This window comes from Amycolatopsis sp. NPDC043887 (assembly GCF_056435665.1).
In genome coordinates this window covers 111,967-167,145 of sequence record NZ_JBWKEB010000013.1, presented here as the reverse complement: position 1 = coordinate 167,145, position 55,179 = coordinate 111,967, and the positions used below count along the sequence as shown (strand labels likewise).

60 protein-coding genes and 1 pseudogene (2 of these 61 cut by a window edge) are annotated in these 55,179 nt (G+C 69.6%); 35 read left to right on the top strand and 26 right to left on the bottom strand.

The genetic code is table 11. From position 1 onward, the window contains the following. Positions 1 to 360, top strand: partial view of a type VII secretion integral membrane protein EccD gene (gene eccD, locus AC069H_RS31025; RefSeq protein ID WP_478234681.1) — the end only. Its footprint begins 1,017 nt before the window's first position; 360 of the gene's 1,377 nt are visible here — the last part of the coding sequence; its start codon lies beyond the left edge, outside the window; its stop codon occupies positions 358 to 360. Positions 361 to 502: 142 nt separating this feature from the next. Here the strand turns inward: eccD and AC069H_RS31020 are convergent, their stop codons facing one another. Next, positions 503 to 1,576, bottom strand: coding sequence for a type VII secretion protein EccE (locus tag AC069H_RS31020; protein ID WP_478227216.1), 1,074 nt, complete (start codon positions 1,574 to 1,576; stop codon positions 503 to 505). Between the two features lie 147 nt (positions 1,577 to 1,723). Here AC069H_RS31020 and eccB point away from each other — a divergent pair, with 147 nt between their 5' ends. From eccB to AC069H_RS31005, 3 genes are read left to right on the top strand one after another with little or no spacing between them, the layout of a single operon-like run. Then, on the top strand, positions 1,724 to 3,151 hold the full coding sequence (gene eccB / locus AC069H_RS31015) for a type VII secretion protein EccB (protein ID WP_478234680.1): 1,428 nt from the start codon (positions 1,724 to 1,726) through the stop codon (positions 3,149 to 3,151). Continuing rightward, on the top strand, positions 3,148 to 3,888 hold the full coding sequence (locus AC069H_RS31010; RefSeq protein ID WP_478234679.1) for a response regulator transcription factor: 741 nt from the start codon (positions 3,148 to 3,150) through the stop codon (positions 3,886 to 3,888). The genes eccB and AC069H_RS31010 overlap by 4 nt, the downstream gene beginning before the upstream one ends. Further along, entirely contained in the window at positions 3,885 to 4,541 is a 657-nt protein-coding gene (locus tag AC069H_RS31005; RefSeq protein ID WP_034319368.1) for a response regulator, read from the top strand. The genes AC069H_RS31010 and AC069H_RS31005 overlap by 4 nt, the downstream gene beginning before the upstream one ends. Before the next feature lie 61 nt (positions 4,542 to 4,602). On the opposite strand, the gene AC069H_RS31000 is transcribed toward AC069H_RS31005, so the two are convergent. Continuing rightward, positions 4,603 to 5,499, bottom strand: a complete 897-nt coding sequence (locus AC069H_RS31000; protein ID WP_478234678.1) for an SMP-30/gluconolactonase/LRE family protein — start codon at positions 5,497 to 5,499, stop codon at positions 4,603 to 4,605. 68 nt (positions 5,500 to 5,567) lie between these two features. Between AC069H_RS31000 and AC069H_RS30995 the strand changes: the two genes are divergently transcribed. Continuing rightward, complete coding sequence (locus AC069H_RS30995) at positions 5,568 to 6,056, top strand: Lrp/AsnC family transcriptional regulator (protein WP_478234677.1); 489 nt, start codon at positions 5,568 to 5,570, stop codon at positions 6,054 to 6,056. On the opposite strand, the gene AC069H_RS30990 is transcribed toward AC069H_RS30995, so the two are convergent. Then, positions 6,004 to 6,798, bottom strand: a complete 795-nt coding sequence (locus AC069H_RS30990) for a carbon-nitrogen hydrolase family protein (RefSeq protein ID WP_478234676.1) — start codon at positions 6,796 to 6,798, stop codon at positions 6,004 to 6,006. The genes AC069H_RS30995 and AC069H_RS30990 overlap by 53 nt on opposite strands. Positions 6,799 to 6,882: 84 nt before the next feature. Between AC069H_RS30990 and hisD the strand changes: the two genes are divergently transcribed. Genes hisD through hisB form a run of 3 tightly spaced genes read left to right on the top strand, consistent with a single transcriptional unit; the run spans position 6,883 to position 9,901 of the window. After that, entirely contained in the window at positions 6,883 to 8,208 is a 1,326-nt protein-coding gene (hisD, locus tag AC069H_RS30985; RefSeq protein ID WP_478227210.1) for a histidinol dehydrogenase, read from the top strand. Then, a complete protein-coding gene (locus tag AC069H_RS30980) occupies positions 8,205 to 9,305 on the top strand; it encodes a histidinol-phosphate transaminase (RefSeq protein WP_478234675.1) in 1,101 nt (366 codons plus the stop codon). Before hisD ends, AC069H_RS30980 begins: the two co-directional genes overlap by 4 nt. Then, on the top strand, positions 9,302 to 9,901 hold the full coding sequence (hisB, locus tag AC069H_RS30975; RefSeq protein WP_007029930.1) for an imidazoleglycerol-phosphate dehydratase HisB: 600 nt from the start codon (positions 9,302 to 9,304) through the stop codon (positions 9,899 to 9,901). Before AC069H_RS30980 ends, hisB begins: the two co-directional genes overlap by 4 nt. A 58-nt stretch (positions 9,902 to 9,959) precedes the next feature. Here the strand turns inward: hisB and AC069H_RS30970 are convergent, their stop codons facing one another. The 3 genes from AC069H_RS30970 to AC069H_RS30960 are packed head-to-tail and all read right to left on the bottom strand — an operon-like array spanning position 9,960 to position 11,343. Continuing rightward, a complete protein-coding gene (locus AC069H_RS30970) occupies positions 9,960 to 10,532 on the bottom strand; it encodes a dihydrofolate reductase family protein (RefSeq protein WP_478234674.1) in 573 nt (190 codons plus the stop codon). Beyond that, a complete protein-coding gene (locus AC069H_RS30965) occupies positions 10,529 to 11,002 on the bottom strand; it encodes an SRPBCC family protein (RefSeq protein ID WP_478234673.1) in 474 nt (157 codons plus the stop codon). The genes AC069H_RS30970 and AC069H_RS30965 overlap by 4 nt, the downstream gene beginning before the upstream one ends. A 2-nt stretch (positions 11,003 to 11,004) precedes the next feature. Continuing rightward, positions 11,005 to 11,343 (bottom strand): ArsR/SmtB family transcription factor, encoded by a 339-nt coding sequence (locus tag AC069H_RS30960; protein WP_478227206.1) that lies wholly within the window; start codon positions 11,341 to 11,343, stop codon positions 11,005 to 11,007. A gap of 87 nt (positions 11,344 to 11,430) precedes the next feature. Between AC069H_RS30960 and AC069H_RS30955 the strand changes: the two genes are divergently transcribed. Then, entirely contained in the window at positions 11,431 to 11,586 is a 156-nt protein-coding gene (locus tag AC069H_RS30955; RefSeq protein WP_016335988.1) for a hypothetical protein, read from the top strand. Between the two features lie 647 nt (positions 11,587 to 12,233). Here AC069H_RS30955 and AC069H_RS30950 read toward each other — a convergent pair. After that, positions 12,234 to 14,414 carry an MMPL family transporter gene (locus tag AC069H_RS30950; protein ID WP_478234672.1) on the bottom strand — a complete coding sequence of 727 codons (2,181 nt, stop codon included), beginning with the start codon at positions 14,412 to 14,414 and terminating at the stop codon, positions 12,234 to 12,236. Positions 14,415 to 14,574: 160 nt separating this feature from the next. On the opposite strand from AC069H_RS30950, the gene AC069H_RS30945 reads away from it, so the two are divergent. Beyond that, positions 14,575 to 15,144: a TetR/AcrR family transcriptional regulator gene (locus AC069H_RS30945; RefSeq protein ID WP_478227204.1), complete on the top strand. Its 570-nt coding sequence runs from the start codon at positions 14,575 to 14,577 to the stop codon at positions 15,142 to 15,144. Positions 15,145 to 15,190: 46 nt separating this feature from the next. Continuing rightward, entirely contained in the window at positions 15,191 to 16,063 is an 873-nt protein-coding gene (locus AC069H_RS30940) for a hypothetical protein (RefSeq protein ID WP_478234671.1), read from the top strand. Here the strand turns inward: AC069H_RS30940 and AC069H_RS30935 are convergent. Then, positions 16,060 to 16,608 carry an RNA 2'-phosphotransferase gene (locus AC069H_RS30935; RefSeq protein ID WP_478227202.1) on the bottom strand — a complete coding sequence of 183 codons (549 nt, stop codon included), beginning with the start codon at positions 16,606 to 16,608 and terminating at the stop codon, positions 16,060 to 16,062. The genes AC069H_RS30940 and AC069H_RS30935 overlap by 4 nt on opposite strands. A 46-nt stretch (positions 16,609 to 16,654) precedes the next feature. Beyond that, positions 16,655 to 17,116: a redox-sensitive transcriptional activator SoxR gene (gene soxR / locus AC069H_RS30930; RefSeq protein WP_016335982.1), complete on the bottom strand. Its 462-nt coding sequence runs from the start codon at positions 17,114 to 17,116 to the stop codon at positions 16,655 to 16,657. Positions 17,117 to 17,168: 52 nt separating this feature from the next. Between soxR and AC069H_RS30925 the strand changes: the two genes are divergently transcribed. From AC069H_RS30925 to AC069H_RS30915, 3 genes are read left to right on the top strand one after another with little or no spacing between them, the layout of a single operon-like run. Then, positions 17,169 to 17,861, top strand: a complete 693-nt coding sequence (locus tag AC069H_RS30925; protein WP_478234670.1) for a transketolase — start codon at positions 17,169 to 17,171, stop codon at positions 17,859 to 17,861. 4 nt (positions 17,862 to 17,865) lie between these two features. Then, on the top strand, positions 17,866 to 18,756 hold the full coding sequence (locus tag AC069H_RS30920) for a transketolase family protein (RefSeq protein WP_478234669.1): 891 nt from the start codon (positions 17,866 to 17,868) through the stop codon (positions 18,754 to 18,756). 10 nt (positions 18,757 to 18,766) lie between these two features. Beyond that, positions 18,767 to 19,195, top strand: coding sequence for an NUDIX hydrolase (locus AC069H_RS30915; protein WP_478227199.1), 429 nt, complete (start codon positions 18,767 to 18,769; stop codon positions 19,193 to 19,195). Here AC069H_RS30915 and AC069H_RS30910 read toward each other — a convergent pair. The 3 genes from AC069H_RS30910 to AC069H_RS30900 all read right to left on the bottom strand — a co-directional run bounded on the left by AC069H_RS30910 (position 19,181) and on the right by AC069H_RS30900 (position 21,314). Continuing rightward, a complete protein-coding gene (locus tag AC069H_RS30910; protein WP_478234668.1) occupies positions 19,181 to 19,849 on the bottom strand; it encodes an NIPSNAP family protein in 669 nt (222 codons plus the stop codon). The two genes, AC069H_RS30915 and AC069H_RS30910, sit on opposite strands and share 15 nt — an antisense overlap. 40 nt (positions 19,850 to 19,889) lie before the next feature. Beyond that, a complete protein-coding gene (locus AC069H_RS30905; protein WP_478234667.1) occupies positions 19,890 to 21,062 on the bottom strand; it encodes an acyl-CoA dehydrogenase family protein in 1,173 nt (390 codons plus the stop codon). 72 nt (positions 21,063 to 21,134) lie between these two features. Further along, positions 21,135 to 21,314: a hypothetical protein gene (locus tag AC069H_RS30900; RefSeq protein ID WP_038510342.1), complete on the bottom strand. Its 180-nt coding sequence runs from the start codon at positions 21,312 to 21,314 to the stop codon at positions 21,135 to 21,137. A gap of 136 nt (positions 21,315 to 21,450) precedes the next feature. On the opposite strand from AC069H_RS30900, the gene hisH reads away from it, so the two are divergent. From hisH to AC069H_RS30885, 3 genes are all read left to right on the top strand, one after another. After that, entirely contained in the window at positions 21,451 to 22,074 is a 624-nt protein-coding gene (hisH, locus tag AC069H_RS30895; RefSeq protein ID WP_478234736.1) for an imidazole glycerol phosphate synthase subunit HisH, read from the top strand. 9 nt (positions 22,075 to 22,083) lie between these two features. Beyond that, entirely contained in the window at positions 22,084 to 22,821 is a 738-nt protein-coding gene (gene priA, locus AC069H_RS30890) for a bifunctional 1-(5-phosphoribosyl)-5-((5-phosphoribosylamino)methylideneamino)imidazole-4-carboxamide isomerase/phosphoribosylanthranilate isomerase PriA (RefSeq protein WP_007029948.1), read from the top strand. Positions 22,822 to 22,901: 80 nt separating this feature from the next. Then, entirely contained in the window at positions 22,902 to 23,249 is a 348-nt protein-coding gene (locus AC069H_RS30885; RefSeq protein ID WP_478234666.1) for a DUF1330 domain-containing protein, read from the top strand. A 47-nt stretch (positions 23,250 to 23,296) separates the two neighbouring features. Here the strand turns inward: AC069H_RS30885 and AC069H_RS30880 are convergent, their stop codons facing one another. From AC069H_RS30880 to AC069H_RS30845, 8 genes are read right to left on the bottom strand one after another with little or no spacing between them, the layout of a single operon-like run. After that, positions 23,297 to 23,683 carry a PPOX class F420-dependent oxidoreductase gene (locus AC069H_RS30880; protein WP_340687671.1) on the bottom strand — a complete coding sequence of 129 codons (387 nt, stop codon included), beginning with the start codon at positions 23,681 to 23,683 and terminating at the stop codon, positions 23,297 to 23,299. Between the two features lie 9 nt (positions 23,684 to 23,692). Then, positions 23,693 to 24,427 carry an ABC transporter permease gene (locus tag AC069H_RS30875; protein ID WP_478227195.1) on the bottom strand — a complete coding sequence of 245 codons (735 nt, stop codon included), beginning with the start codon at positions 24,425 to 24,427 and terminating at the stop codon, positions 23,693 to 23,695. After that, on the bottom strand, positions 24,424 to 25,146 hold the full coding sequence (locus AC069H_RS30870; RefSeq protein ID WP_478234665.1) for an ABC transporter ATP-binding protein: 723 nt from the start codon (positions 25,144 to 25,146) through the stop codon (positions 24,424 to 24,426). Before AC069H_RS30870 ends, AC069H_RS30875 begins: the two co-directional genes overlap by 4 nt. 49 nt (positions 25,147 to 25,195) lie before the next feature. Further along, on the bottom strand, positions 25,196 to 25,756 hold the full coding sequence (locus tag AC069H_RS30865) for a putative glycolipid-binding domain-containing protein (protein WP_478234664.1): 561 nt from the start codon (positions 25,754 to 25,756) through the stop codon (positions 25,196 to 25,198). Then, positions 25,753 to 26,676, bottom strand: a complete 924-nt coding sequence (locus AC069H_RS30860; protein ID WP_478234663.1) for an NADP-dependent oxidoreductase — start codon at positions 26,674 to 26,676, stop codon at positions 25,753 to 25,755. The genes AC069H_RS30865 and AC069H_RS30860 overlap by 4 nt, the downstream gene beginning before the upstream one ends. Positions 26,677 to 26,704: 28 nt before the next feature. Then, positions 26,705 to 27,703, bottom strand: a complete 999-nt coding sequence (locus AC069H_RS30855; protein WP_478234662.1) for a hypothetical protein — start codon at positions 27,701 to 27,703, stop codon at positions 26,705 to 26,707. Then, positions 27,700 to 28,209, bottom strand: a complete 510-nt coding sequence (locus tag AC069H_RS30850; protein ID WP_478234661.1) for an RNA polymerase sigma factor — start codon at positions 28,207 to 28,209, stop codon at positions 27,700 to 27,702. Before AC069H_RS30850 ends, AC069H_RS30855 begins: the two co-directional genes overlap by 4 nt. Positions 28,210 to 28,237: 28 nt before the next feature. Then, positions 28,238 to 28,864: a TetR/AcrR family transcriptional regulator gene (locus AC069H_RS30845; protein WP_478234660.1), complete on the bottom strand. Its 627-nt coding sequence runs from the start codon at positions 28,862 to 28,864 to the stop codon at positions 28,238 to 28,240. A 39-nt stretch (positions 28,865 to 28,903) separates the two neighbouring features. Between AC069H_RS30845 and hisF the strand changes: the two genes are divergently transcribed. The 5 genes from hisF (at position 28,904) to AC069H_RS30820 (ending at position 31,383) form a co-directional block, all read left to right on the top strand. Then, on the top strand, positions 28,904 to 29,677 hold the full coding sequence (hisF, locus tag AC069H_RS30840) for an imidazole glycerol phosphate synthase subunit HisF (protein ID WP_340687679.1): 774 nt from the start codon (positions 28,904 to 28,906) through the stop codon (positions 29,675 to 29,677). Next, the gene (locus AC069H_RS30835) at positions 29,674 to 30,063 is read left to right on the top strand and encodes a hypothetical protein (RefSeq protein ID WP_478227189.1); all 390 of its coding nucleotides are present in this window, start codon (positions 29,674 to 29,676) and stop codon (positions 30,061 to 30,063) included. The genes hisF and AC069H_RS30835 overlap by 4 nt, the downstream gene beginning before the upstream one ends. Next, positions 30,053 to 30,415 carry a phosphoribosyl-AMP cyclohydrolase gene (gene hisI / locus AC069H_RS30830; protein WP_340687681.1) on the top strand — a complete coding sequence of 121 codons (363 nt, stop codon included), beginning with the start codon at positions 30,053 to 30,055 and terminating at the stop codon, positions 30,413 to 30,415. Before AC069H_RS30835 ends, hisI begins: the two co-directional genes overlap by 11 nt. Beyond that, positions 30,412 to 30,774 (top strand): DUF1304 domain-containing protein, encoded by a 363-nt coding sequence (locus AC069H_RS30825; protein ID WP_478227188.1) that lies wholly within the window; start codon positions 30,412 to 30,414, stop codon positions 30,772 to 30,774. The genes hisI and AC069H_RS30825 overlap by 4 nt, the downstream gene beginning before the upstream one ends. A gap of 132 nt (positions 30,775 to 30,906) precedes the next feature. Further along, positions 30,907 to 31,383, top strand: coding sequence for a hypothetical protein (locus tag AC069H_RS30820; RefSeq protein ID WP_478234659.1), 477 nt, complete (start codon positions 30,907 to 30,909; stop codon positions 31,381 to 31,383). Between the two features lie 202 nt (positions 31,384 to 31,585). On the opposite strand, the gene AC069H_RS30815 is transcribed toward AC069H_RS30820, so the two are convergent. Further along, on the bottom strand, positions 31,586 to 32,191 hold the full coding sequence (locus AC069H_RS30815) for a TetR/AcrR family transcriptional regulator (RefSeq protein WP_478234658.1): 606 nt from the start codon (positions 32,189 to 32,191) through the stop codon (positions 31,586 to 31,588). Between the two features lie 95 nt (positions 32,192 to 32,286). Here AC069H_RS30815 and AC069H_RS30810 point away from each other — a divergent pair, with 95 nt between their 5' ends. The 5 genes from AC069H_RS30810 to trpA all read left to right on the top strand — a co-directional run bounded on the left by AC069H_RS30810 (position 32,287) and on the right by trpA (position 37,415). Next, entirely contained in the window at positions 32,287 to 33,849 is a 1,563-nt protein-coding gene (locus AC069H_RS30810) for an anthranilate synthase component I (RefSeq protein WP_478234657.1), read from the top strand. Beyond that, positions 33,842 to 34,399 (top strand): Trp biosynthesis-associated membrane protein, encoded by a 558-nt coding sequence (locus tag AC069H_RS30805; protein WP_478234656.1) that lies wholly within the window; start codon positions 33,842 to 33,844, stop codon positions 34,397 to 34,399. Before AC069H_RS30810 ends, AC069H_RS30805 begins: the two co-directional genes overlap by 8 nt. A gap of 192 nt (positions 34,400 to 34,591) precedes the next feature. Beyond that, the gene (gene trpC / locus AC069H_RS30800; protein WP_340687687.1) at positions 34,592 to 35,401 is read left to right on the top strand and encodes an indole-3-glycerol phosphate synthase TrpC; all 810 of its coding nucleotides are present in this window, start codon (positions 34,592 to 34,594) and stop codon (positions 35,399 to 35,401) included. Then, entirely contained in the window at positions 35,380 to 36,627 is a 1,248-nt protein-coding gene (gene trpB, locus AC069H_RS30795; RefSeq protein WP_478234735.1) for a tryptophan synthase subunit beta, read from the top strand. The genes trpC and trpB overlap by 22 nt, the downstream gene beginning before the upstream one ends. Beyond that, the gene (gene trpA, locus AC069H_RS30790; protein WP_478234655.1) at positions 36,624 to 37,415 is read left to right on the top strand and encodes a tryptophan synthase subunit alpha; all 792 of its coding nucleotides are present in this window, start codon (positions 36,624 to 36,626) and stop codon (positions 37,413 to 37,415) included. Before trpB ends, trpA begins: the two co-directional genes overlap by 4 nt. 73 nt (positions 37,416 to 37,488) lie before the next feature. Here trpA and AC069H_RS30785 read toward each other — a convergent pair whose 3' ends face one another. Further along, positions 37,489 to 38,862: a type I glutamate--ammonia ligase gene (locus AC069H_RS30785; RefSeq protein WP_478227182.1), complete on the bottom strand. Its 1,374-nt coding sequence runs from the start codon at positions 38,860 to 38,862 to the stop codon at positions 37,489 to 37,491. Positions 38,863 to 38,958: 96 nt separating this feature from the next. On the opposite strand from AC069H_RS30785, the gene AC069H_RS30780 reads away from it, so the two are divergent. Genes AC069H_RS30780 through lgt form a run of 3 tightly spaced genes read left to right on the top strand, consistent with a single transcriptional unit; the run spans position 38,959 to position 42,337 of the window. Continuing rightward, entirely contained in the window at positions 38,959 to 40,101 is a 1,143-nt protein-coding gene (locus AC069H_RS30780) for an amidohydrolase family protein (protein WP_478234654.1), read from the top strand. Beyond that, positions 40,098 to 41,267 carry a M20 metallopeptidase family protein gene (locus tag AC069H_RS30775; protein WP_478234653.1) on the top strand — a complete coding sequence of 390 codons (1,170 nt, stop codon included), beginning with the start codon at positions 40,098 to 40,100 and terminating at the stop codon, positions 41,265 to 41,267. Before AC069H_RS30780 ends, AC069H_RS30775 begins: the two co-directional genes overlap by 4 nt. Before the next feature lie 29 nt (positions 41,268 to 41,296). Then, a complete protein-coding gene (gene lgt / locus AC069H_RS30770) occupies positions 41,297 to 42,337 on the top strand; it encodes a prolipoprotein diacylglyceryl transferase (protein WP_478234652.1) in 1,041 nt (346 codons plus the stop codon). Between the two features lie 72 nt (positions 42,338 to 42,409). On the opposite strand, the gene AC069H_RS30765 is transcribed toward lgt, so the two are convergent. The 3 genes from AC069H_RS30765 to AC069H_RS30755 form a co-directional block, all read right to left on the bottom strand. Next, complete coding sequence (locus AC069H_RS30765; RefSeq protein ID WP_478234651.1) at positions 42,410 to 43,474, bottom strand: NAD(P)H-dependent amine dehydrogenase family protein; 1,065 nt, start codon at positions 43,472 to 43,474, stop codon at positions 42,410 to 42,412. Positions 43,475 to 43,663: 189 nt separating this feature from the next. Further along, positions 43,664 to 44,449, bottom strand: a complete 786-nt coding sequence (locus tag AC069H_RS30760; RefSeq protein ID WP_478227177.1) for an SDR family oxidoreductase — start codon at positions 44,447 to 44,449, stop codon at positions 43,664 to 43,666. A 65-nt stretch (positions 44,450 to 44,514) separates the two neighbouring features. Next, on the bottom strand, positions 44,515 to 46,266 hold the full coding sequence (locus AC069H_RS30755; protein ID WP_478234650.1) for a hypothetical protein: 1,752 nt from the start codon (positions 46,264 to 46,266) through the stop codon (positions 44,515 to 44,517). Positions 46,267 to 46,657: 391 nt separating this feature from the next. On the opposite strand from AC069H_RS30755, the gene gltB reads away from it, so the two are divergent. From gltB to AC069H_RS30740, 3 genes and pseudogenes are all read left to right on the top strand, one after another. Further along, a complete protein-coding gene (gene gltB, locus AC069H_RS30750) occupies positions 46,658 to 51,226 on the top strand; it encodes a glutamate synthase large subunit (RefSeq protein WP_478234649.1) in 4,569 nt (1,522 codons plus the stop codon). Continuing rightward, on the top strand, positions 51,219 to 52,727 hold the full coding sequence (locus tag AC069H_RS30745; protein WP_478227174.1) for a glutamate synthase subunit beta: 1,509 nt from the start codon (positions 51,219 to 51,221) through the stop codon (positions 52,725 to 52,727). Before gltB ends, AC069H_RS30745 begins: the two co-directional genes overlap by 8 nt. Before the next feature lie 73 nt (positions 52,728 to 52,800). Then, positions 52,801 to 53,394 (top strand): annotated as a pseudogene (locus tag AC069H_RS30740) (alpha/beta hydrolase); the annotation flags it as partial. Here the strand turns inward: AC069H_RS30740 and AC069H_RS30735 are convergent. Further along, positions 53,395 to 53,799, bottom strand: coding sequence for a hypothetical protein (locus AC069H_RS30735; protein WP_478234648.1), 405 nt, complete (start codon positions 53,797 to 53,799; stop codon positions 53,395 to 53,397). It lies immediately after the preceding pseudogene. 176 nt (positions 53,800 to 53,975) lie between these two features. Here AC069H_RS30735 and AC069H_RS30730 point away from each other — a divergent pair, with 176 nt between their 5' ends. Beyond that, on the top strand, positions 53,976 to 54,908 hold the full coding sequence (locus AC069H_RS30730) for a trypsin-like serine peptidase (RefSeq protein ID WP_478227171.1): 933 nt from the start codon (positions 53,976 to 53,978) through the stop codon (positions 54,906 to 54,908). 78 nt (positions 54,909 to 54,986) lie between these two features. Next, on the top strand, positions 54,987 to 55,179 hold the 5' portion of the coding sequence (locus AC069H_RS30725; RefSeq protein WP_478234647.1) for a class II 3-deoxy-7-phosphoheptulonate synthase. The gene runs 1,199 nt beyond the window's last position; 193 of the gene's 1,392 nt are visible here — the first part of the coding sequence; its start codon is at positions 54,987 to 54,989; its stop codon lies off the right edge, out of view.

Here is a 55,179-nt window from a genome sequence, read left to right as displayed (position 1 = left end):
TCCTCCGGCGGGGCTTGGGAAGCGGGCTTGTGCGCGCTGCTGGGGCTGGCGCTGATGCTGCGCTCGCGCGCCTTCGCAGGCCGCTCGCAGCGGGTCGTGCTCATCGGTTTCGGCGCGGCGGCCCTGGCGGCGGCCGGATTCTGGCTCGCCGCGAGCGGTCCGCGTTCGTTCGTCTTCGCCGCGGGCTGCGCCGTCGTCGTCGCGGCGGGCGTCTGTCTCACCTACGCGACGCGTGTCGCGAAGGGACGTCGTTCTCCTTATTGGGCAAGGACTCTCGATATCGTCGAGTTCCTGGTGCTGCTCTCGCTGATCCCGTTCGTCGGCATGATCGCCGGGGTCTACGAGGCCGTGCGGGGCTGATCCCTCTCTTCACGCATTCAGTCCTCTGAATGCGGTACTTGCGTCACGCAACTACCGCATTCAGAGGACTAAATGCGTCACGTCCGTGAAGGACTCCTTCCCTACCCTCAGAGAAGAAAGGAGTCCTTCACGGACCGTCCCCTCAGTTCTCCAGCGCCAGCGGCAGGGTCCGCCGGACCGCCGCCGCGTGCCGTCCGTGCAGCGGGGTCACCGCGATCCCGCTCGGCCGCACCGGTTCCGCTCCCGGTCGTCCGCCGACCCGGATGGCCACCTCGGACTTCTCGCGTCCGCCGGGCGAGCGGTACAGCGTGTACGAAGTCGCGGTGAACGCCGAGCCAGGGACGTGAAGATCCAGTGTCCGCGCGAGATCCCGCTCCGACCGGGGCCGGTAGCAGACCTGCGACGCCCCGCCCCAGTCCCAGGAACGCCAGCCGTCCACCGGCGCGTCCTGGCCGCTGCCGAGCGCGACGCGCAGGTTTTCCGTCACCTCACCGGCTTCGAGCACGGTGCTCTCGAACCCGGCTTCGGCGAGCGCGCCCATCAGGGAGAGCGCCGCGCAGGCGGTGCTACGCAGCGCGCCGAGTTCTCCGCCGCCTCTGGCGAGCGCGGCGATCGGCGCGTCCTCGGGACGGTACCGGACGGTGAGCCAGCGGACGCGCAGCAAGGACTGTCCATTGGGGACGGTCCAGGTCAGCAGTTGCGCGCTGGACAAAGGGATCCCGGTGCTCGTGTACGCCTCGCGCAGGATGCCGACGAGCGTGTCCGGCGCGGGTGCCACGGCGCCGGGGGTGAGCCGGACGATGGCGCTCCACCCGTCGCTGACCTCGGCGACCCCGAAGCGGTTGCCCGCGCGGTCGACGTGCTGGCGCACCCGGACAGGACCGGCGAGCCGGTGCAGCGGATCGGGGACTTCGTGTTTGTCGCGGCCCCTCAGTCGATACGCGGCCCAGGTGAGCGCCCAGCCGGCGGCGTGGTGTCCGGCGAAGCGGACCGAAGTCGTCAGCACGAGGACGCCGGCGACGGCGACGATGCTGATCCACGCGGCCTGCGGGATCCCGTCGACGGTGAGGGCCAGCAGGATCGCGATCCCGGCGATCTCCCAGAGCGCCGCCTGCAGCGGACGGATCGGCAGCAGCCAGGGCAGCGGCGCCGCGCCCGCGATCCCGCGCGCGGGCGCCTGTTCCGGGACCGGGCGGGCCGGGGCTTCAACCGACAAGGAATTCCCCTCCTCCGTGCACGCGCACGACGGTAGCCCCGCCCCGCGCGGGGGAGGGGCGTAAAAAATACCCTCACCGCGAACCTGGCCGGAACCTAACGTGAGCACCCTCGAAACGGGTGGGCTCGAACGGCGGGGGACGGGAGCGTGTGGACGCAGCGGGACCAGATCCAGGCCTACCAATTCCTCCGCAGGAGACTGGTTTCGGCACTGGTCTCGGCTGACGCCAACCATCCGGTCGCCCCGAGCCGCAGGCTCGTCATCGGGACTCTGTGCGGGCTCGGCGTGGCGCTGCTGGTCACCGCGGTCTTCGGCGTGATCGGCCTGCTGAACCCCTCCGGCGGCAAGGACTGGCTGGCGGGCGGCAAGGTGATCGTCGAAGAGGGCACGGGCGCGCGCTACATCCTCGGCCAGGACGGCGCGCTGCACCCCGTGCTCAACTACGCCTCCGCACGGCTGATGGCGGGCGGCAACGGTGAGGCCACCGTCACCGTCCCGTCGGACAAGCTCGCAAAGGCGCCGCGGGGTTCCCAGATCGGCATTCCCGGCGCCCCCGATTCGCTGCCCGCGGCGGCCGCGCTGGTGAACACGCCGTGGACGAGCTGCTCGCGGACGACCCAGGACGCGCCCGCGTCGGCCGAACCGGAGACGACGGTGCTCCTCGGCGCGCCCGCCGCCGGGGTCGACCTGCCGAGGGACCAGGCCGTCGTGGTCCGTGTCCCCGACGGCGAGCGCTACCTCGTCACGGCGGGACGCCGCTACAAGCTCACCCCGGAGGCCGCCACGGCGCTGCAGTTCGACACCTACCCGGTGATCGCGGTGTCCTCCCGGTGGATCGGTACCGTCGCCGCCGGACGCGATCTGGCCTACCGCGCGGTCGAAGACGCCGGGCGGCCCGGCCCGAAGGTCGGCGGCGCCGCGACGAAGGTCGGTTCGGTGCTCGGCGTCATCGACGCGATGGCGTCGCCCAGCGACGCGACGTCCTACTACCTCGTCCGTGCCGAAGGGCTCGAACCGATCGGCCAGACCGAGGCGAGCCTGCTGATCAACACGCCGGAGAACGCGGACGCCTACACCGGCGTCCCGGCGCCCGTCGCGGTGCGCGCGGCCGACGTGGCCGCGGTGCCGAAGGTCGCCAAGGCGAGGACGGGCGGGGCCGATCCCGCGGAGTATCCGGACCGAATCCCGCGAAAAGCGCCCGTTACCGGACAGTCCGTGACGTTATGCGCACAGGGTTCTCGAATCGTTATCTCCGCACAGGTCCCGTTGCCGCAAGGTGCGAAGGCGATCCCGGTGACGGCGCGCACGGACGCGCTGGTCGCCGACGCCGTCTTCGTGCCTCCGTCGGGAGGCGCGGTGGTGGCGGAATCCGGTTCCGGCACGGTCTACGTCGTCACCGACACGGGCCTGAAGTACCCGGTGGCGAGCACTGAGGCACTCGCTTCCCTCGGGTACGGCCAGGCCGAACGGCAACCGGTTCCGAATGGATTGCTGGCGCTGGTGCCGCGCGGGCCCGCGCTGGATCCGGCGCAGGCAGGCCGTGCGGTGTCCGCGGCGGTGGGTGGGACGGGGTGATCGGGAACGTGCAGAGGACCGAAGACAGGCCGGAGACCGACCGGATCGACGTCGCGGTGATCGAGGACCATCCGCTGTACCGGCACGCCGTGGTCCGGGTCCTCACCGAGGCCGAAGGGATCGAGCTGGGCGCCGTGGTCGATTCGGTCGCCCGGTTCCACGTCCATCCGCAGCCGCCCGGCAGCGTGGTGCTGCTCGACCTCGGCCTGCCGGGGATCGCCGGGGCGGCCGCCGTGCTGCAGGTGGCCGAACTGGGACATCACGTGCTCGTGGTGTCCGCGCAGGCCGAGCCCGAGCAGGTGCTCGGCGCGATCGCCGCCGGCGCCAAGGGTTTCCTGTCCAAGGACGTCGACGTCGACGAGCTGCTGACCGCGATCAGGACGGTCGCGCGGGGCAGGGCCTACGTTTCCGCGGTGGTGGCCGGGATGATCATCAAGGACAACGCCGACCGTCCCGCGCCCGCTCCGGACGTCGCGCTCTCCGCGCGGGAGAAACAGGTCCTGCGGCTCGTCGCGGCGGGCGAACGCGACGTCGACATCGCCCGCATCCTGGGCATCGGAGTTCGGACGGTCCGCGGTTATCTGGACCGGATCCGTGACAAACTCGGAGAGAGAAGGCGGGCCGGTCTGGTCCGCAAGGCCATCCAGTTCGGGCTCGCGTCTCCGCCGGAGGTGCCCGGCCCGTCTCGGCCGGTCGCGCCCCGCGCCGACGCGGGCGGATTCGAAGGACGCCGGTGAACGCAGACGAGCAGCAGCCGAAACGCACCACGCCGATCAACGTCGGGGTGATCGAAGATCATCCGCTGTACCGGGACGCCGTCGCGCGTGTCCTCACCGAAGCGCCCGACATCGCGCTGGGCGCCGTCGCCGACTCCGTCGCGCGGTTCGCCGTCCAGGAGCAGCCGCCCGGCAGCGTCGTCGTCCTCGACCTCAAGCTGCGCGGCGTCCAGGACGCCGCCGCCGTGCTCGAAGTGGGGCAGATGGGGCACAAGGTGCTCGTGGTGTCCGCGCACGCCGAGCAGCCCGAGGTACTGGGCGCCATGCAGGCCGGGGCGAAGGGCTTCCTGTCCAAGGACGTCGACGGGGACGAACTCCTGCGCGCCATCCGCACCATCGCCGAGGACAACGCGTACGTGTCGCCGACGCTGGCCGGGATGATCATCCAGGACAGCGAAGACCGCCACGCCGGGCCCAAGATCGTCCTGTCCGAGCGGGAGAAGCAGGTCCTGCGGCTGGTCGCGGCGGGCGAACGGGACGTCGACGTGGCGGAGATCCTGAACATCAGCGTGCGGACCGTGCGGTCCTATCTCGACCGGATCCGGGACAAGACCGGGGAACGGCGGCGGGCCGGATTCGTGCGCGTCGCGATCCGGGAAGGCCTGCTGCGCTAGACCCCCGCATTTCGTCCTCTGAATGCGGTACTTGCCAAGCGCAAAGACCGCATTCAGAGGACTAAACGCGGGGGGCCGAGAAGTTCACCCGCAGCGTGTAGACCGAACTGCTCGCCGTGATGAACAGATCGTTCCGCCGCGGCCCGCCGAAGGTCAGGTTGGAACAGACCTCCGGCACCCGCAGCTTCCCGATCCGCGTGCCGTCGGGCGCGAAGCAGTGCAGGCCGTCGTGTGCGGCGGCCCAGACCCGGCCCGCGGCGTCCACGCGCACGCCGTCGAAACCGCCGGCGTCGCAGGTGGCGAAGATTCCGCCGCCGGAAAGCCGCCCGTTGCCCACCGAGAAAACCCTGATGTGGCTGGGTTTCTGCCGCGTGTCCGCGATGTAGAGCAGCGATTCGTCCACCGAGAACGCGAGCCCGTTCGGGCGCGAGAAATCGTCCGCGACGATCCGCACCGCACCGTCCACCGGATCGACCCGGTAGACGTGGCAGGCGCCGATCTCGCTTTCCGCCTGATGACCTTCGTAGTCGCTGTCGATGCCGTAACTCGGGTCGGTGAACCAGATCGCGCCGTCCGAGGACTCGACGACGTCGTTGGGGCTGTTGAACCTCTTGTCCTGATAGGTGTCCGCGAGGACGGTGGTCGTGCCGTCGTGTTCGGTGCGCGTCACCCGGCGGCCGCCCTGCTCGCAGCTGACGAGCCTGCCCTGACGGTCGACGGTGTGCCCGTTGTGGAATCCGGCGGGCTCGCGGAACACGCCGACCGCGCCGGTGGTCTCGTCCCAGCGCAGCACCCGGTCGTTCGGGATGTCGCTGAACACCAGGTACCGGCCTGCCGGGAAGTAGGCGGGCCCCTCGGTCCACCGGCAGCCGGTGTGCAGGCGCTGCATCCACTCGTCCCCGTTGACGCGGGCGAACCGCTCGTCGAGCATCTCGAAATGGGCCTTGACCATGTCCATGAGAACCCCAGTGTTCCGAATGAAATATTGCGATCATCATGAAACGCCGAACTTGATATGGTCAACCCATGGATGACGTGGATCGCATGTTGCTCACCGCGTTGCAGCAGGACGCGACCCAGGCGTACGCCGCGCTCGGCAAGGCGGTCGGCCTGTCCGCGGGCGCCGCGCACGAACGGGTCCGCAAACTACGCGAACAGGGCGTCATCCGGCGCACGACCGTCGACGTCGACCCGGCGGCGGTCGGCCGGGGAGTGATGGCGTTCGTGCTGGTCGAGGCGGGCTCGTGGATGGGCGACGCGCCGACCAAGGCCGCGCTGGAGGCGCTGCCGGAGGTCGTCGAGGCGCATATCATCGCGGGCCCGGCCTCGCTGCTGGTGAAGCTGCGCACGCCGACCACCGAGGAACTGCAGGCGTCACTGCGCAGGCTGTACGCGATCGAGGGCGTCACCGGGACGCAGACGATCGTGGTGCTCGAATCCTTCTTCGAGCGATCCGTGGACGCTACAGCCGGCGGTTCGCCAGAACGCCTGTCGCCGCCCGCGCCTTCCCGCTGACCGCGGGGTCCACGTCGACGACCACCAGCTCCGGCCCGGCGCCCAGCTGGGTGTGGACGCGGCCGAAACCGTCGGACACCGTGGAGTAGCCGATCCCGGTGGGCGCCTTCGGGTTCACCGGGGTCGAGGTCGTGGCCGGATCGGCCTGCCCGCAGCCGAGGACCCAGCAGCCGGAGTCGAGCGCGCGGGCACGCACCAGTACCTCCCACTGCTCGCGTTTACCCTCGCCCGCACCCCAGGACGTCGGCACGAGGACGATGTCGGCGCCGTCGTCGGCCAGCTTCCGGAACAGTTCGGGGAAGCGGATGTCGTAGCAGGTCGCGACGCCGAACGTGATCCCGTCGACCTCGAAGGTGGCAGGCGCGGTACCGGGCGCGACCGTGTCGGACTCCGCGAACCCGAACGCGTCGTACAGATGGATCTTGTCGTAGCCGAAGTGATGCCCCGCGCCGGTGACGAGCAGGGTGTTGCTCACCCGCCCGTCGGGTGACGGCGTGAACATGCCCGCGACGACCACGACGCCGTGTTCCTCGGCGAGCGCGGCCACAGTGGACGCCCACGGCCCGTCCAAAGGTTGCGCGACGGGCCCGAGCGGGATGCCGAAGCGCGCCATCGCCGCCTCCGGGAACACGACGACCCGGGCGCCTTCGCCCGCCGCGGCCGTCACGCCCTCGCGAATCAGCTTCAGGTTCGTCTCGGGATCCTCGGCGGCCGTGAGCTGGCACAACCCGATTCGCGGCACGGAGGCCTCCCTTATCGTGGGATCGCTGGTCACCACCCCAGTGTGCCTGCTCGGGGCGATCCGGCCACCTCGTACCCTTGACCCATGCTGAACCGTACCGACCTGCGTGGACAGGTCCCGTCCGTTGCCGAGCTCAGGCGCACGCTCCCGCGTGCCGAGTACGACGTGGACGCGGCGCTGCATCACGTTCGGCCGGTGGTCGAGGCGGTCCGCGATCGCGGCGTCGAGGCGGTTCTCGAGTTCACCGAGAAGTTCGACAAGGTCCGTCCCGGCGGCGTCCGTGTGGCCGCCGCGGAGCTCACCAACGCGCTCGAGAACCTGGATCCGGCCGTCCGCGAGGCGCTGGAGGAGTCCATCGTCCGCGCCCGGAAGGTCCACGGCGACCAGCGCCGTCAGGACGTCACGACCGAGGTCGTCGACGGCGGCACCGTCACCGAGCGCTGGATCCCGGTGGACCGTGTCGGGCTGTACGCGCCGGGCGGGCTCGCGGTGTACCCCTCGACCGTGGTGATGAACGTCGTCCCGGCGCAGATCGCCGGCGTCGGCACGCTCGTGCTGTGCTCGCCGCCGCAGGCCACGTTCGGCGGGCTCCCGCACCCGACGATCCTGGCCGCCGCCGAACTGCTCGGCGTCGACGAGGTCTGGGCCGTCGGCGGGGCGCAGGCCGTCGCGCTGCTCGCGTACGGTGGCACCGACACCGACGGCACGACGCTGGAGCCGGTCGACGTCGTCACCGGTCCCGGCAATATCTATCTCACCGCGGCCAAGCGGCTGCTGCGCGGGATCATCGGCATCGACTCCGAGGCGGGCCCGACCGAGATCGCCATCCTCGCCGACGAGACCGCCGACCCGGTGCACGTCGCCGCCGACCTGATCAGCCAGGCCGAGCACGACCCGCTCGCCGCGAGCGTCCTGGTCACCACGTCCGAGGAGCTCGCGGACGCCGTCGACAAGGAGCTGACCGGCCGGGTCGCCGCGACCAAGCACTCCGAGCGAGTGACGGAGGCCTTGGGCGGCAAGCAGTCCGGCATCATCCTGGTATCCACTGTGGACGACGGGATCCGTGTCGTGGACGCGTACGCCGCGGAACACCTGGAGATCCAGACCGCGGACGCGCCGACGGTGGCGGCCCGCGTGCGCAACGCCGGCGCGATCTTCGTCGGGGCGTACGCGCCGGTCTCGCTCGGCGACTACTGCGCCGGGTCGAACCATGTCCTGCCCACCGGCGGATTCGCGCGGCACTCGTCCGGGCTTTCGGTGCAGAGCTTCCTCAAGGGCGTGCACGTCGTCGACTACAGCCAGGACGCGCTGCGCGAGATCGCCGGCCGCGTCGTCGCGCTGGCGAACGCCGAAGACCTGCCCGCCCACGGCGAGGCCATCACGGCGCGGTTCGAGGGGGAGCGGGCATGAGCATCGGCGAGGAGGTCACGCTCGGCTCGCTCCCGCTGCGGGACGACCTGCGGGGCAAGACCCCGTACGGCGCACCGCAGCTCGACGTGCCGATCCGGCTCAACACCAACGAAAACCCGTACCCGCCGCCGGACGCGCTGGTGGCCGACGTCGCCGAGGCCGTCCGCGCCGAGGCCGCTTCGCTGCACCGCTACCCGGATCGCGACGCCGTCGCGCTGCGCCAGGACCTCGCGGACTACCTCGCGGTATCCACCGGCGTACTCGTGTCGGAGTCGAACGTGTGGGCCGCCAACGGGTCCAACGAGATCCTGCAGCAGATTTTGCAGGCCTTCGGCGGCCCCGGCCGCTCGGCGCTGGGCTTCGAGCCGTCGTACTCGATGCACCCGATCATCTCGGCGGGCACCCGCACCGACTGGCTGCCGGTGCCGCGCCGCGACGATTTCACGCTCGACACCGAGAAGGCGGCCGCGCTGGTGCGCGAACGCCGTCCGGACATCGTGTTCGTGACCAGCCCGAACAACCCGACCGGCGGGTCGATCCCGTTCGACGAGCTGCGCGGGCTGCTCGAAGCGGCGCCGGGCATCGTGGTGGTCGACGAGGCGTACGCGGAGTTCTCGTCGCAGCCGAGTGCCGTCGAGCTTCTCGAGGAGTACCCGGCGAAGCTGATCGTGTCGCGCACGATGAGCAAGGCGTTCGCCTTCGCGGGCGGGCGGCTCGGGTATCTCGCGGCCGCGCCGGCGATCGTCGACGCGCTGCAGCTGGTGCGGCTGCCGTATCACCTCTCGAAGCTCACGCAGGCCGCCGCGCGCGCCGCGCTACGGCACGCGGACGCCACCCTCGCCTCGGTCGCCAAACTCGCGGCCGAACGCGACCGCGTGGTGGAAGCGTTGCTGGGCTTGGGATTCACGCCGGTCCCGAGCGACGCGAACTTCGTCCTCTTCGGACGGTTCGCGGACGCGCCCGCGACCTGGCAGTCCTATTTGGACAACGGCGTGCTGATCAGGGACGTCGGCATCGAGGGGCACCTGCGGGTGACCATCGGGACGCCGGAAGAGAACGACGCCTTTCTCGAGGCCGGCAAGGAGGTGCCGCGATGAGTCGCGTCGGCAAGGTGGATCGCACCACCAAGGAATCGTCCATTTCGGTCCAGCTCGACCTGGACGGCACGGGACAGGTGGAGATCGACACCGGTGTCCCGTTCTACGACCACATGCTCACCGCGTTCGGCGTGCACGGCTCGCTCGACCTCAAGGTGCAGGCGACCGGTGACGTGCACATCGACGCGCACCACACCGTCGAGGACACCGCGATCGTGCTCGGCCAGGCGCTGCGGCAGGCACTCGGCGACAAGAGCGGTATCCGCCGCTTCGGCGACGCGTGGATCCCGATGGACGAAACCCTCGCGCACGCCGCGATCGACGTCTCCGGGCGCCCGTACTGCGTGCACCTGGGCGAGCCGGAGCAGTTCAACAGCTTCACCATCGGCGGGAACTACCCGTTCGTGCTGACGCGGCACGTGTTCGACTCGCTGTCGTTCCACGCGCAGATCGCGCTGCACGTGCGGGTGCTGCACGGCCGCGACCCGCACCACATCGCGGAGGCCGAGTACAAGGCCGTCGCGCGGGCGCTGCGCGCCGCCACCGAGCCGGACCCGCGGGCGGGCGGCATCCCGTCGACGAAGGGCGTCCTCTAACCCCGCATTTAGTCCTCTGGATGCGTTCCTTGCGCGTGCAACTACCGCATCCAGAGGACTAAATGCGTCCGGTGGGCTTGTAGGTGGTGAGGAGCACGCCGGACGGGGTCGTCGTGGAGCCGACGAAGTCCAGGGTCTGGGCAGGTGTTCCTTCGGCGAAGAAACGCTTGCCTGTACCCAAAAGGAGCGGGTAGACGGCCAGCAGAACCTCGTCCGCGAGCCCGTTTTCGAGCAGCGCCGAGGTCAGCGTGGAGCTGCCCGAGAGGATGAGGTCCGGGCCGTCCTGCGCCTTGATGTGGCGGACGCCTTCGACGAGGTCCGGGCCGGCACCTTCGAACGGGCCCCATTTCAGGCTTTCCGGCCGATGGGTGACGACGTATTTCGTCGCCGCCTTGAGCCGGTCCGCGAACGGGTCGCTTGGCGCGTCCGGCCAGTATTCCGACCAGAGGTCGTAGGTGCGACGGCCGAGCAGCAGGTCGAACCTTTCGGGGTGCGCGGCCATGATGGCCTCCCGGCCGGCGGGGGTCCGGTACGGCATGTTCCAGCCGCTGTACGGGAAGCCGTTCTCGTCCTCGGAGTGCTGGATCACGCCGTCGAGCGAGATGTGCTCGATGATCTTGAGCTTCCTCATCGCGTCTCCAGCAACGCGTCGAGTTGGGGCATCGCGGCGCGGAAGCCCTCTTCCATCCCCGGGATCGTCTTCTCCATGGCTTCGATACTGGAAAACCGGGTCACGTGGATCAGGCGTGATCCCGTCGGCGTCGACTCGAAGGTGAATGTCATCGAGGACGGCATGTTCTCGTCGTCGGCGTTGTCCTCGCCGTCGTGCATCTCGAACGAGTCGATGGGGTTCACCGCGGTGAACTTCCAGGAGTCGGCCCACTTTTCGCCGTTCGGCCCGGACAGGTAGTACTCGGCGCGGCCGCTGGTCCGGAGATCGTGATGGGTGAACGTGGCGGGTGCGAAGGGCGGCCCCCAGAAGCGTTCGAGTTGTCGTGGATCGGCCCAGGCGTCCCAAAGGCGTTTCCGCGGAACGGGAAAGTCCGCCACGACGGTGATGCTGAGCTCTTCGGGCTTCTTGGTGACGGAGGTGGTCGGCATCGTCATTCCCCTTCTCGCAGGACATCGTCGAGCTGCGCCACACGTTGGCGCCAAAGGGCTTCGTAGGAGTCGAGAAGCTCGCTGGCGCGCTGGAGCCGCTCGCGGTCGGTCGAGACCAGTTGTTCGCGTCCGCTGGCACGTTTCCGGATCAGGCCCGCGCGCTGGAGCACGGCGACGTGTTTCTGCACGGCGGCGAAGCTCATCTCGTAGCGCGCGGCGAGTTCGGACACCGACGGTGCTTCCGCGATCGCCCGCGCCAGGATGTCGCGGCGGGTGCCGTCGGCCAAGGCGCGGAAGAGCTGGTTGAGCGACTCCTCGCCCTCCCCCCGAAGTACAACCATGTGGTTGTACGTTAGCCATGCCCGGTCGCGCGGGCAAGGCCCGGGCCCGGCGCGGTCGTGATGGGGACGTGTGGCAGGGTGGCGGTCGTGAGTAACACGACCATCGCTGTGCTGCTGTTCGCGCTCGGCGGCTTCCTGATCGGCGGCGTCTACGCGACCTGGAAGAGCGTCAAGTTCATGGCCGTCGTGCTGGGGATCGGCGCGCTGCTGGCCATCGGCGGCGCCATCGCCTGGCTGGCCTGAGCGCCGTCCGGTAAATCGGCTGCGCGCCGGGAGCGCGTCAAGTTCCTCTTCTTCTGAAATCGGCCTGACGGCGCGATCGGGCCGGAGTGCTTCAGTCAGCGGTGGCCCGCCCGGTTCACCACCGGGGCGAAACTTCCCGACGGCCGAGCGCTCCATGATGTGGCGGAAAGCGGTCCTGTGCGACGACGCCGGGGCGCGCCATCCGCGCGAGGCCAAACCGCTGCGCGTGAAGGCCCCCTTCGCCGCGCTAGACGTAGTGAAGGGGGCCTTCATTTACTTCGGGGCCGGCAGGGCACCGGTACCGAGTGGGTCACCGAGGTCGTGAGTGGCGATTCGGGTCAGGGCCGAGAGCGTCTTGGGTGCCTGCTGGATTTGGCTGGGGCTGATCATGTGTCCGTGAAGGCCTCCTTGCCTACCCTGAAGGTAGTGAAGGAGGCCTTCACGGACCTTCAGGCGGGCACGGGCACGGGCGCCGGTGCCGAGTGGGTCACCGGGGTCGTGAGTGGCGATTCGGGTTCTAACCCGAATCGCCACTCACGACCAACCCGCACCAAACGACCTGCACGGGGCCTTCGCGTACCTATCGAGGAGTAAGCGAAGCGGGCGTGTCGCACCGGGCCCGGGCCGAAGAAACCCGCGACCAGTACCTACTTCGAGGCGTCGACCAGCTCCCGCTCGTCAGGAGCGTCCAGCTGCTTCGCGAGCTTCTCGCCTTCGACGTCCACATCGGGCAGCACGCGATCAAGCCACTTCGGCAGCCACCAGGCACCGCGGCCGAGTAGCGACATCAGCGCCGGCACGATGGTCATCCGGATCACGAACGCGTCCACCAGCACCCCGAAGGCCAGCGCGAACCCGATCGACTGGATCAGCGACGACTCCGCGAGGACGAATCCGGCGAACACGCTGATCATGATCAGCGCGGCGGCGACCACGACGCGGGAGCCGTGCCGGAAACCGGTCACCATCGCCTGCTGCGGGTCGGCGCCGTGGACGTATTCCTCCCGCATCCGGGTCACCAGGAACACCTGGTAGTCCATCGCGAGCCCGAACAGCACACCGATCAGCAGGATCGGCAGCATGCTCATGATCGGTCCGGTCGTCTTCACCCCGAGCAGGTCGGTGAGCCAGCCCCACTGGAACACCGCCACCACGGCGCCGAACGTCGCGACCACGGAGCCGAGGAAGCCCAGCGTCGCCTTCAGCGGGACCACGATCGAGCGGAACACCAGCATCAGCAGCAGGAACGCGAGCCCGACGATCAGCGCGAGATAGGGCAGCATCGCGTCGGCGAGTTTCTCCGAGACGTCGATGTTGGCCGCGGTCTGGCCGGTCACCGCCAGCGACGCGCCGGTGGCCGTGCCCAGCCCCGCGTTCAGGCCGCGGATGTCGCTGACCAGGTCTTCGGTCGCGGTGCTGCTGGGGCCGCTCTTCGGGATGACGGTCAGCAGCGCCAGGTCACCGTCCCGGTTGGTCTTCGGCGGCGTGACGATCGGGCGTTCGGGGAGCCCGCCGATCCCCGCGGCCGCCTGCTGGAGCGCGGCCTGCCGGTCGGTGCTGGCGCTCAGGTCGACGACGATCACCAGCGGCCCGTTGGCGCCCTCGCCGAAGCTGCGGGCGACGGTGTCGTAGGCCTTGCGCTGGGTGGTGTCCGGCGCGGCGGTGCTGTCGTTCGGCAGGCCGAGCTGCATGCTCGCGGCCGGGATGGCGACGATCGCGAGGCCGGCGATCGCGGCGACCAGCACCGGGATCCGGCGGCGGGCCACGAAACGTGCCCAGCGCTCGCCGTGTGTCGTCGCGTTTTCCTTGCGGCGCAAGCGGATCTTGCCGCCCGCCAGTTTGCCGCCCGCGAACCCGAGGACGGCGGGCAGCAGGGTGAGCGCGATGACGACCGCGATGGCGACGGTGATCGCCGCGGCGATCCCCATCTCGCCGAGGAACGGGATGCCGACGACGGTCAGGCCGGCCAGCGCGATGATGACGGTCAGCCCGGCGAACACCACGGCTGAGCCCGCGGTGCCGGTGGCCCGTCCGGCGGCTTCCTCCGGATCGCGGCCGATCGTGAGTTCGTGCCGATAGCGGGAAACAATGAAGAGCGCGTAGTCGATGCCGACGGCGAGGCCGATCATCAGCGCGAGCACCGGCGTGTTCGTGTTCAGTTCGAGGAAACCGGACGCCGTCGTGATCCCCGCCATGCCGATGCCGACGCCGATGAGCGCGGTCAGCAGCGGGATCCCGGCGGCGAGCAGCGAGCCGAAGGTGATGATCAGGACGACGGCGGCGACCGCGACACCGAGGCCTTCGGTGGCGTTCGTGGCGGGCATCGCCTGGACGGCGTCACCGCCGAATTCCACGGTGTACCCGGCGGCCTTGGCGGAATCCGCGGCGGCCATCAGGCCGTCGCGGTCGGCGTCGGTGAGCTCGAAGCCCGGGACGCGGTAGCTGACCTGCGCCAACGCGACGTGCTTGTCGGGCGAAATCGCCTGCGCCTGCAGCGGGTCGACCACGCCGGCGACCTTCGGCGCGTCCTTGAGCCCGGTGACGAGACGGGCGATCGCCGCCTGCCCACCGGCGTCGGTGATGTCACCGGGCGTCGAGATGACGACGCGCGCCGTCGCGCCACCGGCGGCGGCTTCCGGGAACCGGTCGGCGAGCTGGTCGATCGCCTTCTGCGACTCGGTGCCGGGGATGGTCACCGAGTTCGAAAGCTGGCCGGACAGGGTCAGCGCGCCCGCGCCGAGGGCCACCAGGACGGCGGCCCACACCGCCGTCACCAGTGCCCGGCGCCGGAACGAGAACCGGCCCAGGCGGTACAGGAAGCTGGCCACGAAAGTCTCCCGTTCACTCGTTCAGGTTCATTTCAAGCTAGCCGATCGGCTAGGGCGCTACAAGCCGATCGGCAAGTGTGTGACTAGCCGCACGGCTAGTACTCGTTTGGCCAGGCGGCCACGCTTGACGTAATCTCCGACGGCTGAACGAGGAGGGAACATGGACGTCGTCCACGCGGAGGACACCCGCACGCGACTACTGGGCACGGCGTTGCGGCTGTTCACCGAACACGGCGTGGAAGGCACCTCGCTGCAGATGATCGCGGACGCCCTCGGCGTCACCAAGGCCGCCGTCTACTACCACTTCAAGACGAAGGCGGAGATCACCGAATCCGTCGCCGAACCCGTGCTGCGAGAGCTCGAAGGCATCGTCGACGACGCCCGCGCCCAGCGCACCCGGGGCGCGCAGATCGACCACCTGCTCGACGGTTTCGTCGATCTCGTGGTGCGGCACCGCGCGCTGGTCGCCCTGTTCTCCAGCGACCCCGGCATCGCCCGCGCGATCGAGAAGTCCGTGCACAGCTCGGACAGCTTCAAGAACCGGCTGCTGGAGATCCTCGTCGGCCCCGATCCGGATCTCACCGCGATCGTGACCGCGCAGGTGCTCCTGGCGGGGATCGCCATCGCCGGCGGTTCGCCCGAGGTCGCGTCGCTCGACGACGAGACGCTGCGCGAAACGCTCCTCAGCGTCGGTCGCAAGCTTTACAACCGCCCGCGCCGCCGTTCGTGACCGATGTGTTCAAGACAGGCGCCGCGATCCGCGCGACCCTGTCGGCATGAACATCGATCTGAAGGCGGCGGCCACGTTCATGGCCACCCAGGCCCGGCTGCTCGACAGGCGGCGCTTCGAAGTCCTCTTCCGCTCCGGTGACCCGGCCGCGGCGCTCGCCGCGCTCGAGGCGTACCGCAATCCCGACGGCGGCTACGGCCACGGACTCGAACCGGACTGCCGCTCGGTGACCAGTCAGCCCGCCGGTGCGCTGCACGCTTTCGAGGTCTTCGCCGACGTCGGCAAGTCGACAAGTCCGCGCGCGGCCGAACTCTGTGACTGGCTCGCCTCGATCTCCTTGCCCGACGGCGGGATCCCGTTCGCGCTGCCGATGCCGGATCCGGAGGGCGGCGCGCCGTTCTGGACGAGCGCGGATCCGGCGGTCTCCTCACTGCAGATCACCGCGATCGTCGCGGTGACCGCGCATCGCGTCGCGGCACACGATCCGGCGGTCGCCGCGCATCCCTGGCTCGCGAAGGCAACGCGCTACTGCCTAGATGAGATCGAGAAGCTCGACGAGGCGCCGCACGCGCTCGTGCTCGCTTTCGCGATGAAGCTGGTGGACGCGCTCGGCGACACGCGCCTGGTCGAGAAGCTCGGCCGGTTCGTCCCGGACGACGGTGTGGTCGCCGTCGGCGGCGGGATCGAGGGCGAGGCCATGCGCCCGCTCGACTTCGCGCCGGAACCCGGTGGCCCGGCACGGAAGCTCTTCCGGCCGGAGATCGTCGAAGCGGATCTGCGGCGGGTGGCGGGCGAGCAGCACGACGACGGCGGCTGGCGGGTCGACTACACGAGCTATTCGCCGGCCGCCGCGCTGGAGTGGAACGGGATGTTCACCGTGAACACGTTGTCGCTCCTGCGGAACAACGGCTTGGTCTAAGGAAGTCTGCGGAGGAACTCCGGCGGGACGGCGGCGGTGAGCCAGACGCCGTTCGCGCTCACCTGGAATTCGTGACCGGCGGCGGACATCTCCCGGGCGTCCACGGCGAGCAGCACCGGGACGCCGCGCCGCGCCCCGACGGCCCGCGCGGTGTCCACGGTCGCCGAGAGATGCACGGCATGCCGCTTCATCGGCCGGAGTCCCTCGTGCAGGATCGCGTCGAGGAACCGGGAGACCGTGCCGTGGTAGAGCACCTCCGGCGGGATCGCGGCGGGCAGTGCGAGGTCGACGTCGACACTGTGGCCCTGGCTGGCACGGATCCGCAGCCCGGCCTCGTCGAAGGCGAAGCGCCGTTTGTCGTTGCCCTCGACCACTTCGTCGAGTTGGGTGCGGGTGAGCGGCAAACCGTTGCGCCGCAAGGCCGCCAAGAGCGTGTCGACGTCGACCCAGCCGTCAGGGGTGAGGGTGATCCCGATGTCGCCGGGTGCGTGCCGCAGGTGCCGGGAGAGCCGTTTCGAGACTCGGATGAGGTTCTTCTTGTCCATTTCGAGTCACAGTGACGCACATCCGGCCCCCACGTGGCAACGGAATTCAGATGCCGCCCTCGGAAGCCGGGCGCAGTTTCCCCGCGCCGGGGCCGAAGCGGGACATCTGGTCGTCGGCGTTGTAGAGCCCGCAGCTGCGCAGGGAGAGGCAACCGCAGCCGACGCATCCGGTCAGCCTGTCGCGCAGGCGCTGCAACGCGTCGATCCGCGCGTCGAGCTCGTCCTGCCAGCCCCGCGAAAGGCGGGCCCAGTCGGCCTTGGTGGGCGCGTGGTCCTTGGGTAGGGTCTCCAGTGCCGAGCTGATGTCGTCCAGGCTGAGCCCGACCCGCTGCGCGGCGCGGATGAAGGCGATCCGGCGCAGCACCGAGCGCGAGTACCGGCGCTGGTTGCCCGCCGAGCGCTCGGAGCTGATCAGTCCCTTGTCCTCGTAGAAACGCAAAGCCGTATGGGGCACGCCGCTGCGGTCGGCGACCTGCCCGATGCTCAGGTGTTCAGCCAGTCTCGTCACGTCGCCAGATTAGCCTTGACTTCGACCTAAGTCGAGGTTGCAACCTCGGTTCATGACCACCGACACCAAGACCGGCTACGAGGATCTGCCGAGGCTGATCTCGTTGATGACCGGGGACGAGAAACACCAGGCGGCCGCGGAGTCCACTGTGGACGTCCTGTGGGTGCTCTACGACCGTGTGCTCGACATCACCCCGGAGAACGTCCGCGATCCGGGCCGCGACCGTTTCCTGCTGTCGAAGGGGCACGGTCCGATGGCCTACTACGCGGTGCTGGCGAAGAAGGGCTTCCTCCACGAGGAAGAACTCGCCGACTGGACTTCGGCCGAGTCCCGCCTCGGTCACCATCCCGACCGGGCGAGGCTTCCCGGGGCCGAGATCTCCAGCGGTTCGCTCGGGCACGGGCTCCCGCTGGCCATCGGTACCGTGTTCGGCCTGCGCGCCAAGGGATTCCGCGACGCCAAGGTCGTCACCCTCATCGGTGACGCGGAGCTCGACGAGGGCTCCAACCAAGAGGCCATCGCGGTCGCGGGCCGGATCGGCATGCCGCAGCTGACCGCCGTCGTCATCGACAACTCCTCGGCCACACACGGCTGGCCCGGCGGGATCGCGCGCCGGTTCGAGGTCGAAGGCTGGACGACCAGCACCGTCGACGGCCGCGATCACGACGCGCTCCACGAAGCCTTCACCACACCTCATCCGGACCGGCCGCTCGCCGTGGTCGCGACCGTCGAGCGAAAGGCCTGAGCCCGTGAACATGCGTGAAACGTTCCTCGAAGCCGCCGCCGAAGCGCTCGACGCCGACCCGAACGTCGCCGTCGTGCTCGCCGACATCTCCGCGGCACAACTCGCCTTCGCCGCGCGGAAACATCCCGACCGGGTGCTCAACGTCGGCATCCGCGAACAGCTGATGATGAGCACCGCGGGCGGACTCGCGCTGGCCGGCATGCGGCCGATCGTCCACACCTTCTCGTCGTTCCTCGTGGAGCGGGCGTTCGAGCAGGTCAAACTCGACCTCGGGCACCAGGACGTCGGGGCCGTGCTGGTGTCCTCGGGCGCGTCCTACGACATGCCGACCGCCGGGCGGACCCACCAGGCGCCCGGAGACGTCGCCCTCATCGACACGCTGCCGGGCTGGACCGTGCACGTGCCGGGGCATCCCGAAGAGGCACGACGGCTGCTGCTCGAGTCCATCCCTGGCGACGGGCGCGTCTATCTCCGGCTTTCCGCGCAGGAGAACGCGAAAGCCCATCTGGGGGCGGGTCTGCAAACGCTGCGCCAAGGCAGGCGAAGTGTGGTGGTGGCCGTCGGGCCGATGCTCGACCGGACGCTGGAGGCGACCGCCGATCTCGACGTGACCGTGCTCTACACCTCGACCATCCGGCCGTTCGACGCCGCCGGGCTGCGCGCGGCCGTCGACGCCACCGGGGCCACCGACGTCGTGCTGATCGAGCCGTACCTCGCGGGGACGTCGGCGCACGTGGTGACGGACGCTTTGTCCGAAATGCCGCACCGGCTGCTCTCCCTCGGCGTCCGGCGTGACGCGGAAGTGCGGATCTACGGCGAAATGGCCGATCACGACCTCGCGCACGGCCTCGACGCCGGTTCGATCACCTTGTCCGTCAAGGAATTCCTCCGCTAGCGTCACCAGGATGACGAAGATCCGCCCGCTCTCGCTCGGGGTCATCCGCCGCGGTGAAGACCTTCTCGTGTTCGAGGGCCGCGACCACACCAAGGGCGTGACCTACCATCGCCCGCTCGGCGGCGGGATCGAGTTCGGGGAGACCGCCGCCGAGGCGCTGCACCGCGAATTCCAGGAGGAACTCGCGGCGGAGCTGACCTCGGTCGAGCAGATCGCCGTACTGGAGAACGTGTACACCTACGAAGGCAGGCCGGGGCACGAGATCGTGTTCCTGTTCACCGCGGACCTGACGGACAAGGCGTTCTACGAGCGCGACGAGGTCGGCGTGGTGCTCGACGACGGCGCGCGCGTGCACTGGCTGCCGATGGCCGACGTGTCGAGCGGCAAGGCGATCCTGTACCCGGACGGACTCGCGGACCTCCTTTCAGCGCAGGACTGACCGCGCGGTCGGCGCCAGTTCCCGTTGTTGCCAAGGGCGTTCGAGTTTGCCCGCGAGTTCGGTGCCTGTCCGGTCCAGGAGTTCGCGGTGTTCTTCCGTGAACTTGGAGAACCAGACGAACACCGTCTCGTTCTCCCGCACGGGAAGACGGGGAAAGGTGTTCTCCGCGGGCTCTGTTTCGAAGTGGCCGAACGTGTCCACGCCTGATTCCCGCAAGGCGGGCGCCACGTTGTCCGCGAAGTACTCGGAGAACTCCTTGACCGGGACGGCAGGATGGCACACCGTCACCAGAATCCGGGAATCCCCAGCGCCGCCCGGAGCGGGGAACCCCGGCCCGGACGGGCGCAGCAACAGGACGTCCGATGCGTCGATCATCGTCTCGTTCGCCGCCGGGCCGTGCTCTCGCCACACGGGCCCGTGGTAGAACGATTCGAGCGCAGCACGCCTGGTCTCCATGTCCCGGAAACCGCGCAGCCACACGAACTTGTCCGGCTCCGCAGGCTCGTGGAAGAGGCCGAACAGGCGCATGCCGCAGGCTTCCTGGCTCTCCACGAACTCGCGCTCGAAGAGCTCGATCAGCCCGTCCCGGCGGCCGGGGTGCAGCGTGTACCGGCGCAGTTCGACGACGGACTGGAACTCGGGGGAAACGGTCATACGCGGACCATAGAGGTCCGCACCGACAGTTTCCGGCGGCTCAGCGGAAGGCGGCCAGACCGGTGACCGACTGGCCGAGCGAGAGCGCGTGCATCTCTTCGGTGCCTTCGTAGGTCAGCACGGTTTCCAGGTTCGACATATGCCGCATCACGGGGTATTCCAGCGAAATCCCGTTGGCGCCGAGCATGGCGCGCGCGGTCCTGGCGACCTCCAGCGCGGAGCGGACGTTGGCGAGCTTGCCGAAGCTGACGTGGTTGTGGTGCAGCGTCCCGGCGTCCTTGAGCCGCCCGATTCGCAGCGCGACCAGACCGGCGCGATTGACCTCGACGACGAGATCGGCGAGCTTGCGCTGGGTGAGCTGGAACCCGGCCAGCGGTTTGCCGAACTGTTCCCGGCTCAGCGTGTACTCCAGCGCGGATTCGTAGCAGGAGCGAGCGGCGCCGACGACGCCGAACAGGATCCCGTAGCGCGCTTCGTTCAGGCAGGACAGCGGCCCGCGCAGACCCCTGACCTCGGGGAACGCGGCGGAATCCGGCAGGCGGACGCCGTCGAGCACGAGTTCCGCGGTCAGCGAGGCGCGCAGTGACAGCTTGTGCTTGACCTCGTTCGCGGTGAAGCCCGGCGTGTTCGTGGGGACGACGAAACCGCGCACACCTTCGTCGGTCCGCGCCCAGACGACCGCGACGTCGGCCACGGTTCCGTTGGTGATCCACATCTTCGTGCCGCTCAGCACCCAGTCCGAGCCGTCGCGCACCGCGCGGGTCCGCATGCTGCCGGGGTCGCTGCCGGCGTCCGGTTCGGTCAGGCCGAAACAGCCGAGCGCCTCACCGGCGGCCATCCGGGGCAGCCACTCCTGTTTCTGCTCCTCGGTGCCCCATTTGTGGATCGCGTACATCGCCAGCGAGCCCTGCACCGAGACGAAGCTGCGCAACCCGGAGTCGACGGCCTCCAGCTCGCGGCAGGCGATGCCGTAGGCGACGGCGCTGGTCCCGGCGCAGCCGTAACCCTCCAGGTGCATGCCGAGCAGTCCGAGCTGCCCGAACCCCTTGGCGAGCTCGGCGGCGGGCAGAGCGCCCGACTCGTACCACTCGGCGACGTTCGGCAGGAGCTGGTCCTGGGCGTAGGAGCGCACTGCGTCACGCATGGCCCGGTCCTCGGCGGTGAGCTCGGCGTCGAGATCGAGGAAGTCGCGCGGATCCGGACTGCTGCTCATGCGGTCACTCCTGGTCGGCTCGGTGGGGCGTCTTCCTATGAAGAAAACCACACACGCGACCGGAGTCGAGTGTCAGCGATCCCGCCATCCGGTGGTCTTCGTCACCTGAACCGATGCCGTGGCCGTCCGAGCCGGGGCGGAGCGCCGCTTCTGCGCCGGGATCAGCAGCTCCGCGAAGGTAGGGAAAGGCACGCTGTCGATGTCTTCGCGCCAGGCGCTGAGCAGGCGGGTCAGGTCGTCGGCGTCCTGCATCGTTCCTCCAAAAGTGCAGGGCGGTCCTGCGCCGGCCTTTCACTTGGAGGCGTTATTACCCAGAAGAGTGAACGTCGAAACAGGAAATCCGGAGAAAATCCGGTCCGCTAACCTGGGACGCGTGGCTACTCCTCGCGTGGTGATCCTGGACTACGGGTCCGGCAACCTCCGGTCCGCCGAACGCGCTTTTCAGCGCGCCGGCGCCGACGTCGAGGTCACCGCCGACCCGCATGCCGCCCTCGAGGCCGACGGCCTGGTCGTCCCCGGTGTCGGCGCCTTCTCCGCCTGTATGGAGGGGCTGCGGTCGGTGTCGGGGGAGAAGATCATCGGCAAACGCCTCGCCGGCGGCCGTCCGGTGCTGGGCATCTGCGTCGGCATGCAGATCCTGTTCGAACGCGGTGTCGAGCACGGCGTGGAGGCCGAGGGCGCCGGTGAGTGGCCGGGCACGGTCGACAAGCTGGAGGCCGACGTCCTGCCCCACATGGGTTGGAACACCGTCCGCGCCCCCGAGGACTCGCAGTTGTTCGCCGGTCTGGACGCGGACACGCGGTTCTACTTCGTGCACTCCTACGCCGCGCGGACCTGGGAACTGGACTCCGGCCTCGCCGGACAGCAACCCAAGGTGACCTGGGCGAACCACGGCCAGGACTTCGTCGCCGCCGTCGAGAACGGGCCGCTCTGGGCGACCCAGTTCCACCCCGAGAAGTCCGGGGACGCCGGGGCGCACCTGCTGCGCAACTGGCTGAACACCCTGTCTTAGAGTGGGCGCGTGACTTTCACGCTCCTTCCCGCCGTTGATGTGGCCGATGGCCAGGCCGTGCGACTCGTCCAGGGCGAGGCCGGCACCGAAACCTCCTATGGCAGCCCGCTGGAGGCGGCGCTCGCCTGGCAGCGCGACGGTGCGGAGTGGATCCATCTGGTGGACCTCGACGCCGCGTTCGGCAAGGGTTCCAACCGCGAACTGCTCGCCGACGTCGTGGCCAAGCTCGACGTCCAGGTGGAGCTGTCCGGTGGCATCCGCGACGACGCCTCGCTGGAGGCCGCGCTGGCCACCGGCGCCCGCCGCGTCAACCTCGGCACCGCGGCGCTGGAGGACCCGGAGTGGACCGCGAAGGTCGTCTCCTCCTACGGCGACCGCGTCGCCATCGGGCTGGACGTGCGGATCACCGAGGCCGGGCACCGGCTGTCCGCCCGCGGCTGGACGCAGGACGGCGGTGACCTCTGGGAGGTCCTCGACCGGCTCGACCGCGACGGCGCGCAGCGCTACGTCGTCACCGACGTGAGCAAGGACGGCACCCTCCAGGGGCCGAACATCGACCTGCTCCGCGAGGTCGCCGCCCGCACCGACGCGCCGGTCATCGCCTCCGGTGGTGTGTCCAGTGTGGACGATCTCCGCGCGCTGGCCGCGCTGGCCCGCGACGGTGTCGAGGGATCCATCGTCGGCAAGGCGCTCTACGCCGGCGCGTTCACCCTGCCCGAGGCGCTCGCGGCCGTCGCGGAGTTCTGAGCTTTACCTCCCGGGTAATCGACGCCACGCGGCGGCTCGGTCAGGATTCCTTCCAAGACAACGAAACCTGGAGGGACATCATGACCGCCTACGGACTCGCCCACCTTCGCCCCGCCGCTGTGCTGGCCGAAGAGGTCTTCGAGTACATGGAACGGATCCAGGCCACGCTCGATCCCTTCGGCGGCAGGTTCCTCGTGCACGGAGCCGGGGTCCACGTCGTCGAGGGGGAGTGGTCGGGGGCGCTCGTGCTCATCGAGTTCCCGAGCCTCGACGCCGCGCGGGAGTGGTACGACTCGCCCGCGTACCGGGAGATCCTGCCGCTGCGGGCCGACCACATCCCCGGCGATCTGATCCTGGTGGAGGGATGCGGGCCGGACCACGACTCGGCGGCGCTGGCGGCCTCGCTGCGGGCGCTGCAGGCCTCGTGAGTGGTGAGGACGGTTCTAACCGTCCTCACCACTCACGAGACCCAGGGCTACTCCGCCAGCTTGATCGCGATGCCCACGGTCCGGTCCTTCGGCCCCCGCAGCCTGCTGAAGAACATCGTGACCCGCCCGGTGATCCCGTACTTCCGCGCGATCACCTTGCGCACCCGTTCGGTCTCGTCGAGGTCCAGCAGCCGAGCCTCACCCGCGACGACGTCGCCATGGGTCTTGGCACCGCGGAAGTCGCAGGCCTGGACCTCGACCCGGCCGCTGTTGCGGATGCGCTTGACCTTGCCCGCCTTCCGCTCGGACCAGAGCACCAGCTCGCCGCCGTCGCCCGCCGCCCAGACCGGGGTCGGCACCGGGGTGCCGTTCTTGCGGAAGGTGGTCAGGACGACGTACTTCTCGGCGGCGATCCGCTCGAACTCCGATCCCATGTGGAAAGTCTAGGCTGTCCGCCTGCGCAAGGTCGCCGCGCCGAGCACCAGCGCGGCCAGTGCGCACGCCCCGACGATGATCAGGTTCCAGAGGAGTGTCGCGTCCACGGTGCCCGACGTGGTGACCCGCGTGAGCGCTTCGACGGCGTACGAAAGCGGCATCACGTTCGAAAGCCAGTTCAGGAGCCAGCCCATTTCCCCGCGCGGCACGAACAGCCCGCACAGCAGGATCTGCGGCAGCACGAACAGCGGCATGAACTGCACCGCCTGGAACTCCGTCCGCGCGAACGCGCTCACGAACAGGCCGAGCGCCATCCCGAGGAGGGCGTCGAGGACGGCGATGAGCAGCAGCATCCCGATCGAGCCCGCGATGTCGAGGCCCAGCCAGGCGAGCGAAATCCCGGCGGCGACGCCGACCTGCACGATCGCGATCGAACCGAACGCGATCGCGTAGCCGAAGAGGAGGTCCATCCTGCCGATCGGCAGGGTCATCAGTCTTTCCAGTGTCGCCGTGGTGCGCTCGCGCAGCGTGGTGATCGAGGTGATCAGGAACATGATCAGGAACGGGAAGACGCCGAGCAGCGCCGGAGCGACCCGGCTGAACACCGCTTCGGAGTTGAAGACGAAGCGCAGCAGCACCATCAGCAGCGACGGGACGACGATCAGCATCGCGACGGTGCGCGGATCGTGCCGTAGCTGAAGGAGGATGCGGCGGGCCGTGGCGAGTGTCAGCGTGGGGTTCACGAGGTCATCTCCGTCTCCCGGACGAGCCGCAGGAACGCCTGTTCCAGATCGGTCGTGCCGGTGCGTTCGCGCAGCCCGGCCGGGGTGTCGTCGGCGAGGACGCGGCCTTCGCGCATGAGCAGCAGCCGGTCGCATCGCGCTGCCTCGTCCATGACATGGCTGGACACGAGCAGCGTCGTCCCGCCCTCGGCGAGGCGGCGGAACAGCGCCCAGAGTTCGTCGCGGAGTACGGGATCGAGGCCGACGGTCGGTTCGTCGAGGACGAGCAGTTCGGGTTTTCCGAGCAGTGCGACGGCGAGGTTGGCGCGGCTGTGCTGTCCGCCCGACAAGGAGCCGACCAGCTTGCCCGCGTGGTCGGTCAGCCCGACTTCGGCGATCACCCTGTCCACATCGGACATCGGCGCGCGGAGGACGGAGGCGAAGTAGCGCAACGCTTCCGTGATGGTGAGGTCGGCGTAGATCGCCGGGTTCTGGGTGGCGTAGCCGATCAGGCGCCGCAGCGGCGGGCTGCCCGCGGGATGGCCGAGCACGGTGACCTCGCCCGCGGCGACGATCTGCACGCCGACGATCGAACGCATCAGCGTCGTCTTGCCGCAGCCGCTCGGCCCGAGCAGGCCGGTGACGCGCCCGCGCGGCGTCCGGAACGCGATGTCCTTGACGACCTCGCGACCGCCGCGGACGACCCTCAGTCCTGTCACGGAGATCGCCGAATTAGCCATGTGTTTAATTCTGCGCTCGTTGAGAAGCGTGAGTCAAGGGGTGCGTGTTTCAGGACAGCCGGACGGCGATGCCCGGATAGTCGTGCACCAGCAGGTGCCGGTCGTAGCGCAGTACGCATGAGAAGTCGAAGACCGGTGCCGCGTAGGCGAAATCGCGGTCACCGATCCGCTCGTAGCGCTGCTCGAGCCGCTCCACGGCGAGGTCGCCCGCACGGACGTACACGGCGGGCGCCTCGGCGGCGGCGCCCGGAGCGAGGCCGAGCCGGTGCACTGGCAGCGTGTTCGTCATCGACGACGACTCGAGGTCCACGTCGAAACAGCCGTCGAGCCGCGGATCCGCGACCCCGTCCACCCGCCAGCGTCCGTCACCGCCGGATTCGAGAACCGTCCGCCGGGCGCCGCTCGCCGACCGGCCGGAGATCTCCGCCGACCTCGTATGCCAGGCGGCGTCGACGGTGATCGCGTACTCGACGAACCAGGATTCGCCGTCCTCGACCGCTGTCGTTGCTCCGCTGATCCTCCAGCCGCCTTCGTGTTCTTGGAAGAACGCGACCTCGAGGCCGGTCCTCGCGTCCCGATGCAGCCAGCTCGCCGTCGCGGGAAGGCTCACGGGACCAGGACGAGCTTGCCCCGGACGTGGCCCCCTTCGCTTTCGTCCTGGGCCGCGGCCGCTTCGGCGAGCGGGTACACACGGGCGATCGGCAGGTCGAGCTTGCCTTCGGCGGCGAGCGCGGCGCCTTCGGCCAGCGAGCCGGGGACCTGCTCGGCCGGAGAACCCGACGTGAAGCGGACGCCGTGGTCTGCCGCGTCCGGCGCGGCGATGGTGATGACCCGCTTCGGGCCACCGGTCAGCTCGACGAGGGTGGCGAGCGAGCCGCGTCCGGAGGCGTCGAAGGACGCGTCGACGCCCTGCGGCGCGACGTCGCGTACGCGCTCGGCGAGGCCTTCGCCGTACTGCACTGGGACGGCACCCAGCGAGCGCAGGTAATCGTGGTTCGCTTCGCTCGCGGTGCCCACGACGGTGAGCCCGCGCGCGACGGCGAGCTGGACGGCGATGGTGCCGACGCCGCCCGCCGCGCCGTCGATGAGCAGCGTCTCGCCCTTCTGGAGATCCAGAAGGTTGAGGGCGCGGTAGGCGGTGTTGACGACCGCCGGCAGCGCCGCGGCCAGCTCCCAGGAGAGTGCCCCGGGCTTGCGGATCAGGTTCGCCGGATCCGCGAGGACGTATTCCGCGTACCCGCCGGCGCCGGACCCCATGACCTCGTCGCCGGCCGCGAACCCGGACACTCCCTCGCCGACCGCGTCGATCACGCCCGAGATGTCCCCACCGGGCACGGCGGGGAACTTCGCGGGGTACACCTCCGCCATCAGCCCGGACCGGATCTTCCAGTCGATCGGGTTCACGCCCGCGGCCCGGACGGCGACCCGGACCTGGCCGGGCCTCGGCGCGGGAAGCTCGCGTTCGAGGACGCGCAGGACCCCGGAGTCGCCGTACTCGGTGAACGCGATGGAGCGGTAGGTGTCCGTCATGCCGTCGACAACCGCCGCCCGCCCGTCACTATTCCGGCGGATTCCCGAACCAGCTGTAGTCACCGGGGATGATCTGCAGGCCCTCGGCGATGTCGGCCAGTGTGGCCCGGTCCCGTTTGCCCGACACGGTGAGCCAGCGCCCGCCTTCGACCTGGACGGCGACCGTTTCGTCCAGCTGCCCTCCCCGCCCGTTCCGCGCGGGGAGGGCGAAACCGTCGAGGCCCCTGATCTTGAGCGGCACGGGCGCGGCATCGCCCGCGTCCGGCCGTTGGCCGCCGAGGCTCGCCGTGACCACCGCCGCCGCGCTGGGCTGCCCGGCACGGGTGGCTTCGAGCTCGGTCGTGCCCCCGTCGACCATCATGGCCAGGTTCACCCCGGACAGCTCCAGGCCGGCGGGCAACCTGCCGAACCGCAGTTCGCCCGACACCCGGGCACGGCCGTCCCCGACCATCTCGTCCGCGATCCGCTGACCCACGCCGCGCGCGTCCCGCACACCGTGCAGGGTCAAGTTCAGCACGTACGCGTCGTCGGGTGACCAGGTCAGCATCGTCGCGTCGCCGTAGACCTCCGAGACCATGCCGACCCTGCCGTGCACGATGATCTGGTTCGGGGCGGGCGCGATCGTCCACGGCCCGCGCCGCTCGTCCAGCGGAGTGGTGGTCAGCTGGACCTGGCCCGCCTCGCCGCCACTCCACGTCCTGGTCTGAGGCGCCGGATAAGGCTTCGCGGAGCGGCTCATCTCCTTGAAACCGTCGGGAAGCCAGCCCGGTTTGTACGGCAGCACCGCCCAGTCCGCGTCGCGTGGCGAGGCGGGCGTGACCGTTGTGTAGGCCCGCAGGCCGAGTGGCACGCCGAGCGCGATGATCGCGACCGCCGCCGCGACCAGCGCCAAAGCCATCTTGGGACGGCTTCGCGACCGTTGGGCCAGCGCGTCGCGGATCTCGGCCCCGTCGGGCGCCCGCGTCGCCAGGTGTTCGAGGCTCTCCCGGATCAGGTCCTCGGTGTGCTCGTCACTCAGTCGGGTCATTTGCGGGCTCCCGTGGGCTGCACGGACGAGGACTGCCCGGTTTCCCGCAGCGTCGCGAGCGCGCGCGAAATCTGGCTGCGCACGGTCGACGTCGCGCAGCGGAGTACCGCGCCGATCTCCTCGTCGGAGTAGTTCTCGTAGTAGCGGAGCACGATCGCGGCGCGTTGCTTGCGCGGGAGCTTCGCGAGCCGGTCCAGCATCGCGTCGCGTTCGTCGTACTCGATGGCGTGATCGGAGACCGGCGGGCTCATCAGGTCGAGCGCTTCCGGTGACGACGGCGTCACCCGGCGGACCGCCAGCCGCCTCCGCCACGAGAGGTACTCGTTGGTCACCATCCGGCGGACGTACGTCGGCGGCGAGTCGATCTTCGGCCAGCGTTCCTGAGCACGCAGCAGCACCTCCTGGACGATGTCCTGCGCCAGGTACGGATCGTCGGTCAGGACGGTCGCGTAGCGCAGGAGGCCGTCCAGGCGATCCGCGACGAACTCGTCGAAGGTCGCAGGCACGTGTCCCCCTCAGCCGGTGGTCTCGCTACTAGTGACGCGCGAGACCACCCCGCTGATGCATCGGGAGCCGAACTTTCTCGGCGCCGGGGGTCAGGTAGTACTGCGCGACCGGGGCCAGCATCGCGACGATCTCCTCCTCCGAGGCGTTGACCAGCGGCGGGAGCCCGATGACGTAGCGCAGCAGCGCGAACCCGATCATCTGCGCGGCGATCCCGGCCACCCGCACCTTCGGCACGCCGCGCGCTTCGGCGACCCGCGCCAGTACCGCCCGCTCCAGGAACTGCCGCATCATGGTCGCGACCTGCTCGTTGGTGGTCGCGGAGCGGATCATCGCCAGGAACGGCGCGCGGCCGTCCGGGGCCTGCCAGAGGCCGAGGAACGCGCGGACGAGGCGCTCGCCGATCTCATCTTCGGGGCCTTCGAGGATCCGGGGGACCAGCTCGCCAGGGTCCACCGGCAGATTCATCGACGCGGCGAAGAGCCGTTGCTTGGTGCCGAAGAAATGGTGCAGCAGGGCCGCGTTGACCCCGGCGTCGGCCGCGATGGCGCGGACGGTCGCCCCGTCGTAGCCCTGTTCGGCGAACCTGCGCCTCGCCGCGTCGAGGATCTCCTCCCGCGTCTCGGTCTGCCCCGGCCGCCGCCCCGCCTGTGCCATCCCGCGAGCTTAGAACGGGTCTTGACTACGCTTGTCCCCATGTCAGTCGCAGTCAGGGTCATCCCGTGTCTCGACGTCGACGCGGGCCGTGTGGTGAAGGGCGTCAACTTCGCCGACCTGCGCGACGCCGGCGACCCCGTCGAACTCGCCAGGCTGTACGACGCCGAGGGCGCGGACGAGCTCACGTTCCTCGACGTCACGGCGTCCTCCGGGGACCGTGAGACCACCTTCGACGTCGTCCGCCGGACCGCGGAACAGGTGTTCATCCCGCTCACCGTCGGCGGGGGCGTGCGCACGAACGACGACGTCAACCGGTTGCTGCGCACCGGCGCGGACAAGGTGAGCATCAACACCGCCGCCATCGCGCGGCCGGAGTTCCTGCGCGAGGCGTCCCGCCGGTTCGGCGCGCAGTGCGTCGTCCTGTCGGTGGACGCGCGCCGGGTCCCCGAGGGGACCGAACCGACCCCGTCCGGTTTCGAGGTGACCACGCACGGCGGGCGCCGCGGCACCGGGATCGACGCCGTCGAGTGGGCCGCGCGCGGCGAGGAACTGGGCGTCGGCGAGATCCTGCTCAACTCGATGGACGCCGACGGCACCAAGAACGGCTTCGACCTCGAACTCCTGAGCCAGGTGCGGGCGGCGGTCCGGGTCCCGGTGATCGCCAGCGGTGGCGCCGGCGCGCTCGAGCACTTCCTGCCCGCCGTCGAGGCAGGCGCGGACGCGGTGCTCGCGGCCAGTGTGTTCCACTTCGGACAGTTGAAGATCGGCGAGGTCAAGAGCGCGCTGCGCGCCGGGGGAGTCGTGGTCCGGTGATCTTGGCCAAATGGAAGGCCTCCACCGAGGTCAAGGTCGTCTGCGCGCTGCTGCTCGGGCTCGCCCTCGCCTACCTCGCGATGGCCGCGATCCTCATGTTCGCGCCGTACTCCACCGCGCGGACGTTCCTGCTGCCGGGGACGTCGCTGGTCCTCGGCGGACTCGTCGTGGCGGGATTGGTGCTGAAGATGTCTTCGGCGCGGTTCGCCGGTTTCGGCGTCAGCTTCCTGTTCGGGTTGCTGCACGCGTTGTCCATGCTGGCGGCGGAACTCTTCTGGGTGAAGATCGTCTCCGGGCTGCTGTTCGCCGGGTACATCTACACGGCGGTCCTGCTCAACTCGATGCCGGTGAAACGGCACCTTCTCGGAGCCACGAATGACGCTTGACCCCGCCCTCTCGGATCGCTTGAAGCGCAACGCCGACGGGCTGATCGCCGCCGTCGTCGTCGAACACTCCACATCGGACGTCCTGATGATGGCGTGGATGGACGACGAGGCGCTCGAACGCACCCTCACGACGCGGCGCGGCACCTATTATTCGCGCAGCCGCAAGGAACTGTGGGTCAAGGGCGAGACATCCGGCCATGTCCAGCACGTGCGCGAGGTGCGGATCGACTGCGACGGCGATACCGTCCTCCTGCGCGTCGACCAGACCGGCCCGGCCTGTCACACCGGCACGCACACCTGTTTCGACACCGACGAACGGCTGCTGCTGGCCGACGAGAGCGAGAACCCGTGAATATCGTCGCCAACGTGCTGGTCGGCATCGTCGCCCTGATCCACCTGTACATCGTCGTGCTGGAGATGTTCCTGTGGACCACCCCGCGCGCCCGCGCCTCCTTCGGCACGACCGAGGAGTTCGCGAAGGAGACCACGACGCTGGCGGCCAATCAGGGGCTGTACAACGGTTTCCTGGCCGCCGCGCTGATCTGGGGCCTGATCGCGACCGGCAGCACCGCCTGGCAGTTCAAGATCTTCGGCCTCGCCTGCGTGATCGTGGCGGGGCTCTACGGGACGGCGACGGCGAGCAAGAAGATCTTCTTCGTGCAGGTGGTCCCCGGCACGCTGGCGCTGATCGCGGTGCTGGCCGCGGGCTGACCGGCGGTGGGAAGGCGAAGACCGGCCGAGCGTGACCGTCCGAGACGACGACCGCGCGTCGCAGGGCGACCTCGGTCCACTTCGGATGGTGATGCCGTCGAAGGCGTTGCCCCGCTGACGATCCATGACGATGTGGCCGTCCCCCTGATCGAGAACCTGACGCGTTTCAAGGTGCGCGCCCTGGCGTTGTCGGTGTTCTGGATGGTCTTCTTCATCTCCTGCCGGATAGTCGCCGACGGGACCGGATACGAGTTGCTGATGCCGTTGTCCACGGCGGGCTTCTTCGGCTTCCCGGCGTGCCTGTACGCCGCCTGGCTCTGGCGGGGCCGGTATCGCTCGGCCTTGAAGGCCGGCTTGCGCGAGGCCACGGCGACGGTGCGGCCTGGCTGGTTGTTCCCCAGGATCGACGTCTATCCCGAGCGCGGTTACAAGCTGCTTCAGACGCGACGGTCGCTGCGGATCGCTCCTCGCTTCGAGGGACTCGAGAAAGTCCCCGTCTTCGTCGGCGGCGAGGAAACGGACATGATCGTGCTCTTCCCGCGCGGACGGTTCTTCAAGGACCGGCTCCACACCGTTCCCGTCAAGGAGATCGAGCCGGACACGGCCTGATCCGACGACACCGATCGGGCCGGATGACACTCGGCCCGCGAGTTCCGCCTCCAAGCACGCGAGTCGCGCCTCTGGTCACGCGTGTCGCGCCTCCAAGCACGCGTGTCGTCCGCCTCGCAGGATTCGTCGCCATTCGCCCGGCGGGTAGTGAAGGCCTCCTTCGCTACCTTCAGGGTAGGCAAGGAGGCCTTCACGGGCGGGCTCAGTCGACCTTTCCGGTCAGATACCGCTGCATCGTCGGCGCGATCGCGGTCACCAACGGCTCGATCTCGCTCGAAGCCATCGGCTCGAACCTCGCGACGTACCGGATCATCCCCATCCCGACCAGCTGTGACGCGCACAGGGTCGTCCGCAGTTCGACTCGGTCCGAGCCCAGCTCACCGATGACCTTCGTGAAGAAGTTCTGGAAGAACCCGCGCAGCACCAGCGCGGCCTGCTCGTGCCCGGCGACGCTGCGGACGAGCGCCTGGAACACGTCACCGCCCGCGCCGTCCCACCGGGTGAGGAAGGTGCGCACGATCCGGCGGCCGAACTCCTCGTCTGGCCCGTCCCGAAGTTCCGCGAGGAGTTCGTGCGGCTCGAACGGCAGTTTCAGCACGGCCTGGGCGAACAGTCCTTCCTTGCTGCCGAACCAGTGGTTCACCATCGCCGCGTCGACCCCGGCGCGCGTCGCGATCGCGCGCACCGTCGCGCCGTCGAAGCCGCTCTCGCCGAACACCGCGCGGGCCGCCTCGAGCAGCGCGGTGCGGGTGTCCTGTCCGCCGGGCCGCCGTCCCCGGCGCCGAGCGGTAGTGTCTTCACCAGCCATGGCGTCATCATGGACGGACCCGGCCCTGAATTCAACATTCCTTGAATTCATCCCCGCGTCCCGCCTCCCACGGGCGTTGCAGCACAATGAGCGACATGGTCAGCGCCGCAAACGCCAGCCCGTCGGGGCTCGGCTCGGTCAGCCCTTCGCGCGACGAGTTCCGCGCGCTCGCCGAGGGCCGTCGCGTCATCCCCGTTGTCCGCCGCGTGCTCGCCGACGGTGAGACCCCCATCGGGGTCTACCGCAAGCTCGCCGCCGACCGGCCGGGGACGTTCCTCTTCGAATCGGCGGAGAACGGCGCTTCCTGGAGCCGATGGTCGTTCATCGGCGTGGACAGCCCCGCCGCGCTGACCGTGCGTGACGGCCAGGCCGTCTGGACCGGCACCCCGCCGGTCGGCCTGCCGACCGGAGGCGACCCGCTCACCGTGCTGCGTGAGACCGTCGCCGCGCTCCACACCGAGCAGCTGCCCGGGATGCCGCCGCTCACCGGCGGCATGGTCGGCTACATCGGCTACGACGCCGTCCGCTGGCTCGAACGGCTCCCCGAACTCGCCGAACGCGACCTCGACATCCCCGAGCTCACCATGCTCCTGGCGACCGACTTGGCCGCCTTCGACCACCACGAGGGCACCGTCACGCTGATCGCCAACGCGGTCAACTGGGACGACTCGGCCGAGCGCGTCGACGCGGCGTACGACGACGCCGTCGCGCGTTTGAACGCGATGACCAAGCAGCTGCACGTCGCGGCCCCGGCCACGGCCGCCGTCTTCGACCGTCCCGCGCCCGAATTCACCCGCCGCCGCTCCAAGCCGGACTTCCACGCGGCCGTCGAGAAGGCGGTCGAGGCGATCAAGGCGGGCGAAGCGTTCCAAATCGTGCCGTCGCAACGATTCGAGATCGAGACCCAGGCCGACGCGCTGGACGTCTACCGTGTCCTGCGCACGTCCAATCCGAGCCCGTACATGTACCTGCTGCGCCTGGACGGCTTCGACATCGTCGGGTCCAGCCCGGAGTCGCTGGTCACCGTGCGGGACGGCCGCGCGACCACGCATCCGATCGCGGGTACCCGCTGGCGCGGCGCCGACCCGGAGGAGGACGCGCAGCTGGCCAAGGACCTGCTGGCGGACGAGAAGGAACGCGCCGAGCACCTGATGCTCGTCGACCTCGGCCGCAACGACCTCGGCAAGGTCTGCAAGCCCGGCACCGTGCGCGTCGTCGACTTCTTCGACGTCGAGCGCTACAGCCACGTCATGCACATCGTCTCCACGGTCACCGGCGAACTCCTCGACGACAAGACGGCTTTCGACGCCGTCGCCGCCTGTTTCCCGGCAGGGACGCTCTCGGGTGCGCCGAAGGTCCGCGCGATGCAGCTGATCGAGGAACTGGAGCCGACCCGCAGGGCGCTCTACGGCGGCGTCGTCGGATATCTCGACTTCGCCGGGGACGCCGACACCGCGATCGCGATCCGCACCGCGCTGATGAAGGACGGCACCGCGTACGTCCAGGCGGGCGGGGGAGTCGTCGCCGATTCGGTGGCCGACTACGAGGACAACGAGTCGCTCAACAAGGCCCGCACCGTGCTGTCCGCCGTGGCGGCGGCGCAGACGATGATCGCAGCGGACGAACTCGACCCGGCGGGTGACCGCACTCGTGTCTGAGGCCCCGGCGAAGAAGGCCAAGCGTCCACTGTGGATCGCCGTGGTGGGGCTGCTGCTGGGGGCGGTCGCGCTGTGGGGTTCTTCGCAGCTCGTGTGGTTCGCGGAGTTCCGCGACGGCGGTGTGCGCGGCACGGTGCTGTACACGGAAACCGGTTCACAGCGTGCCGTCGCGCTGATTCCGCTCGCGTTGCTGGCGCTCGCCGGCACGGCCGGGCTGATCGCCACCGGCGGCTGGCCACGCCGGGTGCTCGGCGTGGTACTCGCCGTGGCCGGTGTCGCCGCGGTGTGGATCGGCGTGGCGGGCGGCTCGTTCAGTGGCTTCGCCGACGGTCTGCCCGTCGCTCAGCTGGTGGGAGCCCGCGGTCTCGCGATCCTCGGGGGAATTCTCGTGACGGCGGGCGGGTTGGCAGCCATCAAGGGTGCGGGCCGGATGCCTCGTCTCGGCGCGAAGTACTCGGCGCCGGGGGCGAAGAAGAAGGCCGCCAAGGATCCGGAAACCGAGCTGTGGGAGGCGCTGTCCGAAGGCGAAGATCCCACCGCGACCCGGTGATGGCCGCGGAAAACGCGCGTTTTCGAGATCTACGCCGCGAAAGATGACACGGTTGGCATTCGGAGTAACGGACATACCCGGAACCAGGCCGTATCCGTGCGGGGGTTAGCATCGTTTCGGCGGGAAGGGGAAGGTTTTTGTGAGCGACCTTGCGAAGGAATCCGTGAGTACGACGGCCGGTGAGGAACTCCGGTGAGCGTGCTCGATGACATCGTCGCCGGCGTCCGTGCCGATCTCGCCGAGCGCGAGGCGGTTCTGCCGTTCGACGAACTGAAGAAGCGCGCGACCCAGGTCGCGCCCCCACGTGACGTGCTCGCGGCCCTGCGTGAGTCCGGTATCGGCGTCATCGCCGAGGTGAAGCGGCGCAGCCCCTCCAAGGGTGACCTGGCCGAGATCCCCGATCCGGCCGCGCTGGCGAAGGACTACGCCGACGGCGGCGCCAGGGTGATCAGCGTGCTGACCGAGCAGCGCCGGTTCGGCGGTTCGCTCGCCGACCTCGACGCGGTCCGCGCGGCTGTCGACATCCCGGTGCTGCGCAAGGACTTCATCGTCAGCCCGTACCAGGTCCACGAGGCGCGGCTGCACGGCGCGGACATGGTCCTGCTGATCGTGGCGGCCCTGGAGCAGAACGCCCTGATCGCGTTGCTGGACCGGGTCGAATCCCTCGGGATGACCGCGCTGGTCGAGATCCACAACGCCGAAGAGGCCGACAAGGCCCTCGAAGCCGGCGCGAAGGTGATCGGCGTCAACGCCCGCAACCTGCACACCCTCGAGGTCGACCGGGACGTCTTCTCGCGGCTGGCCCCCGGTCTGCCGATGGACGTCTTCAAGATCGCCGAGTCCGGTGTGCGCGGCCCCGGCGACCTGATGTCTTACGCGGGTCACGGTGCCGACGCCGTCCTGGTGGGCGAAGGGCTCGTAGCTTCGGGCGACCCCAAGGGTGCGCTGGTCAAGCTCGTCACCGCCGGATCGCACCCTGCCTGCCCGAGGCCTTCCCGATGACCATTGAGTACCACGAAGAACCCCACGGCAAGCACGATCCGGACGACCGGGGCTACTACGGCCCGTACGGCGGCCGGTTCATGCCGGAGGCCCTGATCGGCGTCGTCGACGAGGTCGCGGCCGAGTACGACAAGGCGCGGAACGACCCGGACTTCGTCAACGAGTTCCGGCGTCTGCTGCGTGACTACGCCGGTCGCCCGTCGCTGCTCACCGAGGCCAAGCGCTTCGGTGAGCACGCCGGCGGCGCCCGGATCTTCCTCAAGCGCGAGGATCTGAACCACACCGGTTCGCACAAGATCAACAACGTGCTGGGCCAGGCGTTGCTCACCAAGCGGATGGGCAAGAAGCGGGTCATCGCCGAGACCGGGGCCGGGCAGCACGGCGTGGCCACCGCCACCGCCTGCGCGCTGCTGGACCTGGAATGCATCGTCTACATGGGTGAGGTCGACACCGAGCGGCAGGCGCTGAACGTGGCGCGCATGAAGCTGCTCGGCGCCGAGGTCGTCCCGGTGAAGACCGGTTCGCGCACGCTCAAGGACGCGATCAACGAGGCCCTGCGCGACTGGGTCACCAACGCCGACACCACGCACTACCTGTTCGGCACGGCGGCGGGCCCGTACCCGTTCCCGATGATGGTGCGGAACTTCCACAAGATCATCGGCGAGGAGGCCCGCGTCCAGATCCTGGAGCAGGCCGGGCGCCTGCCGGACGCCGTCGCGGCCTGCGTCGGCGGCGGGTCGAACGCGATCGGCATCTTCCACGGCTTCATCGACGACCCGGAAGTCCGTCTCGTCGGTCTCGAGCCGGGCGGCGAGGGCATCGAGGGCAACCGCCACGGCGCCACGCTGACCAAGGGCACACCGGGCAACCTGCACGGCGCGATGACGTACCTGCTGCAGGACGAGGACGGCCAGACCGTCGAGTCGCACTCGATCTCCGCGGGCCTCGACTACCCGGGTGTCGGCCCGGAGCACTCGTGGCTCAAGGACAGCGGCCGCGCCGAGTACCGGCCGGTGACCGACGCCGAGGCGATGGACGCGTTCAAGCTGCTTTCGCGCACCGAGGGCATCATCCCGGCGATCGAGTCGGCGCACGCGCTGGCGGGCGCGCTGGTGCTCGGCCGCGAACTCGGTCCCGAGGGGCTGATCATCGTGAACCTGTCCGGTCGTGGCGACAAGGACATGGACACGGCCGCGAAGTACTTCGGCCTGGTGGAGAACGCATGAGCGGGTTGAAGGAGCTCTTCGCGGCGACGCGCGCGGAGGGGCGTGGAGCGCTGATCGGGTATCTCCCGGCAGGTTTCCCGACGGTCGACGGGTCGAAGGACCTGCTGGCCGCGGTGGTCGACGGCGGCGCCGACCTGGTCGAGGTGGGCGTGCCCTACTCGGACCCGGTCATGGACGGCCCGACCATCCAGGCCGCGTCGGTGAGCGCGCTTTCCGGCGGCTTCAGGCTCAAGCACCTGTTCGAGGTCGTCGAGTCGGTGTCGTCGCGCGGCGGCAAGGCCGTCGTGATGACCTACTGGAACCCGGTGCACCGCTACGGCGTCGACCGCTTCGCGCGGGACCTCGCCGCCGCGGGCGGGCTCGGCATGATCACCCCGGACCTGATCCCGGACGAGGCCGACGAGTGGATGGCCGCCTCCGAGCAGCATGGTCTGGACCGGATCTTCCTGGTCGCGCCGTCCTCCTCGGAGGAGCGGATCGCGAAGACCGTCGAGGCCGCATCCGGTTTCGTGTACGCCACCGCGGTGATGGGCGTGACAGGCGCTCGTGACCAGGTCGGCGTGCACGCCGAGGATCTGGTCGCGCGCACCCGCGCGCATACGGACCTGCCGATCGGCGTCGGGCTCGGCGTCCGGTCCGGCGAGCAGGCTGCGCAGGTCGCCGGTTTCGCGGACGGTGTCATCGTCGGCTCCGCGCTGGTGACCGCCGCCGCGAGCGGACTGGACGCGGTTCGGGAGCTTTCGGCCGAGCTGGCCGCGGGTGTGCGGAAGACCGTCGCCCCCGCTTGATCCTCACGCTGGTCGTGAGTGGCGATTCGGGTTCTAACCCGAATCGCCACTCACGACCAGCTGGACCGGCCGCTCAGTGCCGCCACCGCTGCGCTTCGGTGATCTCCTCCGGGGTCGCGAGCGCGAACCGCTCGATCTCCGCCCGCCGCAGGCCCACGATCGTCGTCGCCAGCGGAGCGCCGAACGCGGCAGTGAGGGCCTTGTCCGCCTCGAACGCCGCGACGGCGTCCTCCAACCGCAGCGGCAGCCGCTCGATCCCGCGGGCGGCGCGCGCCTCGTCGGTCAAGATCCCGGGGTCGACGTCGAGCGGCTCCGGCAGCACCGCCTCCTCGTCGGTTCCGGCCATCCCGGCGAACAGCAGGGCGGCCGCCAGCAGATACGGATTCGCGGTCAGGTCGAAGCATTTGACCTCGAGGTTCGCCGCCGAGTCACGGTTCCCGGCGACGCCGCGTACCAGCCGCAGCGGCGTCTCCCGGTTCTCCAGCCCCCACGCGGCGTACACGCCCGCCCAGTGGTGCGGCTCCAGTCGCAGATAGCTGACCACCGACGGTGCCCCGATCGCGAGCAGCGCGGGCAGCCGCCGCAGGATGCCCGCGCTGAACGACTCCGCGACCGGCGTCAGCCCGAAAACCCTTTCCCCGCCGAAGAAAAGGTTCCGCGCGCCGTCACAGACACTCAGATGCACATGCCCGCCGTTGCCGACGCCGGCGGGCGCGAACTTCGGGGTGAAGGACGCCTTCAGCCCGTGCCGGTGGCTGAGCGCGCGGATCGTCTCCTTCGTCAGGACGGCGATGTCGGCCGCGCGCACCGGGTCCGCCGCCGCGACCGACAGCTCGAACTGGCCGTCGGCGTACTCGGGGTGGATCTGTTCCACGCCGACCCCCTGTTGGTCCAAAGTGGACACCAGGGCGCGGAGATAGTCCGCGTGCTCGGAAAGTCTCGCGTAGCCGTACGCCGGGCCCGCGGTGGCCGAGGTCGGATCGTCCGGCGCGTCGGCGCCGGTGATCACCCATTCGATTTCGAAACTCATCCGCGCCCGGTGACCGCGCGCGGCGAGCCGGTCCACCGCCGTCGCCAGCAGGGCCCGCGCGTCCTGCGGGTGCGGCTCGCCCTCCTGGTCGAGTTTCGTCACCGGAGCCCAGGCCCAGCCAGGCTGCCCGGCGAGCACGGTCAACGCGTCGAGGTCCGGATGCAGCCGCAGGTCACCGACCGGGCCGAGGGAATACTCGCCGCCGCTGATGACGTCGTCCGAGCCGAAGAAGTCGAAGGACTTCGAAGCGCCGACACCCCAAGCGGCCGCGGACGGCAACTTCCGCAGCGGTACCGCCTTGACCCGCGCGATCCCGGCGTTGTCCACGAAGGTCAGCGCCACAAGCTCGACACCCCGGGCCCGGAGTTCCCCGGTGAGGGCGGTCGCGCGGGCGGTCAGTGCTTCCCGGTTCACCATGGTTCCTCATCCTGGCCTCGACCGGAGTCCCTTGCCACGCCTGGATCCGGTCATAGGGTGAGGCCGCACTCGTCGACCACGAGAAGGGACGCGCTCATGCCGGGAACCCAGATCCTGCCGTTCGTCGCACGGACGAGGCTCGTGGACCACCACTGCCACGGCGTCGTCACCGGTGATCTGGGCCGGATCGAGTTCGAACAGCTGCTCACCGAGGCCGACACCGTCTCGTCACTGGGCACGACCCTGTTCGACTCGCTGATCGGGCTCGCGGTGCGGGCCCGCTGCGCCCCGGTGCTCGACCTGCCGCCGCACGTCCCGGCCGAGGACTATCTGGCCCGCCGCGCCGAACTGGGCGCCACCGAGGTCAACGCGCGGTTCCTGCGCGCCACCGGCACGACCGAATTCCTGCTCGACGGCGGCTTCCTGCCGGACACGCTGACCACGACCGAGCAGTTCGCGGCCCTGTCCGGCGCCCGCGCGCGGGACATCGTCCGCCTCGAACAGGTCGCCGAAACGGTGATCGGCTCCACCACCGCGGCCGGATTCGCGCCGGCCTTCGCCTCGGAGTTGGCGAAACGCGCCACGACCGCGGTCGGGTTCAAGTCCATCGCCGCCTACCGCGTCGGCCTCGACCTGGCGGGGGAGCGGCCGACGGACACCGAAGTCACCGAAGCGGCGGGCCGCTGGCTCGCGCGGATCGAGGCGGGCGGACCGGTCCGGCTCGCGGACGAGGTCCTGCACCGGTTCCTGTTCTGGACCGGGATCGACCTGGCCCTGCCGATCCAGTTCCACGTCGGCTTCGGCGACGCGGACGTGGACCTGCACCGCTGCGATCCGCTGCTGCTCACCGGGCTGTTGCGGGCCACCCGGTCACACGGGGTGCCGATCATGCTGCTGCACAACTATCCCTTCCACCGGAACGCCGCGTATCTGGCGCAGGTCTTCGAGCACGTGTTCATCGACGTGGGACTCGCGACGCACAACGCCGGTCATCGTGCGCCCGCGATCATCGCGGAGACAATGGAGATCGTGCCGTTCGGGAAGCTGCTGTTCTCCACGGACGCGTTCGGGCTGGCCGAGCTGCACCACCTCGGCACCGCGCTGTTCCGACAGGGACTGTCCGACTTCCTGTACGCGGGGCTCACTTCGGACGTACTGTCCGAAGTGGACGCGCATCGGATAGCGGCGCTGGTGGGGCACCGCAACGCCGAACGGGTGTACGGGCTGGAGGGGACATGACGGAACTGGACGAACTGCAGGACCGGTGGGAGGCCGCCGTCGAGGCGGAACTGCCGTCCGCGATCGAACTGCGGCACCGGGTGCACGCCGATCCGCGCGCGTCGGGGGACGAGGAGGACACCGCGCGGGTCGTCGTCGAGGCGCTGGGCATCGACGAAGGGGTCCGGGTCGCCAAGACCGGGCGCGCCGTGCTGCTTCCCGGTACCTCGCCGGGATCGGCCGTGGCGCTGCGCACCGAGCTGGACGCGCTGCCGGTCACCGAACGCACCGGGATCCCGTGGGCCTCGGAGACACCGCTGATGCACGCGTGCGGGCACGACGTCCACATGGCCGCGCTCGTCGCCACCTGCCGCGCGGCCTCCGTGGTCGGGGTGCCCCGGCCGCTCCTCGCGCTCCTGCAGCCGCGTGAGGAGACGTCGCCGTCCGGCGCGCTGGACATCGTCGACTCCGGCGTGCTCACCGAGTACGGCGTCGAGTCGGTCATCGGCGCGCACGTGCAGCCCAGGCTCGCGGCGGGGGTGGTTTCGGCGGTGCCGGGACCGGTCAACGCCTCCACCGACGAGTTCGACGTCGTCGTCCGCGGTCAGGGCGGGCACGCCGGCTACCCGCATCTGCTGCGGGACCCGATCCTCGCGCTCAGCCAGATCGTGGTGAGCCTGCAGCAGCTCGCGAGCCGCCGGGTCGACCCGGTGTTCGGCGCGGTCTGCTCGGTCGGGCGGATCGAAGCCGGGACGACGGCGAACGTCGTGCCGAACGAGGCCCGCCTGTCGGGCTCGCTGCGGCTGATGCGCGCCGAAGACCGCGACCTCGCCCTGGAGGGGCTCGCCGAGGTCGTCCACGGCACCGCACAGGCGCACGGCTGCCGGGCGGAACTGGAGATCAGCCCGTGCGAACCGGTGCTGCACAACGACGCCGGGCTCACCCAGCGCGCGCACCGGCGACTCGTCCGGACGGGGGCAGTCGTGGACACCGACTTCCGGTCGTTCGGCGCCGACGACTTCGCGCACTACTGCGGGATGACCCGCGGGCTGATGATGTTCGTCGGCCTCGGCGACACCGCGGGCGCGCCCAGCCTCCACGACGAGGTGTTCCTGCCGCCCGACGCCGCCATCGGGCACGTCGCGTCCGCGCTGATCGCGGGCTATTTGGCCGCCGTCGAGGGCTGACGCCCCCAAGAAGTGGACGAAGCGCTACGGTGGCCGACGTGAATACCGCCTCGGCAGCGTTCCTCGCGACCATCCCCAGCCCCGACCAGGGCGTCTGGCATATCGGGCCGGTCCCGATCCGGGCCTACGCGCTCTGCATCATCGCCGGCATCATCGTGGCGATCTGGCTGGGCGAGCGGCGCTGGGTCAACCGCGGCGGCACGAAGGGCACGGTCATCGACGTCGCGGTCTTCGCGGTGCCGTTCGGCCTGGTCGGCGGGCGGTTGTACCACGTCATCACCGACAACCAGCTGTACTTCGGCGAGGGCAAGAACCCGCTCAACGCGCTGAAGATCTGGGACGGCGGGCTCGGTATCTGGGGCGCGATCGCGCTCGGCGCGGTCGGCGCGCTGATCGCCTGCCGCCGCCGGGGGATCCCGCTGCCCGCGATGGCGGACGCGCTCGCGCCGGGGATCGTGATCGCGCAGGCGATCGGGCGGCTCGGCAACTACTTCAACCAGGAACTCTACGGCGCGCACACCGACCTGCCGTGGGGCCTGGAGATCTACCAGCGCTACAACCCGGCCAACCCGGACGACTTCCTGAACGGCGTCGCGCTCGGGCACGTCCCGCTGCCGGACAGCCCGGTGCACCCGACGTTCCTCTACGAGCTGATCTGGAACCTCGGTGTCGCGCTGCTGGTCATCTGGGCGGACAAGAAGTTCCGCCTCGGCCACGGCCGCGTGTTCGCGCTGTACGTCGCCGGGTACACCGCGGGCCGGTTCTGGATCGAGATGATGCGGACCGACACCGCGAACCACATCCTCGGCCTGCGGGTCAACGTGTGGACCTCGATCCTGCTGTTCGCCGCGGCGATCGCGTACTTCGTCCTCGCCGCCAAGCGTGGACCGCGGGAAGCGCCGGAAACGTTGTGGAGCAAGGACGTGCCGCGAGAGGACTCCGGTACCTCTTCCTCCTCCGAGCCGTCCGATGAGGAGACGCACGCGGACGTCGCGGCGGCTCCGGACACCGTCCGGGACTCGGCCGCGGACAAGGCGACCGAGGACCCGAAGCCGGACCCCGAGAAGTAGCGCCGCAAGTCCGTGAAGGCCTCCTTGCCTACCTTGAGGGTAGGCAAGGAGGCCTTCACGGACGTCGCGGCGTCAGCGAGAGACCAGGCCTCGCCCCGTCACCAAGGGCAGGTCCAGCGCCGTCAGCAGCCCCGGCGGAGCCGCCACCACCGCCGGGATCGCGTTCACCAGCCGCATCGCGGTCGCCTTCAGCCCGGCCGTGTTGTGGTCACCGTCGCTGCCGACCAGACGCAGGTCCAGCACGTAGTCGGGCTCCCCGGTCACCTGGACGCGGTAGCAGCCCTGCCCGGTCGGCTGCGGCCAGTCCGGCCCGAGGTCGCCGCGCAGGCGCGTGATGTGCTCCAGCACGCACACCGCCCGCCCGCCGCGCATGCCGCGCACCTCGAACCGCAGCGCCGCCGCCGTGCCTTCCTTGATCGTCCCCGAAGCGATGTCGAACGTCTCCGGAGCAGGAAGCCGTTCGTAGACCTCCTCGACGGCATCGAGTTCGACGTCCAGCCCGGCCGCGAGCTGCCGCACGACGCTGCCCCAGGCCAGCGACAGCACACCGGGCTGCAACAGCAAGGGCAGATCGTCCATCTCCCGGCCGAAGCCCATGATCTCGAACAGCACCTTGCCGTTGTCGTACGTCGAATAGTCGAGGATCTCCAGGCAGCGCACCTCGTCGATCCGTTCGCACACGCCGGTGAGCACCAGTGGCAGCCAGTCGTTGGCGAAGCCGGGGTCGACACCGTTGACCCACAGCGAAGCACCGCCTTCGCGAGCGGCCTTCCGGATCGGCTCGATCATCTCCGGCGGGACGACGCCTTCGGGATACTGGAGGAACACCGGGCTGCTGGAAACCACGTTGATCCCCGCGCGCAGGAAGCGTTTCAGGTCTTCGACGGCCTCCGGCAGCCGGTCGTCGGCCATCGCCGTGTAGAGCACGCAATCGGGCTTCAGAGCGATGAGCGCGTCCGCGTCGGTCGTCGCGGTGACACCCAGCGGGCGACCGAGCCCGGCCAGATCCCCAGCGTCCACGCCCACCTTGGCGTCGCTCGAAACCCAGACTCCGGCGAGTTCGAGATCCGGCCGCGCGGCTATCCCCGCCAGCGCGTGGCGGCCGACGTTCCCGGTACTCCACTGGACCACGCGCACGGCGTTCGCCTCCTGATGTCTGGTTGGTGAACCCGCGTCCGCGATCGACGTCGGCAGGACGCTGCCTGGGAGACCACGTCACGGTTGACGAGCAGGGCGTCCTGCCACCGCGATAGCGGGGCCTTCGGCCAGGGCGGGTTCACGCGTATGGTCATTTTCCCGATATCTCTCAGCTCCGCCGACAGTCTCCTACAGATCGGGCAGGCCCAGCTCGAGGTTCGGGGCCTGCAATCCACCGTCGACTTCGATGATCTTGCCGGTGACGTACCGGCCCGCGCCCGACGCCAGGAACACGACGGTGGCCGCGATGTCCTCGGCCTCGCCGATCCGGCGCAGGGGAGTGGCGGCCTCCATCCGGCCGCGCAGTTCATCGTTGCCCACCACCACTTCGAGCGCGGAAGTCGCCACCGAGCCGACCGAGATCGCGTTCACCCGCACCTTAGGCGCGAGATCAGCCGCCGCGAGCCGGGTGTAGTGCGCCAGCGCGGCCTTCGCCGTCCCGTACGCGGCGAAGCCACGGCCGGTCACGCGGCCCATGACCGACGAGATGTTGACGACCGATCCGCCCGTCTCCAGCAGGGACGGGGCCGCCGCGACGGTCAGTGCGTGTGCGGTGGAGACGTTGAAACGAAAGGCTTCTTCGAGGAATTCGGCGGTGGTTTCCAGCAGCGGCCGGGGATAGGTTCCGCCGACGTTGTTGACCACCAGGTCCAGCCGCCCGAATTCCGCCGTCGCGATCCGAGCCAGCTCGCCCGCGGCGGCCGGGTCGCTCAGGTCGGCGGGCACCACGTGCGCGCGCCGGCCGGTGGCGGCGACCAGGGCCGCCACGTCGTCGAGCTGGGTTTCGGTGCGGGACGAGATCATCACGTCGGCACCGGCCTCGGCGAGCGCCACGGCCGTCGCCGCGCCGATCCCGCGTCCGGCGCCGGTGACCACGGCGACCTGGTCGGTGAGCCGGAAACGGTCCAGGATCATGCGCGGAACTGTAACACGTTCTAGTGGTTGCCGGTCCCGCTCGCGCGGAGCGGGACCGGCTCCGGCTAGCCGTTCACGATGAACGAGTAGTACCGCGGATCACCGAAATTGCCGTCGGCCAGGATCGCCTGGACTTCGAGCTGGTGTGGTCCGGCACTGGCCGGGGTGACCGTGATCGTCGCCGTCCCACCGGTCGCCGCGACCCACTGGGGCGCTCCGTTGTCCACGGTGTAGAGGAAATCGGTGACACCGGGGACCGCCGAGGAGAAGACGAACTCGCCCGGTACGCCGACCCCGCCGCCCGGCCGGCCGGCCGGATAGGTGGAACTGGTGACGACCGGGGCGGTGTTCTGCTCGATCCGATCCTCCCAGCGCTGGGATGTCCAGCCTTCCTTGGTACGGCTCGACACGACCAGGTAGGTCATCGGCTCCCGCGGGGTCACCGTGGTCGTCGCCATGCCGTCCGGCCCGGCCGGGACCACGACCTCACCGGTCCAGCCGAAGTCGTAGACGTACTCGACGACCCCCGGCATCGCGCCGGGAGTGAAGTCGAGGCGCAGCGGCTTGCCCACGGCGACGGCCTGGGCATCGAAGGTGACACCCGGCTCCGACGGTGTCGCGACGATGCCGTACGTCGCGCCGGGGCCGCGGTTGCCCGCCTTGTCCTGGCCCCAAGCACTGAAGGAGTCGAATTCTCGCTTCGGTGCGTATTGGACGGTCGCCACGCCGCCGGGACGGTCCGCGGCCACGTAGCCACTGCTGGTGCTGAAGCCGACGATGTCCTGATCACCCTTGGCGTCGATCGTGAAAGTGCCAGGGATGCCAACGGCGCCATGGCGTTCACCGCCGGGCGGGTACTCCGCGGACGTCACCACCGGTTCGGTGGCGGGCGCGACGCGGTCGACGACGAACGAACACGGAGCGCTGACGGGGCCGGTCAGGTCGCCGTCGATGCCCTGCATCGTCCACTGGTAGACCCGGCCTTCGGTGATGAAGTCGGCCGGGAGCGGAAGCCGGACACCGTGCGGTGACCCGGTCGGGAAGTCAGGGCCCACTTCACGCCGGTTCGCGGGGTCGTCGGCGGGCCAGACCGTCACGCGGCCGGAGACCGAGGACCGGTCGGGGTCGTCGACCCGGCCGTAGACCTCGATGGGGTTATCCGCCGTGTACACCGGATCCGCGGCGCACGGCTTGAGCCCGACGTGCAGGTCAGTCGGCACGGTCGGCGGCCGGTTGTAGTCGACGTAGAGATGCAGGCGGTTCTCGACGCGCCTGCCGTAGGCCGGGTCGAACTGCCGGTCGTCCGGCATCCGCAGCGCGAAGGTCACAGACTCCTTGCCCGCGGCGAGCGCGGCCGTGATCGCCTGTCCCGCGTCCCATTCGACGCGGTTCCACAGGCAGCCGCCCTGGGCGCCCGGGCCGGGAAGCTTGGTTCGCTCCTTCGGCTGACGCAGCCAGGTCGGCGCCGTCGCCGGGTCGGTGACCCACAGTTCGGTCGCACGCGGCTTGGTGCAGTCGTTGGCGGCGGTTTCGGTCGCGTACGCCTCGGCGTAGCCGATCGTGGCCCCACGATAGGGGCGCAGGTCGAAGGTGAAGTACGCCTTCGAAGCGTGGAACCCGCGGTCGGTCCAGGCGCCGACCGGAACGTCATTCCCGGTGGCGGTGAAGGACTTCGTCGGCGCCTTGAGGTCGATGTAGACGGCCGGCGCCGAAGTGGCCGTCTCGGAGGTGGCCAGCGCGGGCGTGGCCGAGAGCAGGGCGGAGAACGTGAGCGCGGCCGCGCCGAGCACAGCGGTTCTTCGGATCAACTTGAGCATCAAGCCCCCAGAGGTGAAGTGATTTCACCTCTAGGTCGATCTAGAGCGGTGTCAGGTTGCCGTGAAGCTCAGGATTGGGCCGGACGGCCTAATCGGCCCAGGGTTCGCGCCGGGCGCCCGGAGTGACTAGGGTCGCCTCACCGCGTCTCGTGACATCCCGGAACGGGACATATACTTAGCGGAACGAAGTACTGTGCCCTCATCAGGAACTGTGTCGTTCCGGGCGTCCAGATCGTTACCCATCGGCGGGCTTTCGCGACCGCCGAACTGATGCCGACGTGTTTCACAGGTGTTAAAGTCGCGCTAACGAACGGGCCATCGTCGTCCCGTGCGCATTCCCCCGGCCGGCCCCGCCCGGCCGCTGAGCACAGACGACGAAGGAGGTCCCTTCATGATCTTCTCCGCCATTCCAGGCAAACAGGGTCTCTACGATCCCGAATCCGAACAGGACTCCTGCGGTGTGGCCATGGTGGCCGACGTCCGCGGGCGGCGTTCGCACGGCATCGTCACCGACGGCCTGTCCGCGCTGACGAACCTCGACCACCGCGGCGCCGCCGGCGCGGAGCCGACCAGTGGTGACGGTGCGGGCATCCTGCTGCAGCTCCCGGACGAGCTGCTGCGGGCCGAAGTGGACTTCACTCTGCCCGAGGCGGACGCCGGCGGCCGGCAGACCTACGCGACCGGGATCGGTTTCCTGCCCTCGGACATCGAGGAGCGGACCAAGGCCATCGCCCTGATCGAGCGGATCGCCGGTGAAGAGGGCCTCGACGTCCTCGGCTGGCGTGAGGTCCCGGTCGACGCCGACCGCGCCGACATCGGCCCGACGGCGCGTTCGGTGATGCCGCATTTCGCGATGCTGTTCGTCGCGGGCGCCGAGGCCGACGGACGATGTCCCTCCGGGCTCGAGCTGGACCGCCTTGCCTTCTGTCTCCGCAAACGCGTCGAGAACGAGAGCGTGACCGCGGGCTGCGGCACCTACTTCCCGTCGCTGTCCTCGCGGACCATCGTCTACAAGGGAATGCTGACCCCCGAGCAGCTCCCGCTCTTCTTCGCCGACCTGACCGACACCCGGCTCACCAGCGCCATCGCGCTCGTGCACTCCCGGTTCTCCACCAACACCTTCCCGTCGTGGCCGCTGGCGCATCCGTTCCGGTTCGTCGCGCACAACGGCGAGATCAACACCATCCGGGGCAACCGCAACCGGATGCGCGCCCGTGAGGCGCTGCTCGAATCGGACCTCATCCCCGGCGACCTGACCCGCCTGTACCCGATCTGCTCGGCCGACGCGTCGGACTCCGCCTCCTTCGACGAGGTGCTGGAGCTGCTGCACCTCGGCGGCCGGTCGCTGCCGCACGCGGTGCTGATGATGATCCCCGAAGCGTGGGAGAACCACGCCGGGATGGACGCACAGCGTCGTGCGTTCTACCAGTTCCACGCCAGCCTCATGGAGCCGTGGGACGGCCCGGCCTGTGTCACCTTCACCGACGGCACCCTCGTCGGCGCGGTGCTGGACCGGAACGGCCTGCGCCCCGCCCGCTGGTGGCGCACCGCCGACGACCGTGTCGTGCTGGCCAGCGAGGCGGGCGTGCTCGACGTCGCCCCCGCGGACGTCGTGGCCAAGGGGCGCCTCAAGCCCGGCCGCATGTTCCTGGTGGACACCGAGGCGGGCCGGATCGTCGACGACGAAGAGGTCAAGTCGGAGCTGGCGAAGCAACTCCCGTACGAGGGCTGGCTGCACGCCGGTCTCCTGCAGATCGCCGACCTCCCGGACCGCGACCACATCGTGCAGAGTCACGATTCCGTGCTGCGGCGCCAGCTTTCCTTCGGCTACACCGAAGAAGAGCTGAAGATCCTCCTCGCGCCGATGGCGGTCAAGGCCGCCGAGCCGATCGGTTCGATGGGTTCCGACACCCCGCCCGCCGTGCTGTCGCAGCGTTCCCGGCTGCTCTACGACTACTTCAAGCAGAACTTCGCGCAGGTCACCAATCCGCCGCTGGACGCGATCCGCGAAGAGCTCGTCACGTCGATGAGCCGGATCATGGGCCCCGAGCGCAATCTGCTCGCCCCCGGCCCGGCCTCCTGCCGCCACGTGCAGCTGCCGTATCCGGTGATCGACAACGACGAACTCGCCAAGCTGATCCACATCAACGACGACGGCGACCTTCCCGGCTTCGCGTGCAGTGTCCTTTCCGGACTGTACGAAGTGGACGGTGGAGCCGAGGCACTGGCGTCCGCGATCGAGCGGGTCCGGCGCGAGGCCTCCGAGGCGATCGCGGCCGGCGCGCGCACGCTCGTGCTGTCCGATCGCGACTCCGACCACCGCATGGCGCCGATCCCGTCGCTGCTGCTCGTTTCCGCGGTGCACCACCATCTGGTGCGTACCAAAGAAAGGCTCCGCGTCGCGCTGGTCGTCGAGACCGGTGACGCCCGCGAGGTCCACCACATCGCGCTGCTGCTCGGCTACGGCGCCGCGGCGGTGAACCCGTACCTGGCCTTCGAGACCATCGAAGACATGATCTCGACCGGTGCCGTCACCGGCATCGAGCCCGCCAAGGCGATCCGCAACTACGTCAAGGCGCTCGTGAAGGGCGTCCTGAAGATCATGTCGAAGATGGGCATCTCGACCGTCGGCGCGTACACCGCGGCGCAGGTCTTCGAGTCCTTCGGGTTGAGCCAGGACCTGCTCGACGAGTACTTCACCGGGACGTCGTCGAAGCTCGGCGGCGTCGGGCTGGGCGTGCTCGCCGAAGAGGTCGCCACGCGCCACCGCCGGGCGTACCCGGACAACCCGACCGACCGGGTCCACCGTGGACTCGAGACCGGCGGCGAATACGCGTACCGCCGCGAGGGCGAACTGCACCTGTTCACCCCGGAGACCGTCTTCCTGTTGCAGCACGCGACGAAGACCGGCCGGGAAGAGGTGTACAAGAAGTACTCCGACGAGGTGCACCGCCTGTACCGGCAGGGCGGCGCGCTGCGCGGGCTGTTCTCCTTCCGTGAGGGCGCGCGTGAGCCCGTCCCGCTGGACGAGGTCGAGCCCGTGGAGGCGATCTTCAAGCGCTTCAACACCGGCGCGATGTCCTACGGCTCGATTTCGGCCGAGGCGCACGAAACGCTCGCCATCGCGATGAACCGCATCGGCGGCCGGTCCAACACCGGTGAAGGCGGGGAAGACCCCGAGCGGCTCTACGACCCGGCGCGCCGCAGCGCGATCAAGCAGGTCGCGAGTGGCCGGTTCGGGGTCACGAGCGAATACCTGGTCAACGCCGACGACATCCAGATCAAGATGGCGCAGGGCGCGAAGCCGGGCGAGGGCGGGCAGCTGCCGCCGAACAAGGTCTACCCGTGGATCGCGCGCACGCGGCATTCGACGCCCGGCGTCGGGCTGATCTCGCCGCCGCCGCACCACGACATCTACTCGATCGAGGATCTGGCGCAGCTGATCCACGACCTCAAGAACGCCAACGAGAACGCCCGCATCCACGTGAAGCTGGTGTCCTCGCTCGGCGTCGGCACGGTGGCGGCGGGCGTGTCCAAGGCGCACGCCGACGTCGTGCTGATCTCCGGCCACGACGGCGGCACCGGCGCCTCCCCGATGAACTCGCTCAAGCACGCGGGCACCCCGTGGGAGATCGGGCTCGCCGAAACGCAGCAGACGTTGCTGCTCAACGGTTTGCGAGACCGGATCACCGTGCAGGTCGACGGCGCGATGAAGACCGGCAAGGACGTCGTCATCGCCGCGCTGCTCGGCGCGGAGGAGTACGGCTTCGCGACGGCGCCGCTGATCGTCGAGGGCTGCGTCATGATGCGCGTCTGCCACCTCGACACCTGCCCGGTCGGCGTCGCGACCCAGAGCCCGGATCTGCGCAAGCGGTACACCGGCCAGGCCGACCACGTCGTGAACTACTTCCGGTTCGTCGCCGAAGAGGTCCGGGAAACGTTGGCGGCGCTCGGTTTCCGCACCCTCGACGAGGCCATCGGGCACGCCGAGATGCTGAACACCGACGAGGCGGTCGAGCACTGGAAGGCCTCCGGCCTCGACCTCGCGCCGATCTTCGAGATGCCGGCCGAGACTCCTTACGGCGGGGCGAAGCGGCGCACCCGGAACCAGGACCACGGCCTGGAGCACGCGCTCGACCGGACGCTGATCCAGCTCGCCGAGGCGGCGCTGGAGGACGCGCATCCGGTCCGGCTCGAACTGCCGGTGCGGAACGTGAACCGGACCGTCGGCACGCTGCTCGGTTCCGAGATCACTCGCCGCTACGGCGGTGAGGGGCTGCCGGAGGACACGATCCACGTGCTGCTGACCGGTTCCGCCGGGCAGTCGCTCGGGGCGTTCCTGCCGCGCGGCATCACGCTCGACATGGTCGGCGACGCGAACGACTACGTCGGCAAGGGCCTTTCGGGCGGGCGGATCATCGTGCGCCCCCATCCGGACGCGAAATTCGCCGCGGAAGGCCAGACCATCGCCGGGAACACGCTCGCCTACGGCGCCACCGGTGGCGAGATGTTCCTGCGCGGCCAGGTCGGCGAACGGTTCTGCGTGCGGAACTCCGGCGCGGTGGTCGTCGCCGAGGGCGTCGGCGACCACGCTTTCGAGTACATGACCGGCGGGCAGGCCGTGGTGCTCGGCCCGACCGGGCGCAACCTCGCGGCGGGCATGTCCGGCGGCGAGGCCTATGTGCTCGACCTCGATCGGGGCAAGGTCAACGAGGAGATGGTCAACCTCCTGGCTCCGTCCTCGGAAGACCTCGCCTGGCTCAAGAAGACCGTGCAGAAGCATTACGACCTCACGCGTTCGGCCGTGGCCGCGTCGCTGCTCGGCGACTGGCCGCGTCGCTCGGCGGCGTTCACCAAGGTGATGCCCCGCGACTACCAGCGTGTCCTTGACGCGGCGAAGGCGGCGCGTGCCGCGGGCCGCGACGTCGACGAAGCGATCATGGAGGCCGCTCGTGGCTGATCCGACGGGTTTCCTGAAGTACGACCGTGAAGAGCCGAAGAAGAAGTCCAAAGAGGACCGTCTCGCCACCTGGGGCGAGGTGTACGCCGACGTGGAGCCCGCCGAGCGCAACGAACAGGTGCGCAAGCAGGCTTCGCGGTGCATGGACTGCGGCATCCCGTTCTGCCATTCCAGTGGTTCCGGCTGCCCGCTGGGCAACCTGATCCCGGAGTGGAACGACCTCGTGCGCCGCGGCGACTGGGCCGCGGCGAGCGACCGGCTCCACGCCACCAACAACTTCCCCGAATTCACCGGGAAGCTGTGCCCCGCGCCGTGCGAGGCGGGCTGTGTCCTGTCGGTCTCGCCGCTGTCCGGCGGCCCGGTGGCGATCAAGCGGGTCGAGCAGACGATCGCCGACCAGTCCTGGGAAGCGGGCTACGTGCAGCCGCAGGTCTCGGCCGTTTCGTCGGGGCAGCGGGTCGCGGTCGTCGGCTCCGGCCCCGCCGGGCTCGCCGCCGCGCAGCAGCTGACCCGCGCCGGCCACGAAGTGACCGTCTACGAACGGGACGATCGCCTCGGTGGCCTGCTGCGGTACGGCATCCCCGAGTTCAAAATGGAGAAGAAGGTCCTCGACCGGCGGCTCGCGCAACTCCGCAAGGAGGGCACGAAGTTCGTCACCGGCTGCGAGGTCGGCGTCGACCTCACCGTCGAGGAACTGCGGGCGGGCTACGACGCGGTGGTCCTCGCCGTGGGCGCGCTGCGCGGCCGCGACGACAAGACCACGCCCGGACGTGAGCTGGCCGGGATCCACCTGGCGATGGAACATCTGGTCCCGGCCAACAAGTACGTCGAGGGCGACGGCCCGTCGGCGGTGGACGCGGCGGGCAAGCACGTCGTCATCATCGGCGGCGGCGACACCGGGGCCGACTCCTATGGCACCGCGACCCGTCAGGGCGCGCTTTCGGTGACCCAGCTGGACCAGTACCCGACGCCACCGTCCACAAGGGACGACGAGCGGTCGCCGTGGCCGACCTGGCCGTACATCCTGCGCACCTATCCCGCGCACGAAGAGGCGGGCGAGCGCAAGTTCGCCGTCGCGGTCACGCGGTTCATCGGTGACGACGAGGGCAACGTGCGCGCGGTCGAGCTCCGTCAGGTCCGCGTGGTCAAGGACCCGGAGACCGGCAAGCGCATGGTGACCCCGGTCAACGACGAGGTCGAGGAACTGCCCGCCGACCTCGTGCTGCTCGCGATCGGCTTCGAGGGTGTCGAGCACATGCCGCTGCTGGACGGGCTCGGGCTCTCCCTCACCAAACGCGGCACGCTCTCGTGCGGCGCGGACTGGCAGACGGAGTCGCCCGGCGTGTTCGTCTGCGGTGACGCGCACCGCGGTGCGTCGCTGGTGGTCTGGGCGATCGCCGAGGGACGCTCGGTGGCGAGCGCGGTGGACGCGTACCTGACCGGTGCTTCGGACCTGCCCGCTCCGGTGCACCCGACGGCGCTGCCGCTCGCGGTGGTCTGAGCCCGGACAGCGTAGCGTCTCGTGAGTGGTGAGGACGGTTAGAACCGTCCTCACCACTCACGAGGCCCAAGACCAACGTTTCGCGGACGGCTTCGATGACCGCTTCGGCGACTTCACGGCTTGGGCGTCGGCGCGGGAAATCCGGACCGCCACCTGGGGAGCCCTTTACGACGACGCGAGCTTCCCCGGTCTCGCCGAGCTATGGTCGGCTCCGGCAACGAAGGCACAGGGTGGGCCGCTCGACGCCGACAATCACGCCGCGCTCCGGCTCCAGGTGCTCTGCAACGACTCCGACTGGCCGGAAAGCGTGCGCTACTGCCAGAAGGCGGTCGAGCCTGCCCTCGTGACGCACCCGATTTTCGGCCAGGCCGCCGCCAACATCACCCCCTGCGCGTTCTGGCCGGTCGAGCGCCGCGAACCGCCCGTGCGGATCCACGACCGCGGACCGTCGAACATCCTGCTGGTGCAGAACCTCCGCGACCCGGCGACTCCGCTCGTCGGCGCCCGCGAAATGCGATCGGCACTGGGCGCGCGGGCGAAGTTCGTCACCGTGGACGCCGGCGGACATGGCGTCTTCACCATGGGGAACGCCTGCGGGAACGACGCCGTCGTGCGGTATCTGCGGGACGGCGTCCGTCCGGCCGCCGATACGCACTGCCCGGCTTGATCAGGAGAACAGGAAGACGATCAAACCGATCCAGCCGAGGCCGCCGACCAGCATCCCCAGCAGGACCCCGGCGGCGGCTTCGGCGAAGGTGTCTTCGCCCAGCCTCACGCGTGCCCAGCCCATCCAGGCCACCAGCAGTCCGCCGAGCAGCATCACCGGCCCGAGGGTGAACACCAGCACGGTGACCGCAGCGGATTCGGGCGACGTGTACAGGGAGATCCCGAAGCCGGATCGGCGCTTGACCGACCACCCCACGGCGAGAGTCACGAGCGCCGATCCGGTCACCGCCAGAAGCGACGGCCAGACGAGGCCACTGGCATCACCGAGGACGACCACGATCGGTGTCAGGAGTGTCCAGGCGATCGGAGCCACAACGTGCGTGCCCAGCCGGGCGAAGCCGTTCACGGATATCCCCACGAGCAAGGCTAACCCGCCCCGTTTCGCCGTATCTGGGCCGAACGGCCCATACGCCACCTCGGATGCGGCCGAACGGCCGCTTGTACGCCCGGCAGCAGGACAAATACTTTCGAAATGTCGTGCAAGTCATACGGCAATTCACCGGTGGCGAAAGGTGGTACGCCATGAAGAGGACGGCTTCCCGGACGGGGATCCTGGCGGCGCTCGTCGGGCTGGCGGTGACGGGGCTGACAGCCGTCGCGAGTCCCGCTCACGCCGGACCGGTCCAGCATCAGGCAGCGACCGACGCACAGGCGGTGGCGGCCTACTGGACGCCCGAGCGGATGCGATCGGCGGTGCCGATCGAACAGCTGGTCCAGGCGCCCGCTTTCACCCCGAAGGACGTCGCGAAGGGCAAGAGCACGGTCATCCAGAGCATTCCCAACGGTGGCGGCGCGTGGACCGGGGCGGGCAAGGTCGTCCAGACCGCGGGCCGGGTGTTCTTCACCATGGGCGGGCGGAACGCGTCGTGCTCCGGTGACGCGGTCACCAGCACGAACGGCAGTGTCGTGATCACCGCCGGGCACTGCGTGAAGTACCAGGGCGCCTGGCACACGAACTGGACCTTCGCGCCCGGCTACAACAACGGCAACACGCCCTACGGCACCTGGGCCGCGAAGAGCACGCTGACCACTCCGCAGTGGGAAGCGAGCGAGGACATGAACTACGACATCGGCGCGGCCGTGGTCAACCCGCTCAACGGGCAGAAGCTGACCGACGTCGTCGGCGCGCAGGGGATCGCGTTCAACCAGGCGCGCAACCAGTCGATGTACACGTTCGGGTATCCGGCGGCGGCGCCGTACGACGGCTCGAAGCTGATCTACTGCAGCGGGAGCACGATCACCGACTTCCTGCTCACCAAGGACCACGGGATGAACTGCAACATGACCGGTGGTTCGAGCGGCGGCCCGTGGTTCCTCAACTTCAGTGAGGCGACCGGCGCGGGTGTCCAGGCCTCGGTGAACAGCTTCGGCTACAACTTCCTGCCGGGTTACATGTTCGGCCCGTACTTCGGCACGGACGCGCAGAACCTCTACACCAAGGCGCAGGCCGCTTGATCAGCCCGCCGCCCGTCCACCTTTTGGGACTTTCGTCCCGGTGGGCGGGCGGCTTTCGGCGCGGCATATCCTGGTCCGGTGAACTGGACAGTGGACGTTCCCGTCGACACGCTCCCCGAACTGCCTCCTCTGCCTCCCGAGCTGCGTGATCGGCTCGACGACGCGCTTTCCCGGCCCGCGGCGCAGCAGCCCGAATGGCCGGACGCCGAGCTGACGAAGCGTGTGCGTGGCGTGCTGGAGAGCGTGCCGCCGATCACGGTTCCCGCCGAGA

Excerpts from the sequence above, each read along its gene's own strand:
- AC069H_RS31000 (WP_478234678.1), bottom strand. The coding sequence starts at position 5,499 with ATGGACATGGTCAAGGCCCATTTCGAGATGCTCGACGAGCGGTTCGCC.
- AC069H_RS30995 (WP_478234677.1), top strand. The coding sequence starts at position 5,568 with ATGGATGACGTGGATCGCATGTTGCTCACCGCGTTGCAGCAGGACGCG.
- hisD (WP_478227210.1), top strand. The coding sequence starts at position 6,883 with ATGCTGAACCGTACCGACCTGCGTGGACAGGTCCCGTCCGTTGCCGAG.
- AC069H_RS30980 (WP_478234675.1), top strand. The coding sequence starts at position 8,205 with ATGAGCATCGGCGAGGAGGTCACGCTCGGCTCGCTCCCGCTGCGGGAC.
- hisB (WP_007029930.1), top strand. The coding sequence starts at position 9,302 with ATGAGTCGCGTCGGCAAGGTGGATCGCACCACCAAGGAATCGTCCATT.
- AC069H_RS30970 (WP_478234674.1), bottom strand. The coding sequence starts at position 10,532 with ATGAGGAAGCTCAAGATCATCGAGCACATCTCGCTCGACGGCGTGATC.
- AC069H_RS30965 (WP_478234673.1), bottom strand. The coding sequence starts at position 11,002 with ATGCCGACCACCTCCGTCACCAAGAAGCCCGAAGAGCTCAGCATCACC.
- AC069H_RS30960 (WP_478227206.1), bottom strand. The coding sequence starts at position 11,343 with ATGGTTGTACTTCGGGGGGAGGGCGAGGAGTCGCTCAACCAGCTCTTC.
- AC069H_RS30945 (WP_478227204.1), top strand. The coding sequence starts at position 14,575 with ATGGACGTCGTCCACGCGGAGGACACCCGCACGCGACTACTGGGCACG.
- AC069H_RS30940 (WP_478234671.1), top strand. The coding sequence starts at position 15,191 with ATGAACATCGATCTGAAGGCGGCGGCCACGTTCATGGCCACCCAGGCC.
- AC069H_RS30935 (WP_478227202.1), bottom strand. The coding sequence starts at position 16,608 with ATGGACAAGAAGAACCTCATCCGAGTCTCGAAACGGCTCTCCCGGCAC.
- AC069H_RS30925 (WP_478234670.1), top strand. The coding sequence starts at position 17,169 with ATGACCACCGACACCAAGACCGGCTACGAGGATCTGCCGAGGCTGATC.
- AC069H_RS30915 (WP_478227199.1), top strand. The coding sequence starts at position 18,767 with ATGACGAAGATCCGCCCGCTCTCGCTCGGGGTCATCCGCCGCGGTGAA.
- AC069H_RS30910 (WP_478234668.1), bottom strand. The coding sequence starts at position 19,849 with ATGACCGTTTCCCCCGAGTTCCAGTCCGTCGTCGAACTGCGCCGGTAC.
- AC069H_RS30905 (WP_478234667.1), bottom strand. The coding sequence starts at position 21,062 with ATGAGCAGCAGTCCGGATCCGCGCGACTTCCTCGATCTCGACGCCGAG.
- AC069H_RS30900 (WP_038510342.1), bottom strand. The coding sequence starts at position 21,314 with ATGCAGGACGCCGACGACCTGACCCGCCTGCTCAGCGCCTGGCGCGAA.
- AC069H_RS30885 (WP_478234666.1), top strand. The coding sequence starts at position 22,902 with ATGACCGCCTACGGACTCGCCCACCTTCGCCCCGCCGCTGTGCTGGCC.
- AC069H_RS30880 (WP_340687671.1), bottom strand. The coding sequence starts at position 23,683 with ATGGGATCGGAGTTCGAGCGGATCGCCGCCGAGAAGTACGTCGTCCTG.
- AC069H_RS30870 (WP_478234665.1), bottom strand. The coding sequence starts at position 25,146 with ATGGCTAATTCGGCGATCTCCGTGACAGGACTGAGGGTCGTCCGCGGC.
- AC069H_RS30860 (WP_478234663.1), bottom strand. The coding sequence starts at position 26,676 with ATGACGGACACCTACCGCTCCATCGCGTTCACCGAGTACGGCGACTCC.
- AC069H_RS30855 (WP_478234662.1), bottom strand. The coding sequence starts at position 27,703 with ATGACCCGACTGAGTGACGAGCACACCGAGGACCTGATCCGGGAGAGC.
- AC069H_RS30845 (WP_478234660.1), bottom strand. The coding sequence starts at position 28,864 with ATGGCACAGGCGGGGCGGCGGCCGGGGCAGACCGAGACGCGGGAGGAG.
- hisF (WP_340687679.1), top strand. The coding sequence starts at position 28,904 with ATGTCAGTCGCAGTCAGGGTCATCCCGTGTCTCGACGTCGACGCGGGC.
- hisI (WP_340687681.1), top strand. The coding sequence starts at position 30,053 with ATGACGCTTGACCCCGCCCTCTCGGATCGCTTGAAGCGCAACGCCGAC.
- AC069H_RS30815 (WP_478234658.1), bottom strand. The coding sequence starts at position 32,191 with ATGGCTGGTGAAGACACTACCGCTCGGCGCCGGGGACGGCGGCCCGGC.
- AC069H_RS30810 (WP_478234657.1), top strand. The coding sequence starts at position 32,287 with ATGGTCAGCGCCGCAAACGCCAGCCCGTCGGGGCTCGGCTCGGTCAGC.
- trpA (WP_478234655.1), top strand. The coding sequence starts at position 36,624 with ATGAGCGGGTTGAAGGAGCTCTTCGCGGCGACGCGCGCGGAGGGGCGT.
- AC069H_RS30785 (WP_478227182.1), bottom strand. The coding sequence starts at position 38,862 with ATGGTGAACCGGGAAGCACTGACCGCCCGCGCGACCGCCCTCACCGGG.
- AC069H_RS30780 (WP_478234654.1), top strand. The coding sequence starts at position 38,959 with ATGCCGGGAACCCAGATCCTGCCGTTCGTCGCACGGACGAGGCTCGTG.
- AC069H_RS30775 (WP_478234653.1), top strand. The coding sequence starts at position 40,098 with ATGACGGAACTGGACGAACTGCAGGACCGGTGGGAGGCCGCCGTCGAG.
- AC069H_RS30760 (WP_478227177.1), bottom strand. The coding sequence starts at position 44,449 with ATGATCCTGGACCGTTTCCGGCTCACCGACCAGGTCGCCGTGGTCACC.
- AC069H_RS30755 (WP_478234650.1), bottom strand. The coding sequence starts at position 46,266 with ATGCTCAAGTTGATCCGAAGAACCGCTGTGCTCGGCGCGGCCGCGCTC.
- gltB (WP_478234649.1), top strand. The coding sequence starts at position 46,658 with ATGATCTTCTCCGCCATTCCAGGCAAACAGGGTCTCTACGATCCCGAA.
- AC069H_RS30730 (WP_478227171.1), top strand. The coding sequence starts at position 53,976 with ATGAAGAGGACGGCTTCCCGGACGGGGATCCTGGCGGCGCTCGTCGGG.